At 53.3% G+C, this 56,426-nt stretch carries 61 protein-coding genes (1 of these 61 cut by a window edge); 19 read left to right on the top strand and 42 right to left on the bottom strand.

Features of this window, described 5'->3' with window-relative positions; genetic code table 11:
* The 9 genes from RY831_RS15210 to RY831_RS15170 form a co-directional block, all read right to left on the bottom strand.
* On the bottom strand, positions 1-1,085 hold the 5' portion of the coding sequence (locus tag RY831_RS15210) for a VWA domain-containing protein (RefSeq protein ID WP_326507218.1). The gene continues 865 nt to the left of window position 1, outside the view; 1,085 of the gene's 1,950 nt are visible here — the first part of the coding sequence; its start codon is at positions 1,083-1,085; its stop codon lies beyond the left edge, outside the window.
* A gap of 343 nt (positions 1,086-1,428) precedes the next feature.
* On the bottom strand, positions 1,429-1,722 hold the full coding sequence (locus RY831_RS15205) for a hypothetical protein (RefSeq protein WP_326507217.1): 294 nt from the start codon (positions 1,720-1,722) through the stop codon (positions 1,429-1,431).
* Between the two features lie 71 nt (positions 1,723-1,793).
* Positions 1,794-2,141 (bottom strand): hypothetical protein, encoded by a 348-nt coding sequence (locus RY831_RS15200; RefSeq protein ID WP_326507216.1) that lies wholly within the window; start codon positions 2,139-2,141, stop codon positions 1,794-1,796.
* 39 nt (positions 2,142-2,180) lie between these two features.
* Positions 2,181-3,944 carry a helicase-related protein gene (locus tag RY831_RS15195; RefSeq protein WP_326507215.1) on the bottom strand — a complete coding sequence of 588 codons (1,764 nt, stop codon included), beginning with the start codon at positions 3,942-3,944 and terminating at the stop codon, positions 2,181-2,183.
* A gap of 295 nt (positions 3,945-4,239) precedes the next feature.
* A complete protein-coding gene (locus tag RY831_RS15190; RefSeq protein ID WP_326507214.1) occupies positions 4,240-4,725 on the bottom strand; it encodes a hypothetical protein in 486 nt (161 codons plus the stop codon).
* Positions 4,726-4,783: 58 nt separating this feature from the next.
* Complete coding sequence (locus RY831_RS15185; protein WP_326507213.1) at positions 4,784-4,978, bottom strand: hypothetical protein; 195 nt, start codon at positions 4,976-4,978, stop codon at positions 4,784-4,786.
* A 75-nt stretch (positions 4,979-5,053) separates the two neighbouring features.
* Positions 5,054-5,638, bottom strand: a complete 585-nt coding sequence (locus RY831_RS15180; protein ID WP_326507212.1) for a hypothetical protein — start codon at positions 5,636-5,638, stop codon at positions 5,054-5,056.
* 126 nt (positions 5,639-5,764) lie between these two features.
* Positions 5,765-6,103, bottom strand: a complete 339-nt coding sequence (locus RY831_RS15175; protein WP_326507211.1) for a hypothetical protein — start codon at positions 6,101-6,103, stop codon at positions 5,765-5,767.
* Positions 6,104-6,156: 53 nt separating this feature from the next.
* A complete protein-coding gene (locus RY831_RS15170) occupies positions 6,157-6,807 on the bottom strand; it encodes a hypothetical protein (protein WP_326507210.1) in 651 nt (216 codons plus the stop codon).
* A 163-nt stretch (positions 6,808-6,970) separates the two neighbouring features.
* Between RY831_RS15170 and RY831_RS15165 the strand changes: the two genes are divergently transcribed.
* Both RY831_RS15165 and RY831_RS15160 read left to right on the top strand, forming a co-directional pair.
* Positions 6,971-7,366 carry a hypothetical protein gene (locus RY831_RS15165; RefSeq protein WP_326507209.1) on the top strand — a complete coding sequence of 132 codons (396 nt, stop codon included), beginning with the start codon at positions 6,971-6,973 and terminating at the stop codon, positions 7,364-7,366.
* A 12-nt stretch (positions 7,367-7,378) separates the two neighbouring features.
* A complete protein-coding gene (locus RY831_RS15160) occupies positions 7,379-10,501 on the top strand; it encodes a conjugal transfer protein TraN (protein WP_326507208.1) in 3,123 nt (1,040 codons plus the stop codon).
* 706 nt (positions 10,502-11,207) lie between these two features.
* Here the strand turns inward: RY831_RS15160 and RY831_RS15155 are convergent.
* Positions 11,208-12,107, bottom strand: coding sequence for a tetratricopeptide repeat protein (locus RY831_RS15155; protein WP_326507207.1), 900 nt, complete (start codon positions 12,105-12,107; stop codon positions 11,208-11,210).
* A gap of 48 nt (positions 12,108-12,155) precedes the next feature.
* Here RY831_RS15155 and RY831_RS15150 point away from each other — a divergent pair, with 48 nt between their 5' ends.
* The 3 genes from RY831_RS15150 (at position 12,156) to RY831_RS15140 (ending at position 14,999) form a co-directional block, all read left to right on the top strand.
* Positions 12,156-12,578 (top strand): lytic transglycosylase domain-containing protein, encoded by a 423-nt coding sequence (locus tag RY831_RS15150; protein WP_326507206.1) that lies wholly within the window; start codon positions 12,156-12,158, stop codon positions 12,576-12,578.
* Positions 12,579-12,847: 269 nt separating this feature from the next.
* Complete coding sequence (locus RY831_RS15145) at positions 12,848-14,500, top strand: GspE/PulE family protein (protein WP_326507205.1); 1,653 nt, start codon at positions 12,848-12,850, stop codon at positions 14,498-14,500.
* Positions 14,493-14,999 (top strand): thioredoxin domain-containing protein, encoded by a 507-nt coding sequence (locus RY831_RS15140; RefSeq protein ID WP_326507204.1) that lies wholly within the window; start codon positions 14,493-14,495, stop codon positions 14,997-14,999. Before RY831_RS15145 ends, RY831_RS15140 begins: the two co-directional genes overlap by 8 nt.
* A gap of 51 nt (positions 15,000-15,050) precedes the next feature.
* On the opposite strand, the gene RY831_RS15135 is transcribed toward RY831_RS15140, so the two are convergent.
* The 14 genes from RY831_RS15135 to RY831_RS15070 form a co-directional block, all read right to left on the bottom strand.
* Positions 15,051-18,482: a conjugal transfer protein TraG N-terminal domain-containing protein gene (locus tag RY831_RS15135; RefSeq protein WP_326507203.1), complete on the bottom strand. Its 3,432-nt coding sequence runs from the start codon at positions 18,480-18,482 to the stop codon at positions 15,051-15,053.
* A 6-nt stretch (positions 18,483-18,488) separates the two neighbouring features.
* Complete coding sequence (locus RY831_RS15130; protein ID WP_326507202.1) at positions 18,489-19,946, bottom strand: conjugal transfer protein TraH; 1,458 nt, start codon at positions 19,944-19,946, stop codon at positions 18,489-18,491.
* On the bottom strand, positions 19,946-20,833 hold the full coding sequence (gene traF, locus RY831_RS15125; protein ID WP_326507201.1) for a conjugal transfer protein TraF: 888 nt from the start codon (positions 20,831-20,833) through the stop codon (positions 19,946-19,948). Before traF ends, RY831_RS15130 begins: the two co-directional genes overlap by 1 nt.
* Positions 20,834-20,870: 37 nt before the next feature.
* The gene (gene lepB, locus RY831_RS15120; protein WP_326507200.1) at positions 20,871-21,386 is read right to left on the bottom strand and encodes a signal peptidase I; all 516 of its coding nucleotides are present in this window, start codon (positions 21,384-21,386) and stop codon (positions 20,871-20,873) included.
* A 50-nt stretch (positions 21,387-21,436) separates the two neighbouring features.
* Entirely contained in the window at positions 21,437-21,883 is a 447-nt protein-coding gene (locus tag RY831_RS15115) for a hypothetical protein (RefSeq protein ID WP_326507199.1), read from the bottom strand.
* 767 nt (positions 21,884-22,650) lie between these two features.
* Positions 22,651-25,089, bottom strand: a complete 2,439-nt coding sequence (gene traC, locus RY831_RS15110) for a type IV secretion system protein TraC (RefSeq protein WP_326507198.1) — start codon at positions 25,087-25,089, stop codon at positions 22,651-22,653.
* Between the two features lie 13 nt (positions 25,090-25,102).
* On the bottom strand, positions 25,103-25,405 hold the full coding sequence (gene traA, locus RY831_RS15105) for a TraA family conjugative transfer protein (RefSeq protein WP_326507197.1): 303 nt from the start codon (positions 25,403-25,405) through the stop codon (positions 25,103-25,105).
* 36 nt (positions 25,406-25,441) lie between these two features.
* Positions 25,442-25,723 (bottom strand): TraA family conjugative transfer protein, encoded by a 282-nt coding sequence (gene traA / locus RY831_RS15100; protein ID WP_326507196.1) that lies wholly within the window; start codon positions 25,721-25,723, stop codon positions 25,442-25,444.
* A 17-nt stretch (positions 25,724-25,740) separates the two neighbouring features.
* Complete coding sequence (gene traV / locus RY831_RS15095; protein ID WP_326507195.1) at positions 25,741-26,331, bottom strand: type IV conjugative transfer system lipoprotein TraV; 591 nt, start codon at positions 26,329-26,331, stop codon at positions 25,741-25,743.
* 14 nt (positions 26,332-26,345) lie between these two features.
* Entirely contained in the window at positions 26,346-27,524 is a 1,179-nt protein-coding gene (locus RY831_RS15090; protein ID WP_326507194.1) for a TraB/VirB10 family protein, read from the bottom strand.
* Positions 27,524-28,537: a TraK domain-containing protein gene (locus RY831_RS15085; protein WP_326507193.1), complete on the bottom strand. Its 1,014-nt coding sequence runs from the start codon at positions 28,535-28,537 to the stop codon at positions 27,524-27,526. Before RY831_RS15085 ends, RY831_RS15090 begins: the two co-directional genes overlap by 1 nt.
* 11 nt (positions 28,538-28,548) lie before the next feature.
* Complete coding sequence (locus RY831_RS15080) at positions 28,549-29,184, bottom strand: TraE/TraK family type IV conjugative transfer system protein (protein ID WP_326507192.1); 636 nt, start codon at positions 29,182-29,184, stop codon at positions 28,549-28,551.
* Complete coding sequence (gene traL, locus RY831_RS15075; RefSeq protein ID WP_326507191.1) at positions 29,181-29,465, bottom strand: type IV conjugative transfer system protein TraL; 285 nt, start codon at positions 29,463-29,465, stop codon at positions 29,181-29,183. The genes RY831_RS15080 and traL overlap by 4 nt, the downstream gene beginning before the upstream one ends.
* Positions 29,462-30,097, bottom strand: coding sequence for an OmpA family protein (locus tag RY831_RS15070; RefSeq protein ID WP_326507190.1), 636 nt, complete (start codon positions 30,095-30,097; stop codon positions 29,462-29,464). Before RY831_RS15070 ends, traL begins: the two co-directional genes overlap by 4 nt.
* A 211-nt stretch (positions 30,098-30,308) precedes the next feature.
* On the opposite strand from RY831_RS15070, the gene RY831_RS15065 reads away from it, so the two are divergent.
* The 6 genes from RY831_RS15065 (at position 30,309) to RY831_RS15040 (ending at position 35,471) form a co-directional block, all read left to right on the top strand.
* The gene (locus RY831_RS15065) at positions 30,309-31,145 is read left to right on the top strand and encodes a hypothetical protein (RefSeq protein ID WP_326507189.1); all 837 of its coding nucleotides are present in this window, start codon (positions 30,309-30,311) and stop codon (positions 31,143-31,145) included.
* A 100-nt stretch (positions 31,146-31,245) separates the two neighbouring features.
* Positions 31,246-33,015: a type IV secretory system conjugative DNA transfer family protein gene (locus tag RY831_RS15060; protein WP_326507188.1), complete on the top strand. Its 1,770-nt coding sequence runs from the start codon at positions 31,246-31,248 to the stop codon at positions 33,013-33,015.
* Between the two features lie 13 nt (positions 33,016-33,028).
* On the top strand, positions 33,029-33,295 hold the full coding sequence (locus tag RY831_RS15055) for a hypothetical protein (protein ID WP_326507187.1): 267 nt from the start codon (positions 33,029-33,031) through the stop codon (positions 33,293-33,295).
* Positions 33,296-33,305: 10 nt separating this feature from the next.
* Complete coding sequence (locus RY831_RS15050) at positions 33,306-34,223, top strand: hypothetical protein (RefSeq protein ID WP_326507186.1); 918 nt, start codon at positions 33,306-33,308, stop codon at positions 34,221-34,223.
* 45 nt (positions 34,224-34,268) lie between these two features.
* Complete coding sequence (locus RY831_RS15045) at positions 34,269-34,775, top strand: DUF2726 domain-containing protein (RefSeq protein WP_326507185.1); 507 nt, start codon at positions 34,269-34,271, stop codon at positions 34,773-34,775.
* 303 nt (positions 34,776-35,078) lie between these two features.
* Entirely contained in the window at positions 35,079-35,471 is a 393-nt protein-coding gene (locus tag RY831_RS15040) for a hypothetical protein (RefSeq protein ID WP_326507184.1), read from the top strand.
* A gap of 158 nt (positions 35,472-35,629) precedes the next feature.
* On the opposite strand, the gene RY831_RS15035 is transcribed toward RY831_RS15040, so the two are convergent.
* The 4 genes from RY831_RS15035 to RY831_RS15020 form a co-directional block, all read right to left on the bottom strand.
* Positions 35,630-36,058, bottom strand: coding sequence for a PACE efflux transporter (locus RY831_RS15035; RefSeq protein ID WP_326507183.1), 429 nt, complete (start codon positions 36,056-36,058; stop codon positions 35,630-35,632).
* A 32-nt stretch (positions 36,059-36,090) separates the two neighbouring features.
* Positions 36,091-36,501 carry a hypothetical protein gene (locus RY831_RS15030; RefSeq protein WP_326507182.1) on the bottom strand — a complete coding sequence of 137 codons (411 nt, stop codon included), beginning with the start codon at positions 36,499-36,501 and terminating at the stop codon, positions 36,091-36,093.
* Positions 36,502-36,816: 315 nt separating this feature from the next.
* Positions 36,817-38,910, bottom strand: a complete 2,094-nt coding sequence (locus RY831_RS15025) for a DNA methyltransferase family protein (RefSeq protein ID WP_326507181.1) — start codon at positions 38,908-38,910, stop codon at positions 36,817-36,819.
* Between the two features lie 255 nt (positions 38,911-39,165).
* On the bottom strand, positions 39,166-40,215 hold the full coding sequence (locus tag RY831_RS15020) for a toprim domain-containing protein (protein WP_326507180.1): 1,050 nt from the start codon (positions 40,213-40,215) through the stop codon (positions 39,166-39,168).
* Between the two features lie 234 nt (positions 40,216-40,449).
* Between RY831_RS15020 and RY831_RS15015 the strand changes: the two genes are divergently transcribed.
* From RY831_RS15015 to RY831_RS15005, 3 genes are all read left to right on the top strand, one after another.
* Positions 40,450-40,839 (top strand): hypothetical protein, encoded by a 390-nt coding sequence (locus RY831_RS15015; protein ID WP_326507179.1) that lies wholly within the window; start codon positions 40,450-40,452, stop codon positions 40,837-40,839.
* 23 nt (positions 40,840-40,862) lie between these two features.
* Positions 40,863-41,306 carry a single-stranded DNA-binding protein gene (ssb, locus tag RY831_RS15010; protein WP_326507178.1) on the top strand — a complete coding sequence of 148 codons (444 nt, stop codon included), beginning with the start codon at positions 40,863-40,865 and terminating at the stop codon, positions 41,304-41,306.
* A gap of 631 nt (positions 41,307-41,937) precedes the next feature.
* Positions 41,938-42,249 (top strand): hypothetical protein, encoded by a 312-nt coding sequence (locus RY831_RS15005; protein ID WP_326507177.1) that lies wholly within the window; start codon positions 41,938-41,940, stop codon positions 42,247-42,249.
* Between the two features lie 831 nt (positions 42,250-43,080).
* On the opposite strand, the gene RY831_RS15000 is transcribed toward RY831_RS15005, so the two are convergent.
* From RY831_RS15000 to RY831_RS14975, 6 genes are read right to left on the bottom strand one after another with little or no spacing between them, the layout of a single operon-like run.
* Positions 43,081-43,569: a helix-turn-helix domain-containing protein gene (locus tag RY831_RS15000; RefSeq protein ID WP_326507176.1), complete on the bottom strand. Its 489-nt coding sequence runs from the start codon at positions 43,567-43,569 to the stop codon at positions 43,081-43,083.
* A gap of 21 nt (positions 43,570-43,590) precedes the next feature.
* Positions 43,591-44,763 carry a recombination-associated protein RdgC gene (gene rdgC, locus RY831_RS14995; protein ID WP_326507175.1) on the bottom strand — a complete coding sequence of 391 codons (1,173 nt, stop codon included), beginning with the start codon at positions 44,761-44,763 and terminating at the stop codon, positions 43,591-43,593.
* Between the two features lie 26 nt (positions 44,764-44,789).
* A complete protein-coding gene (trbC, locus tag RY831_RS14990; RefSeq protein ID WP_326507174.1) occupies positions 44,790-45,437 on the bottom strand; it encodes a type-F conjugative transfer system pilin assembly protein TrbC in 648 nt (215 codons plus the stop codon).
* 37 nt (positions 45,438-45,474) lie between these two features.
* Positions 45,475-46,509 carry a TraU family protein gene (locus tag RY831_RS14985; RefSeq protein WP_326507173.1) on the bottom strand — a complete coding sequence of 345 codons (1,035 nt, stop codon included), beginning with the start codon at positions 46,507-46,509 and terminating at the stop codon, positions 45,475-45,477.
* A complete protein-coding gene (traW, locus tag RY831_RS14980) occupies positions 46,506-47,132 on the bottom strand; it encodes a type-F conjugative transfer system protein TraW (RefSeq protein WP_326507172.1) in 627 nt (208 codons plus the stop codon). The genes RY831_RS14985 and traW overlap by 4 nt, the downstream gene beginning before the upstream one ends.
* Entirely contained in the window at positions 47,133-47,843 is a 711-nt protein-coding gene (locus RY831_RS14975; RefSeq protein WP_326507171.1) for a DsbC family protein, read from the bottom strand.
* A gap of 116 nt (positions 47,844-47,959) precedes the next feature.
* Here RY831_RS14975 and RY831_RS14970 point away from each other — a divergent pair, with 116 nt between their 5' ends.
* From RY831_RS14970 to RY831_RS14960, 3 genes are all read left to right on the top strand, one after another.
* Positions 47,960-48,802, top strand: coding sequence for a SprT-like domain-containing protein (locus RY831_RS14970; RefSeq protein WP_326507170.1), 843 nt, complete (start codon positions 47,960-47,962; stop codon positions 48,800-48,802).
* Between the two features lie 79 nt (positions 48,803-48,881).
* On the top strand, positions 48,882-49,670 hold the full coding sequence (locus RY831_RS14965) for a hypothetical protein (RefSeq protein ID WP_326507169.1): 789 nt from the start codon (positions 48,882-48,884) through the stop codon (positions 49,668-49,670).
* Between the two features lie 39 nt (positions 49,671-49,709).
* Positions 49,710-49,946: a hypothetical protein gene (locus RY831_RS14960; RefSeq protein ID WP_326507168.1), complete on the top strand. Its 237-nt coding sequence runs from the start codon at positions 49,710-49,712 to the stop codon at positions 49,944-49,946.
* Positions 49,947-50,472: 526 nt separating this feature from the next.
* Here RY831_RS14960 and RY831_RS14955 read toward each other — a convergent pair.
* The 6 genes from RY831_RS14955 to RY831_RS14930 all read right to left on the bottom strand — a co-directional run bounded on the left by RY831_RS14955 (position 50,473) and on the right by RY831_RS14930 (position 53,529).
* Complete coding sequence (locus RY831_RS14955) at positions 50,473-50,736, bottom strand: hypothetical protein (protein ID WP_326507167.1); 264 nt, start codon at positions 50,734-50,736, stop codon at positions 50,473-50,475.
* Positions 50,737-50,818: 82 nt separating this feature from the next.
* A complete protein-coding gene (locus tag RY831_RS14950; RefSeq protein WP_326507166.1) occupies positions 50,819-51,466 on the bottom strand; it encodes a thermonuclease family protein in 648 nt (215 codons plus the stop codon).
* A 27-nt stretch (positions 51,467-51,493) separates the two neighbouring features.
* Positions 51,494-52,087 (bottom strand): DUF7688 family protein, encoded by a 594-nt coding sequence (locus RY831_RS14945; protein ID WP_326507165.1) that lies wholly within the window; start codon positions 52,085-52,087, stop codon positions 51,494-51,496.
* Positions 52,088-52,236: 149 nt separating this feature from the next.
* On the bottom strand, positions 52,237-52,674 hold the full coding sequence (locus RY831_RS14940; protein WP_326507164.1) for a hypothetical protein: 438 nt from the start codon (positions 52,672-52,674) through the stop codon (positions 52,237-52,239).
* 181 nt (positions 52,675-52,855) lie between these two features.
* Positions 52,856-53,260: a type II toxin-antitoxin system PemK/MazF family toxin gene (locus RY831_RS14935; protein WP_326507163.1), complete on the bottom strand. Its 405-nt coding sequence runs from the start codon at positions 53,258-53,260 to the stop codon at positions 52,856-52,858.
* A gap of 8 nt (positions 53,261-53,268) precedes the next feature.
* Entirely contained in the window at positions 53,269-53,529 is a 261-nt protein-coding gene (locus RY831_RS14930; RefSeq protein WP_326507162.1) for a hypothetical protein, read from the bottom strand.
* A gap of 280 nt (positions 53,530-53,809) precedes the next feature.
* Between RY831_RS14930 and RY831_RS14925 the strand changes: the two genes are divergently transcribed.
* Together RY831_RS14925 and RY831_RS14920 are read left to right on the top strand one after the other, a co-directional pair.
* Complete coding sequence (locus RY831_RS14925) at positions 53,810-54,097, top strand: HU family DNA-binding protein (protein WP_326507161.1); 288 nt, start codon at positions 53,810-53,812, stop codon at positions 54,095-54,097.
* A 118-nt stretch (positions 54,098-54,215) separates the two neighbouring features.
* The gene (locus RY831_RS14920) at positions 54,216-54,683 is read left to right on the top strand and encodes a hypothetical protein (RefSeq protein WP_326507160.1); all 468 of its coding nucleotides are present in this window, start codon (positions 54,216-54,218) and stop codon (positions 54,681-54,683) included.
* A gap of 253 nt (positions 54,684-54,936) precedes the next feature.
* Here RY831_RS14920 and RY831_RS14915 read toward each other — a convergent pair whose 3' ends face one another.
* Entirely contained in the window at positions 54,937-55,707 is a 771-nt protein-coding gene (locus RY831_RS14915; protein WP_326507159.1) for a hypothetical protein, read from the bottom strand.
* Positions 55,708-55,810: 103 nt separating this feature from the next.
* Positions 55,811-56,242, bottom strand: a complete 432-nt coding sequence (locus RY831_RS14910; RefSeq protein WP_326507158.1) for a hypothetical protein — start codon at positions 56,240-56,242, stop codon at positions 55,811-55,813.
* Positions 56,243-56,426 lie beyond the last annotated feature (184 nt).

Genomic DNA, 56,426 nt, shown 5'->3' with positions numbered 1-56,426 from the left:
GCTTCAAGCAGGTCATTGAGCGCAGCCTGTAAGGCATCACTGCTCGGCTCAAAAGGTTCAGATGCATCTGCGCCAGTTTCGCCGGCGTCAGTGCCCGGACTTCCGTGCGCCTGACTGTCCTCACCCCCTTCATTGCCGGCGGAATTATCGGCGCCGTTGTTGCCGACGCCGCTGTCATTGCCACCGCTGTCGAGTTCGCCATCGTCGCCCTTGTCACTGCCTTCCGTAGAACTGTTTCCGGCACCTGTACCGTCCGCATCGTCTTGTTCATCCGACTTATCGGTGTTGGAGTCGGCCGTCTGTGAATCTTCTGCCGCTGGCGCCGGTGGCGGTTCGACATTGTCGACGTCACCGTCCTGGTCACCTTGCTGGTCGGTCTCCGGTTCCGATGTCTCTTGTTCCGCCTCCTCTTTGCGTTCCTCAATCAACTTGACAATGCGCGAAGCAGTGTCAACAGTTTCCTGTGTATTGCGGGCATGAGCACCTTTGAGTGCCTCCGTCTTGATCGCATTGACGAGTTTTGTACCGAAGGTCTCAATGGCCAGTTTGCGAAAGTCCTGACCAAACTGCTCAAGGCATGTCTGGTCAAGCAGCTCGGCGCGCAACTCGGTAGTAAGCCACCCGCATAAGATCTCCGCAGGATGGTATTGCCTTTGAGGATCCGGACCGAAATAAAGGCCCCGTTTCGTCAGGATCTCGATTCCTTCACGGATGACCTTCTTAGACCCGGGAAAGCGCTGCAGCGCGAGAAGTTCGCCGCGCGGATCTTCAAGACGGCCGGAAATCATGCCGACTAGGCCGGCGCCAGGCTTGACGGAAAAGTCGGTGTTATTTCCGTGGCAAAGGACTTCATGGGCTATAAGTGCACGAAGAAGAGTCGCATCCTCATCGCTTCCTGTTGCTGCCATATGAGATAGCTGCAACAGCAGTCCATTTTCGTCCTTCGGATCTGGACCGATATTGGCGGTGGGGATGTTTGCCCATTCAAGGCGAATTGGGCGTCCCTTCTTCTTCACTTCTTCGAGCAGAAGGTAGGTATAGAGGTACAGATGGCGCATCGACGCCTTGGTTGCTGCAATGTTCATGACTTTCTCCTGTTGGGTAAAATCAAGGTGTGCGATACCTTGGTATTACCGAGATGGAGAACATGCAAAAATAAGTGCAAGACCGTGGCGGATAGGGAGGCTGCTCGCAGCCTTATCGGCTCAAGGGAGACTTTTCAGCGGCTTCAGAGTACCGACCATCGCATTGCTGCTATCAGATTCCTTGAATTAACAGGCAAATGCGCTTAGTTGAGTGAGACGGGGCCAGCAGTCCAAATGATACGAACAATCCTCCCATCCCCATGGCCGATGCTAGGATGCCCGCCGCCAGCATAAGTGGCATGAGACCAAAGAATAATCATGTGGAGAGGTCCAGCACTATAGGCTACTGTAACGCTGCGAGCAGGTTTGCTGCCACCGAGCCTTCATCTTGCGTAGCCTTCGCTGTCTCGCGAAGCTGACTGGAAAACCCCTCGCAGGCCGCCTGCGTATGGCTCCCTACGTGGACGCATGCTCCATCTACAAATAGCGCAGACTCAGGCCGGAAGTCAACATTGAAGCGCTGCCACATGTTGACGACTGTTTCGTCCCGGTGCTCCACGACCTTGTCGCCCTTGACGCCTATACGAACGCATTGGCGTTTGGTGTCTTGGATGAGGTTATCCGCTTCAACAGACATCTTTGTCTCCCATGCAAATCTATTGTTATTTAACCCTGCATCGCGCCGCAAACCGCGGCATCGCCCCACGGTTATGCGTTCCCCGCTGGGAAGATCATCATGGTCCGAACCACGGCGATCTCTTCGAACAATGGAACTTCAATCAGCGTCGCATCGAAGGCGAAGGGAAACATATCGACCATGGCCTCTCCTGAGCTTTCCTCAAGGTAGACGTTTGCCGAATACTTCTGGCCGTTCCAGACGAAAAGGTGCCAGTAGTCCCCGTTAGGAGGTGCAAAAATATTCAGTCCATCGTCGGCCATCGATTTACGCAGTTCACGCACCATCGGACCAACCGGAATGCTGATCGGTCGGTCGCTATCGACCGAGGCCGGTGCGAGGAGCGGTGAAGTAAAAGAACCTGGCAAGAATTCGAACAAGATCAAGAACCTGTAGAAATTTCACAGCGGCTGGCTGTGTCAGTAGAGCATCGCGTTTTTCGCTTCAGCTTCTATTTCGTGTCTGGAGATGGTCACTCCCCAAAATAATAGTCGACTATTGCCTGATTGGTCATCTGATTCGACATCAATGTTGCCATACCCCCGCTGGTCGGCATCGCGTTCAGCAAGGGTAAAACCATCCTGGCACTCCACGAGCGTCGTTAGACGAGCCATCGCTGCATCGTCGAGCTCGTGGGTTTGGTACAAAAAGAAAAAGCCGGGTCCACCGTGACGTGCCACCCGGCCTCGCAGCTGGTGCAACTGAGAGACACCGAATTGATCTGGCTGCACAACAACAACCATCCGGAGGGAAGGCAAGGTAAGTCCTACTTCGATGACAGTCGTGCAGACGAGTAGGTCAAGCTCGCCAAGTTTCATCTGTGCGATCGTCTGGATCTTCTCATCGGTAGTAAGCTTGCCGTGCAATAGCCCTACCCGTCCTGGCCGTATCGCTTCGAACCGAGCGAAAGCGTTATTTACCGCCAGACCGACATCTTCATTGCTGGAATCCGTCAAAGGATAGACGATAGCGGCCTGACCACCCTCCTCTAACACGCGCTGAAGGAACGAGAAGAGGCGCCCGCTGTCATTACTGCCGATGACACGGGTCTTGATGTCCTTTATGACCGGACAGACCTTCAATAAGGAGAGATCGACTCCTCCAAACTGGACAAGCGCTAGGGTGCGGGGAATTGCCGTTGCAGTCGCACTGAGGACATTGGTGTGCGGGCCAGCCAACGACTGCTTCTGTTCGACGGAAAAGCGGTGTTCCTCATCCGTCACCACAAAATCATAAGTCGCTTCGGTCTTACGAGACGCCGTGAGGACTGCGGTGGTGCCGACCACGATCCCGTTGCCGACCTCGTCGCCAGATAGAACCTCACAGATGACGATTTCTGCATAGTGCTCCCTGATCTCGGCTGCGATCTGCTTGACGAGTAATTGGTTAGGGACGACGATCGCAACAGCGGCGCCAGCCAGGTAAGCCGCAACCGCAGGAATGACAAAGGTGATGGTTTTGCCCGTTCCGACATCGCCTGACAGTAATCTACGCATCGGGAATGGCGACCTGAGATCGGCGATAATCTCCTCGATTGCCTTCAGTTGATCCTTTGTCAATGGGTATGGGTAGCGGCTGATCAGCGTTCCAATCATGGAGCGATCCACGGCAATAGCTGCATTCGGGACAGGAATTCGCCTCTTCATCTGCTGGGCTCGGCGAATAACCGATGCAACAGTGAGTCGTCGTGCCGCAGCAAGTGCAGCAATGCCCTCTCTGACTGACAGCGGGGTATGCAGATTCCTTAGCAAGGTGACTGGGTCCTGCACACCGCTAATGGCGCTAAACTCTGCCTCATGTATACAGGCTTGCTCAAGAAGGATGCATGATGCCACATTCACGTCAGAAAGCGCCTCTTGCACTCCTGCAGCGATGGCCGCAGCACTGACTTGCCCTGGCTTACCGGTATAGACGGGTACGACTTTGCCACGATCTTGCTCTGCCACGAAAACCGGGCTGGTCATCTGCCGGCGTCCATTCCAGGTCGTGATCTCTCCGTATAGATGCAACTCGTCGCCTGCAGCAAAGCCTTGCCAAGTCCATACAGCCCCAAAAATGGAGATCCATATGCCATCCCCTCGTCCGTCAACAACGCGCATGGCAAGTCGGTATGCTTTCTTCCATTGGTCAGTTACCTCTCCAGAGCGCTCATACATGATCTGCTCGGTCAGTGTCAGCAGCATATAGTGCCGCACTCCTGTATCCGGAATGGGGAGGATGTTGATCGGCTCCAGACAATCCCTATACTCCCGTGGTGCAACTAGGAGGCACTCAGGTATAGAGGAGAATCCGAGGCGCGATAGACGTCCCAACTTGGCGGTCATATTGAAAAGTGGTTTGCTATGGCATACGTAACAGGTAAATATAAGTTGATGATATCACATTGCGACGATACGCCCGCGCGGTTGCCTGCGCCCTAGAATGAAAATGAAAAGAAAAACCTCCGGCGAATCGCCAGAGGTTTAGGGGGGTGAGAAGTTAGGCCAGTACAAGATGCTGTAGGTTTTCAGGCAGAAAGTCACGAAGTGACCGAGGTTTTCGCCTTCTCGGATGGTGAATCTGGTCGAGCCGTTGTGCTTTGGCTGCGCGCCATAGCGAAAGGTCGTCCGAATAAAGTTTCAGTTGCTGCGTTTGCTCCCAGCATACAGTACGGTGCGTAAGAAAATCCCAAAGGACCGGCGTTATCCCGTCCAATGTGCCTTGGGCCTGCAACTTGAGGGCTACCCCCATGACGGCGCCAGCATTAGGCATTGAGGTGGGAAAATGAACCGTGTTTGCCCATGCGCGAACGTCGCAAAAGTCAATGACCTGTCCGGCGATCGGCTTGGGCCAACGGTCAGGGTGTTGCTCTTTACCGAGCCAACGTCCTGCGCCAACCCAAGTGCCATTCTTGAACATATCTGCTCCTTTTTCAGTTGGTGACGCAAAGCATTGCGATACTTTGCAAACGGCAATGTCCAACATGCAGATACAACTCAAGGATGGGCGGAACGGTTATTCCCGTCCGTCGGACGAATAAGTGCTATTTTTTGAACGTGACATTCGTTTGTTGCAAGGCTAATGCCTCAGCAGCCGTACGCTCGATCGTTGAACCGTACTCCAATATACCGGCACGTTCTTCGAAATACTCTCGTTCCACCGGTGTAAGCAATTCCACCTGAGCCCTGATTCGCTCGTTCGCCACCGGCGCCCATTTACCCTGCTCTACTCTATCCACTAGGCCTCCCAAATCTTACGAAGCTGATGATCGTCCTGCCAATAAAAAAGGCAGCTCAGAATCTGAGCTGCCGTATTACTTGCGATTGACGCTGATGGTGATTCCCTCGCCGGGAGCATCAAGCGTACTTATCTGGGCCGTTGTCGGACCCGTTGTTCCTTCCCATGCTGTCATATTCGGTTGAGTAGAAGTCGGCTCATCCGGAATATGGGCAGGCACTGGAGCGTCGGACAGCTGGAACCGCGATGTGTTGTAGGTGTATTTCACCGAAACACGAGCTCCGACTTCCAGTTTGTCGACTTCGACCTGTCTAGTACGCTGAGGCTTCCAGATAGTCGTGCCGTCGTCGAATTTCACCTTGATGTTGTAGCCTTCGATCTCCGTGCGAGCTTGGTTGACGGTGTAATCAGCCAGTGCGCCCACCGTTGATCCGATCAAAGCGCCCCAAAAACCTCCCACAGCGGCGCCGGCTGAGCGACCGACGTTATCGCCATAGGGCGAATAGTCGTGGTGCGCTTCAGTGCCTACAATATTCGTTTTTTCCATCGCAACAATGACACCCAACTTGGTAATAGGCTGATCGCCTGTATGGGTTTGTGCGCCTGCTTGCGCGGTAAAGAGGGCGAGCGAAACGCCCAACGCGCCGATAAAACCTTTCATATGTACTCCCTGTTTGTTTTGTTATTAGTGGTAGTCCTACTTCCGGAAAAGGAGGACCTCCCATTAATTAGTTGTCGAAATTTTGCCTGTAGGAAAGATTTAGGTCAATTCCCGACTCTCTACCGCCTAGATGAAAATACCGCCAAAGCGATCGACAACAGATTTGAGGCCCTCGGTCGGTGAGGTAATCAATGCCGCGGGGCCTGGATGGCTAGTTTGGTCGGTGCTGCCCGCTTCCACTTCCGCAATTTCGTCCAAGCTGAAGGGAACGTCGGATTCGGCCGGCAACGGCGATATGCGCTGTAGGAACTTGCTACCGCACGCCTTCGCTTTCGGATTGATGAAATGTGACTGCATCACAAAGCCGTCCTCACTTCCATAAACGTTCTCCTGACACCAGACGAACGCGGTCATGCCGGCGGTGGTGGCCCGTATCGCGTGTTCACACTGTGCGCATGTTCTCATTGCTTTTCTCCATAGATGGCAAATGCCGTTATCGGTGTCTATGGAGATGTCTATCATTGGTTGAGAAAGATGTAACAGGTGACAAATGCCGCCACGGCCAACGGCCACGACCGGAACGACAGACGCCAATCGATGGTCGACGGCCAAGCTGAAAGTAACGTTCCCGCCAATACATACCATCGGAGCAGATCCCATGGTTCAAAATGCCAACCGCCCAGAGTGTGAAAATAGGCATACCCGATAGCTAAGGGCAGCAACAAAATTGGAGCTAAGCAGGCTACGGCGGCGTTATACCATCGCAGGTTGGCAAAAGTGACGGACCCGAGGATATATCCATCTTTGAACCGGCTTGGCCATAAGGATAGGCCCCTCGGTTTTGCATTCGTCAAGCCGCCGGCAACGAAGTGGCAGATTTCGTGGGCGGCTATACCAGGTAGTGTGATCAGCCAAAACAGCACGAACCGATGCATCGTTGCGCGCATAAGCAGGGCAATCACGCCCGCTGGTGCAAGGTAACTGGCGGCTGGAAGAAACGGTTCGAGATTCATCAAACTGAAAAGACCATTATACGAGACTGGCTTGCGCCTTGCTTTGGGCATGTCAATGATGGACAGCGGCGAACCTGCCTGAAGAACCAAGAATGCCGCAAACAGATTTTCCGACCGCATTATAAAGAACGAAGGCGAACCGACGGTCGCGTCCATGCAGACAGGTCGTCAACTACGAAAACGGCGGGGAGTTGCCACAAAGGCAACCTGCGTTGGTGGTCGCATATGCTCGTGGCCGAGGCCACGCCATGAATTCCTATTGTACTGATACCTAACGTTTAAATATAATGCGGCTGAATTGAATTTAAAAGGATCGGTAATGCGCCTTCGATACGGACGTAGTAAAAAGACAATTGCCATGCTCTGTTTTAGCCTGCTATATGCATTCGTACAACCTGCGGAAGCAGTGGCACTGAACGAGATGGCTGAAGATGCCATCGACAACGGACACGCCAAGGGTGAGATCAGTGGCCCGATGACCGCAAAGATTCAGCGTGCAACCCGGTCTACAGCACCGATCCATGCACAAATTGACGTCGTCAAACGGTTCAATCAGGAGGGTTGTGCCCGGCTGGAGTTCGTACTGACACAAGACAACGTCCCAACACAGGATGGCAAGACGATCCAGTTCAAAAGTGCGTTTCAGATGAACTTGTGCCGCGATGGACGCGCGCCGCTTGAAGCGGTGGATATGGCCAATATCCCTGAACAGTAGGAGGGAACAGCAGTGAAAAAAATTATGCTTAACAACCTGCTTTCTGCTGTTCTCTCGCTGGCCGCCTTTGTAGGCGCTTCCAGTCATGCAGCCGACTTCCTCAGTGAGGGCAAGGCTTTGAGCGAGGCACGAAAGCAAGGTATGTTTGATTCGATCCAGCCCGCGATACCTCAAGGCGGCGGGGGCCAGGTGCCATTCTATAATCCGAACCCACCACAGGCATCGAGTTTTGGGAAAGCCACCGATCTATTATCGCTTGGTACCAATCGAATCACCGAATGCGGCTCAGCCAAACCTGGTGCCGACACCATAGCGAATCAGGAATGTGACGCGGTGAACTTCTTGACCAAGAATCCGTACGAACGAAAAACGTATTCAATTGGTAAGGACGATCCCCTGTTCGACAATATTCGTAACGCCATGGAGAACCCGCCGGCTGGCGGATCGGGCCAAACCGGTTCCGATACACAATGTGTCGAAAAGGTTGAGAAGCAGCCAGATGAATACAGGAAGATGTTCTGTGATCAGTGGCTCATCCCTGAGGACAAGATCTGCAACCCGGTGCAAAACGTCTCAGTCGACGTAGATTCCCTATTCTCTTGCAGCGTCACAACCCTGGCGACAACTAATGAAAGCTGCGCGGCAGTGAAGTATTCCAGCTATCGCATCGATACGGGGAGCTACACATCGCCGATGAATCTGCAGTGCTATGGCGGAGACCAACAGATTCAAGGCTGGTACAGGAATCTCCTAACGCGGTGTCCGGACGCGGACGGTTTAGCGTACTGGACCGGCCTTGCTCAGAAAATGGGCTATGCGGAGGCATATCCGCATTTCCAGACGGGCGTCCAGCAGGAGATGGCCAATCCCGACCGTAACTCATGGTTCTGTCCGTCCGGAGGCGATCTTAGGTACCTTTCCGACCAGTGCCAATGGTCTAAGGTTGTGATGACACCGTCATATGAATGTACTGCGCTCGCATCGCAAAGCGGAGAATCGGCAGGAACCTTTTATTCGACGCTGCTTCCAACGACCTGCAGCGGAGACCCAACAATTCAAAGCTGGTATCGGGATTACGACAAGCGATGCGCTGACGTCGACGGCCTAAATAATTGGGTGAATGCCCTCAATAATACGTTCAAGGGCGATTACGCCAAAACCAAGGAGGCTTGGCTAGCCGCACTCAACTACAACGGCGGCATGGGTACAAGTTGGAAGATCCTGTGCAATGCAGGGGACGATTATGTGCACTACACGACTACCTGTCGCCGTAACTCGCCAGGAAATCAGATGCAGTACAACGTTCTCGTGCCCACGACTTGCGGAGGGGATCCGGTGATCCAGGGTTGGTATCAGTCAAATGACCAACGTTGTGCTGATAAGAACGGCATGGACTATTGGACGGATAGGCTGAAAAACGAATTCAATAATGACTACAATGCCATGTATCAGGCATGGTATTCGGGATTCATGGCCAATGGCGGTAGAGGGCAATCGCTCGGTCACCTCTGTTACGCCGGCGACGAGTACATTCCGAACAGTACATGGTGCAGGAAGCGCGTCTTCACTTCGGAAAACGCATGTCAGCCAAGAGGAGGGACATGTATCGACTCAACGCCTGTCAAGTACTTCGGCGGTCAAGCCATCTCAGTCAATGAGGTCGGCGGATGCTGGGAATACCGGGACAGCTATCAGTGCGAGAGGCCTGTGTCGGACAACCGATGCAACTCTGTCAGCAGTTATCCTGGCTGCCGCCAGATCGGGACCACATGCACCCAAACGGCATTCAACGGCTCCTGCGCAGCGGAGCAGAAGACATACCGTTGCGAAGACGGCAATATGGGCACCCCCTCGGGAGCGACAGACCTCGGGGACGCGATAGAAATCATCGACCAGGTGAAGAACGACTCTTCATGCAAGCCGTATGCACAAAATGCGGAATGCACGCAATATCAGGAGGTATGTGTTGAGCCGCGGACGACGAAGATGGTGAACGGGGTGGCGGTCTGGCAAGAATGCTGGAAGTGGGAACGCAAATACAATTGCTATTCGTCCGATTACATCAATGATTGCCAAAACGAAGTCGCGCGTAACTGTAAGAACAACGACAAGGACGTGTGTCTGGAATATACGGCCGCCGGTCGCTGTGCGCTATGGCAGAAGGAGTTCAGCTGTAAGGTGAAGGATGGAGTCGAAACCACAGTTCAGGACTGCGGGATGCGCTCCTTCTGCAATATCGACGCAAACGGCAATGAACAATGCTGGGACACAAGCTACGAGAATGACCAGGACTTCCTAAAAGCTGTTGTCGGTATGGAGGCTGCCCGCCAGTCTGGCCGTTACATCGATGGCAGCTTCAAGATATTTACAGGGAAAGCATCGAACTGCTCCAAGGGCCTCATTGGTATCAAGAACTGCTGCGAGGAGTCCGGTGGCGCCCGCTCGAACAATACCGTGATGGGCGAACTAGGGACTTCGGTGTTGAAAGGCGCCGGCGGCGAAGTCGTCAACGTAGGTTCCAAGTACATGTATGACTTCATGTATCCGGACATGCCATGGGGTCAATTGTCAGGTGAGGCTCTGCTGGACTTTGCCCCAAGCTTCACGCCGACCAATTTCCAGCCGAGCATCGGGATGTATGGTTTTACGCTTGGTACCGCAGCTCCCCAGGGCGCAATGACCTTGGCCTCGGGGATCGGTGGAACACAATTTGGTCTTTACTTCGATCCATGGAGCTTTGCGATCGCAATTGCAATGCAGGTCGTAATGGAGTTGATGACTTGTGATCCGGGCGAACAGAACCTTTCTATGCAAAAAGGAGCAGGCCTGTGTGTGAATCTCGGACCGTTCTGCAAGAAAAAATTCCTCGGCAAGTGTATTGAAAAGGGTGAAGGTTACTGCTGTTTCAACTCAAAGCTCGCTCGCATCATTCAAGAGCAGGGCCGTCCCATGACAGGCCGTGCCTGGGGTGATCCGAAAAACCCGGACTGTAGCGGCTTCACAGCCGAGGAGTTCGAGAAGATTGACTTCGGCAAACTAGACTTGACCGAGTTCGTGAACGACATCATGGCCAACGTGCAGATACCAAATGAAGGGGAGTTAGCCGAACGAGTGAAGGCAAAGCTTGGAAAGTAACGATCGATAAGACAAAAGGCCAGCGCAAGCTGGCCTTTTTTGTTTCAATCCAATCCATCGGAACGGAAGAATGCGGCTCTGGCCGCCCGAAATCAGCCTAGCTGGCTGCTAAGGAATACGATTCGGGAATTCGCCAGGACGGCCTGCTTCGTTGCGGGACGATGCCTCGCCTTTCGTGCGCAGGCTACCGCATCTTGCCAGGACCCCCACTGGTCCGCTCCATTGAATTCGGCAATCCTTCGCAAAAACGTTAGCGATGGTCGAGACACATCTGCTTGGTTATGCGCTTCGCGCATCTGAGAACACCCGGCTCAATGCCCAACCATGGCGTCGCGGGTTACATCTCATCGCCGCTATGTAGTACCACACGGATCTCGGATGATTTAGCCTTTCATAAGCCCAGGCCACCCACCAAAGTGCGTTCGAGTCGCCTTTGGCACCGCACCGCTCCATACGTCGGACTAGCTTGTCCCAATCAAGTGGCTTGAAGTCGACGCGCGATTCAAGGTCGGTCAGCGGGATGTCTGAACTTTCTAGGGTAGAGTTGTCCGCGCACCACAGAGCACCGTTCTCAGTGCAATTTCCGAGTGCGACGACCCTTCTAGCAGCTGAAATATGCCAAGGAACTTGGCCAGTCGGAAAAGATGTGAGCATGCGAGATTTTCCTTCCACGCTGAATTGAGAGATTGTCATCGACGGGTGGGCTTCACATCGCGAAGCTCTTCACCTCATATATCGTCTTGTCAAAGGCGACTTTGTCCTGACGGCGGTGGGTAGCAATCCAATCCGTAGCGAATCTGGTGGCTTTGCGGATGCCATCTTCATCTAAACCAAATCCAGATAGCGATGAGGCGCTAAAGTTGCGCTCTCCTCTGTTTTGGTGAAGATAGATCAACCACCATCCCCCAGCCATCACACTATTTCGGTCCAAGCCAAGGCCGTCAGCGTAGGCTTTGGAGAGCAACGCAGGCGAGTTCGGTTCGCTGGCGCCGGCGGCCTTTGATAGCCAGTTGAATGCCTCCTGGTACTTCCTATCCTCGAAAAGCAACCGCCCAACGAGATAAAAGCCCATGTAGTTTCCACGATTGGCGGCTTCGTTCGCAAATTTCCATGCCGCCGGCCGATCCCCTGTTTTCATATGAAATAGAGCCAGACGGACAGCTGCTTGCTCGACGTTCCCCTTTTCAAGAGCCACACGATAATGCTCCATAGCCTTCTTCTCATCTTTTTGTACACCGCGCCCGTACATATGAAGCACGGCCAAGTTGTAATGGGCGATGGGATTTTCCTTAGCCGCAGCGCGGAAGTACGCTGATGCCATCTTGCTGTCCTGGCGCACCCCCTCACCATTGTCTAGCATATAACCAGCTAGGTTCTGGGCCACCGCGCTACCATTTTTTGCAAGGGCGAAGATCTGTGCCGGTGCGTCTTTGTCCCCGTTTTTGAAGGCCGACCAAGCCCTCAACGTCTCGGCACCTCCCTTCGCACTCTTGAAGAGGTGCACCATCGAATCGGCGACCAGGCCTTTCTCTTCAGCCATTGCCGGGGTAACGACAACACCGGCCAAGAAAGATAATACGACCGCGCCTCTGCTTAACGCATGCATATAAACGATCCTTGTGAATTATAGATAGGTGTATTGTATAATCCGCGCATGAGAAATCCAACACTCCTACTGTTTGCGTTCTTGTACGTTCTTGCCGGTAGTGCCGGCGCGTCCTGTTTCGATGAGGCGGCGAATCGCTACAACGTCGACAGAGAACTACTTCGAGCAATAGCAAAGACCGAGTCAAATTTCAGAGCCGACGCCATCAACGTCAACAAAGATGGTTCCGAGGACATCGGCATCATGCAAATAAACAGCAGCTGGCTCCCAAAGCTCAGGAGGTATGGAATTACTCGACAAGCTCTTCTAGACGGCTGCACCAATGTGCATGTCGGCGCGTGGGTCCTAGCGGGAAACTTTCGTCAATATGGACGGGTGTGGAAAGCTGTAGGCGCCTATAACGCAAGGTCTCAAGACAAGCAGGAAGTGTATGTCGCAAAGGTGTGGAAGAACCTAAAGGGGAACATGTAAATGAAAGGCGTCGGTGGCGGTTTGTTTTTTGTCCTCTTTGTTGGTTGGGCTATTTACGTCATGGCCACGCCCGATTCGTGTACCAGGGTGTCCAGAATTGGCTCCCCCGTTCGGATCGCGTTTGACGGAGTGCGATGGCTCGGCCAGAACTGGCTCTCCACTGAATCACGCCTTGAACTGCTGTTGTGGAGTATCAACGCGGATACATGGACGCAAGACATCGTAGCTCAGACCCTGTATGGGAGTGATCACCAGTGCGGAGGTAAGAAATGATTAGAGAACCGGACCTTTTTATATCTTCGGGGCATATGGATAGGGAAGCCGCCGAGATTCTGAACAAGGTTTTCTACGAAGGGGCAATACAGAAAATATCGGACATTCACTTTCTAACGACGGATGGGAAATGCCTCGTTAGATTCCGTAACTCCGGGCGACTTTACGATATTACAGAGTACGACGGCCAGACCAGCAAGCTGATCGACGAAAAAATTAGGGCCAGAGCGAACCTCAGTTCCGCGGACCGCCACGTCGCTCTAGACGGTCGTATGCGCCTACGCTATCCCGATAAGGCAATCGACGTCCGTGTCGCGATTGTCCCCAACGTTGGTGGCCAGCTCTGTGTCTGCCGACTGCTTGATGACTCCAATTCGGCCAGAACGCTCGATTCAATTGAGATGACCGAGATGGTGCGCAACGGCCTGGGTGAACTCATTGAGGAGCCAAACGGACTGCTGCTCGTCTGCGGACCAACGGGGTCAGGGAAAACCACCCTACTCTACTCTATCCTAAACGCGCTCCATAACGGTGAGCGTAATCTGGTTACCATCGAGAACCCCGTCGAATACCGCATCGCTGGTATCCACCAGATCAATATCGATCAGCACATCACGTTCCCTCAGGCGCTGCGTGCAGTGTTGCGACAAGACCCCGATGTTATTTTGGTGGGAGAGATCCGCGATCGTGAAACGGCTCAGATTGCCTTGGAGGCCGCAAATACCGGACATTTTGTCCTTGCAACGACCCATGCCAATGATTCCGCAATGGCGATCACTAGGATGTTGGACTTCGGCGTCGATCAGCAGACATTAGCAGCGGCACTTCGGGGCGTCGTCGCCCAGCGTTTGGTTCGGAAGCTAGCACAAGACCGAGATATTGAATGGAAATCTGCCACCGAGCTGCAAGTCGCCTGGATGAATCAACATGGGGTTGTTAGCGCCGGCGCCAGATTCCCGAACGGCCGCACCTGCACCTACGACGGCCGCCTGCCCGTGATCGAAATGCTCAGGATCGATTCACCCATGCGAAACGCCATCGTCGAGAGGCGTGGTCAGCTGTCCTTCCTTAACATCGCAGCACGCCAAGCTCAATTCGAGACCTTAGCGATGGCCGGTATTCGGCTCGCCTCCCGCGGTTTGACGACCATGGAGGAGGTACAACAGACCGTGGGGATGGACGCAGTCGTTCCCGAAGTCATTCGCTTGGGGCAGGTCCTAGTTAATCAAGGAAAAGCAAGTCCGGAAGCCATCCAGCAAGCTGTCGAGGATCAAGTCCATCTCCGCAAGCGGGGCGAGATCAAGATGCTCGGCGAGATACTGGTCGAGGCGGGGATCTGTACCGTGCAGGACGTTGTCATGGCCATCGGATATACCGGGGGTGCTGCAGAGGCAGCAGGCTATTTTGTGGTACAGGAGAAGATCGAACAGAAGGAGCTGGCCGCAGCTGTCAAAGAGTGGCGAGCCAATCGCAAGGGAGAATCCCTTTTCGATCTGCTGATTAATGAAGGATTTTTGAGCCCAAGGGATTTGGATGAACCGTCGATCATTTTTTGCGCTGGCCGGTGCAATGGCTGCACTGCCGGCAATTGCAAGCGCCTCGCCGCAAGCGGCACTACCGTACAGAGCGACGCCGAAGCTCTTGGATGACCACAGAAAGATCCAGGCATACATCGCATTTACGTGCCCGGTATGTCAGGCCTACCATGGCCTGATTTCCCACTGGGGTAGCACCCTGCCAAAAGGTTGGGGCTTCGAGTTCGTACCGGTAGTCGTTCCAGAGCGCGACAGCGTGCTTGCTGCACGTTCATTCTATGCCGTTAGAAACAAACGACCAGAGCGTTTGAACGACTTCATGCTCGCTTCTTTTACAGCGATCCAGCAGCAGGGAAAAGATCCCCGAAACGAAGGTACTTGGGTGCAAATCCTTCGGGATCTACGCATCACTGGCATCGAGGATGCATGGCGCGATGTGCCGGAAAAGCAGGTGCTGGCGCCTCTTGAAAAGCTGGTCAAATACAAGATAAATGCCACCCCGAGTCTCGTGATAGACGGGCGCTACATCATTACCCCTGATAACACAAATGGCGACCATAGCTTGTTCATCCAACTGGCAAACGGCATGGTTTCAAAAGCAATGGCAACTTAGCCGACGGCCTGAAGCACAAACAAAAAGGCCTGCTTTTGCAGGCCTTTTGTTTTACTGATCCCGACCAGGCGAACGCACGGAGTACTCTCGACCACTTGGTGTGGCGGTGTTCGCGGGAGGGCTCGAGCCGTCATGCGAGGGCCTCTGACTGGTTCCAGAGTTTGCAGAACCTGCTGCCGTCGCCGTTTCTGTTATTGCGGACCGAATTGGCGCAGGTCGGTTGTCAGAATTGCTACCATTGCTATCAGGTCCGAGCGGCCGCTGCGTGCCGAGTAATGGATTGGGTGAAGCGGCTTCCGGCAAGGAGCTACTTCCTTGGTTATCTGGTAGGCCCCCTCGATGCCTGCCAGTATCTGATTGGCTCAGGCCTCCCATTGCTGTTGTACCTGTAGGCATGGAGGAAGGAGCTTGTGATTCAGCACCTTTGGTCAGTGCGCCTCCTGTCACCGGTGTAGAGAACTGACTGCTGTCGGCAGCCAAAACGTTATCAATCGTGGTTTTTTGCTGACTGTCGCTTCCCATCGGGCGTGCCATGATCGGGCGATCGTCAGCTGATTGCCTATTACCACCATCCGGCGTCTTTGCCTTCAGCTTGGAGTCGTGCTCCCTGCGCATCTCGGCAGCACTCGTCCCTCCACTATCGATTACAGGGTTTTCATTTCGGAAATCCTCGACGGCCGCCTTGTATTCTTGCTTGAACTTGCCCTGACTATTTTCAAACTCCGAACGCAATCCGGCGATCCCTTGTTGGAGTGCTGCACGTGAAGTCGGTCCATTTTCTGATGGCTTGGGCACGCCTGAATGCGGATTTTGCACATCGACCTTGCTGACAATTGGTACCGCTTTTTCCGCGCGTGCGCCTCCGTCAGCTGCCTTAGTGCTTGCTTCCCTAGCCGCGTCAGCGGTCCTTGCTTCCAGAGACATATCGGGTCCCTTCAGCGGCTTTGTATGCGGCTGCGCCAGGCTGCCGGGCATTGCTGCTTCAATTGCCGAAACAACTTCCTTTTGACCCATGGCATGCGGGTAGTGCTGGCTAGCCATCGCTATGACATTGAAGTCGACCGCCGCTTCGCGTGCTTTTCCTTGCAGTGGAGCCTCGTATGTGTTACTCGCCACTGCCTGCTCAGCCGAACGCTGTAGATTTTCGTAACCACGTTCGCCGATGACCGAACGTATAGCTTCCGCCGCTGCACGGGATTTGCTCACAACGTCATTTCTGTCATTCAAAATGGCGTTTGTCCACTGCTCACTGTTGATCTTCGACGCTGTCTGGAAGGTACCGGTTCTGCTGTCCATCTCCTGAAAGCTGCGCTGCGCCTGTTGGGCCTGCTGAGTCGCCTCTTTCCACGATTTCGTATTGTTCTCGCCAAAGGTCGAACTCCTGAGCTTTTCCACAGCATGTCCGGTCTGCTCGTTTGTCGCAACCGTGCGCATGATGCCTTGGTCGGAGGAAAAGTTGAGCCCTTGCCCTGCAACGTACCGTAAGCCTTCAGTCACCTTATCGCTTACGGAGGAGCCTTTACCTTCGCTACCCCTCTTACTGACATCTCCCCCCAATCTAAAGCCGGCGTTGACAGCATTGGTCCCTGTAAGCTTATTGATCAGCCCTCCAACGTCTAGACCAAGGGACCCACCCGCGCTAAGCGAACCAATCAGTTCGGCGTTGCGTCTTAATTCTTCGGTCTGGGTGGCATCGAGATTATTTGTCTCTGCGAATTCCAGAGCTTTACTGACCGCCTTCTTTGCACCTTCAGTTTCAGTTAGGCCGGTTGATTTTGCAAACTGGTACAGGTCTTTCGTCGATGTACCGGCTGTGACCGCAGATTGGATCATCTTCCCAAACTCGGTCATTGCCGTCTTGGTACTTGTATCAACGTTGGATTTGGCATTTGACAGTGCGGTCGTGAACACTTGACCCGTGCTGATTTCCAGACCGCTGTTCATCCCTGCCATACCGACGCTATACATTTTCCCATCCAGCATGGCCCCCGTGACACCAGAGGCAACCGATACTGCAGCATCGGTCTTGAGCAACGATGGCGCACCTTGTTTTTCGTCCATGTAGTCGCGGCCGGACCAGCGACCTGCCAAGGAGCTGAGGCCATAGATAGAGCCCGACAACAGGGCAAGGCTGACCATCGGTGTTGCCGCCAACAGATCGGAAGCCAATGCCAATCGAGTCGAGAGGACGTCATACATGAACGCTTCATAATTTCCTATGGTGACCGCCTTGGTTTGGAGTGCGGCTAGCTTATCGGTCACGTTGTACTGAATGTACATCTGGATAACCGCGGAAAACGGCAGCCATGACATGGTCCAGACACCGAAACCAAGAAATTTGACGTACAGGCCCACAGAGCCCGCACCGAGGAAAAACGAGTAAAGGATTACCAGCGGAGCAAAACCAAAGAACATAAGCTGAAGGAAAATCATAGCCGGCATGGCCATCTTTGCGAACATGCTGCCTTGTGCAGCAGCATCGGTCTTCCAATGCTCCATTCCTTGCGTGAGAATGACATTACAGAGCGTGTATTCGCTTTGGTCGCCCGCGCTGTCCATACACTTAAAGGTGTCCATCACTGTGCTGTAGAACAACGCGTTCTTCATGAATTGCCCTGCACTTTGGACAGCGCCCGGAATGGTTACGGCTGTACTTGAAAATGCGTTTGCTACAGTATTCGTATAGGCAGATTCGACGTCGCTGATTGCAAAGCCGCTGGCGTTCGTCGGATTTCTCTCGCGTGCGTTCTCGTTTATGAGGCGCCGCAGTTGGGCGCTATCCATGTAGGTATCGATGGTATTCTGAAGCGCCGTTACCGCATCCGGACATGCCATCGCGGTGCCCTGGGGAGAACTGTTGCTGTAGATATTTGTCAGACCGCTCGGCCGAGAGTTGGCAAAGATGTACTCAACGAAGTCGACGCTGTCACGGAATGCAGTCATATTGACGTTGGAGCCAGGAATGCAGTCAATGATGAATTGCTGAAGGCTTGCGGCCAGATAAGGATCAGACTTCTCCACCCCTTTGCGCAGGGCGAAAAGAAGCTTCAACGGCATGACGTATCCCGAGGTGCTGACGCTTTGATAGTTGGCATTGGTGCTGCCGTACGCAGTTTCAACCGACTGAAACAGCTTGTAAGACCCTGTGGTGAAGATACTTGAGGGAACGGAGATCAGTAGCGGGATGTTCGACACGTTAACCGTGCTTCCGCTATAGACGTCTGTCACCTGTACTGTGGACTTCACCGAGGAAAGCGCCACCATGCCTGCGAAAAATACCGCGGCGGTGACTGGAGGGTTTTTCCCTTTGTCCCCGCCCATACCGGTCAACATGCTTACCATTACAGACATCAGCACAACAAGCCCAGCCGTCAGCATGACGCTATTGATGAAGCCAGTCTGGTTGAAAATCATGGCGACGGCGTTCAGCATTGCATAGAACGACGTCGACTCCCCTAGTACATAGATCGGAAAGGTGAACATGCTAGATTACCTGCGGCCTGGCTTGGAGAAGATTGAAGGATTATTGGCCACAATGACCTTCGCGTATTCCTTGGCCTTCATGACGCGTGGGAGCTGATCTGAAACCCGCTGTTGGAAGAACCGAATTTCTTCATGCAACTTATCGATGCTTTTTGATGCGTTCTCTGGAACGAGGACTTTCGAACCGTTCACTGCCATCGCAGCTGCACGAACCGCGGACTTACCGAGGCTCAAGGTATATTCTTCCGCAATGACCGGCGCTAGGATGCGAGCAATATGTTCAACCGCACCAGGACTCTGCTGCACCTGACGCAGGATGGCAAGGACTTGCACATTGGTTGAGTTGATGAATGCTTGCTGAGTGGCCGTAAAGGAACAAGCGTTTGAACTGCAACCGGTCAGCTTGCCAACAATTGAGTCGGCCGTGGTGGCATTTTGTGCTCCGGTCGCATTTCCGAACAGCATGCGATTGACGAAGCCTACTGATCCCTCAAAAGTAAGGTCGACTGTCTTCACGATCGTACATTGGTTGCGTTCATGACCGTCCTGACATTCGAACCGCTTATGCCGCGCATCCGGTCTTGACCCGTCGTGGAGCTGACTCAGGGTAAGGAGCGGGATTTCCCAATTTTGGCCAACTTCGACGGATGGCGTACCAGCCGGTGTCACCTTGTCAGCTGCAGTGGAGTTGAGGATGACTGTGCCAATCAGGCTCATGATCAGCTCATTGGAATATTCAGCCTGCTGGCCTGAGTCAGTCGTTGTCGGATTTCCGATGTACTGACCAGCCCGCGCGTCGACGATAGCCCGCCATACAGGATTGCCGCAGGCATCACACTTGTCACTGACAGTATTCTGTCGTGCTCCGCCATTTGGGTTACTAAACAAATTGGTGAAGCCCTTGAACATGTCTAAAACGGTTCCTGATGCCGAGTGTTCCGCTGTAGAAGCGTTATTGACCATCTCCTTTCGAGCGTCTGGATCGCTGAGGGTCTTTACAACAGAGTTGGCGATTGCGCAGGTGTTTTTCATCTGTTCGTTGAGTGACTGAAGTTTTGATTGGAACTCCGACATCAGTTTGCCCAACTGCGGATTGATCGCATCAATAGCGGCCTTGAACGCAACGCCAACGGCATTAGCAGCAACTTGTCTAAACAGTGCAACAAGTTGATCAGCATTGATAAAGGTGAATGATCCGCCAAAGATATCTATGCCGCCACAACCAGCTGAGAAGCGCGGTGGATCGAAGGCCACGAGATTGATGTTTCTCATGGGAGCACGTAAAGCGGCACCTCCGCCGATGAACCCACCTCTGGTTTGACTGGCGAACGCTGCCGGCGGTGTGGCGTTAGACATAAACATACTATCGAGAGCGTCCTGGAGCTTTTCCGCGTTGGCAGGAATCGTTACAGTGCTCATGATCAGCACTGTGACAAACGCGAAGATCCTCATCGTTATTTTCATCAATACCTTCCCTTCAGTCTATCTTTCAAAGTCTTGACCCAGTCCTTCGGATCGTCTGTGGCGCCGGACTTGGTATCGTTGTTCGTCAGCACCCCGCGGTCGTATGCACGTACCTTCGCGGCCAGATCGGACGGAAGCAGATTGTTAGATTCCGCTGCCAAGAGGATGCGGTCAGCGAGCTGATCCTGGGCCATCATCCCTTGCGATACGATGTAATAGCTATTTGGTGGAACAATTAGGACGGTTGTGGGCGTGATCGTGAGGCCAAGAGTTTGAGCATGCCCTTCGTTCTTCACAAAGGTTTGGATATTGGGAAGGCCCTTCCCGTCCATGGAGATGAACTTGGTATGGATTCCATATCGCTTGGCCATCTCAACGGCAGTATTTGCTTGCGGCCTGCAAAACTCGCATTTCGAATCAAAGAAGACCCAGATGCCCGCCACGGTCGATAGATGCTTGAGCGCCTCTTCTTTGCCCTCATCAGCCTTCCTCAGGAAGAACGGCTTTGCATAGGTCGCAAGCGGCACCCGGTTGTTTTCGTCCAAAAAGGGGTCGGCTGCGACCACCTTTTGCGTCATTTCTGCATAGCGCTGCGACTTATCCATGGCCACGCGCTGCGCATAGAGATAAGCCTCGACGTTCTCCTTGGTCGGATCGTTGATAGCCCGGTCCATCAGGATCGGCATATTCTTCCGGAGCCACTCAACGGAGAACGGCTCGTCCTTCGGCTCGGGAGCAGGCTTAGGGGCTGCTTTAGGCGTGGATTTCGGCTCGATTTGAACCTTCTCCTTGGGGTCATGGTACCAATACCAGCCCTCGCCTTTACGATCGAAGAACCGACCTGATGGCGAAACTTCATCGGCAAAGACCGGAAGGCTCGAAGCCAATAGGACAGCAATAGCGACTTGCTTAACAAATCTCATATTAGTAAAGGGGTTTCACCCTACCGATCAAGAAAGACTGGTCCAGAAAGCCCCAGTACCGGCCGTCGTAGCTACGCGGCTCAGTGCCAACCACAAAGACCTTCCCCTCCGGCACAATCGCCGTACGGTCGAAATCGTGGGACTTTTTACCGAGTCGGGCTAGCAAGGTAAGCTCACCAACGGGCATGCCGTTGACCGTTGCAAAGTCATCCTTCACGGTCACCTTGTCGCCCGGGAGACCGGCGACCATTTTGCCGATCATTCTTCCCTGAAAGCGATCGCCCATGATGCCGTCTCGCGCGATGAACGCAACGTAGTCGCCGCGCTCAAGGCCAGACGGCCGCCCAAGCTCCACCAGATAAACATGCCATGGCAAGCAACGGAATTCACCAAGGTCCAGGCCGATTTTGTAATGCTTGCCTACGGTATTGCCGAGCGGAATGCAAATGATGAGCGCCAGCGCTGATGAGACAATCGCGCGTTTTGCAAACCTTCTCCGAGATGGGTCGTTCGCCATATCTGCAAACCAGTGATGTAGCCTGCTTCCAGACGGTATGAGCGTAGCCATCAATCGAGTTTGACGTTGAGGCGCGCAGCCACGTCTTTAGTAATGTCCAGATGTCCGGGACGGTTCACTACAACGCTGGAGTTGACGACGACGATACCGGCGGCCGTGTACTCGGCAAGTGTCTTGTCGAGCGCATCGACAAATAACTTACCTTCGTCCGCTGCTTTCTGGAGGTTAGTCTCCGAATTGACCATCGCGTCCGCTATCTTCTTTTCCGCGATCCGAGCGGAATCAAGTAAGACGACCGGTGCGCTCATTCCTATCTCGGCCACCTTTTTCGTAGCGAAGTGCCATGACATCACGCCGGAGAACCCTGAGAAAACTGCTGCAACTGCGCATATGACAAGCAGGTTATTGCCAGGACGGACAGCCTGATTTGACGAAGCCCGTGCCACATGGGGTTCAGCCTCACCGGCTGATTGCTGATCGTTTGGTGTTTGTTCCATGGCGTTCCTTAGAATTAATATGCCACAATAACGGGTAGACATAACCGATAGGTATCGATTATGTTACGTCGTGGCATCTCGGGTCAAGTTCTTCGGTGGCCGCCTGGTGGTTTAGCCTCTCCGGCGGTGTGACTGACAGGATCATTAGGGCGAGAGCTAGGAAACGCCGTCAAATGAGTCATGGCGAGAGACCTGCGCTTCCGGGTCTACGGCGCAGGTTAGGAGGTCCATCGAGGAGGAGATTACTGAAGTGAGCGGAGGGGTAGCGCTCGGCCTGTGACCACCCTGTGGATTGGTAGGATCAGGCCGATAGCGCTGGAAGATCTAACTGCGACTACTGTTACGGGTCAAAAGCCTAGCCCGCAGCTCAAGGTCCTCCATACATTCCTTGCGACAGCACGCTGCGCCAGATATGGCACGTTCACCGCATTCGTTTGCACATAGGCCTCCCGGGGCGGCGGCAACTCTCTGTTGAGCGTTCATCCGCCGGCCCTGTAGCGCGGCATCCAAGAGGCGTTGTGTACTTTCAGACGCAATATCACATTCATCCGCCATGGCGTTCCCTCCTTCTTTGAGCAATGTGTTTCAAACAACGTTGACAGTGCAGGCCAAAAGGCGAAAAGGGCTGAAATTGCGCTGTATCGCAACTTGAGCCCTCCTCTGGATATGAAGCCTGCATATTCTATCTTTACAAAATGCAACTATTCAAGCTTTTTAGAGGGCGGCTGGCGTTTGTGCAACCGCCCTCTTTCCAAATAACGCATCCGTTAGTGCCGCGCCCGCTGCTCGTGCTCCATGAACCGATTGATCGATGTAATAACATCCTCGCCACGGTCGAGATCCGCAAGAATGACATCGCGCTCATCACCGGAGGTGGAATAGAGAATCTGTTTAAAGCGGGGAACGACGAGCCTGAGGATTCCCCAATCGTCACCCGATCGCTTCACCATGACTTCCGAATACCGTCCTTTTACCGTGTGGACTGTCCGAAGCATCTTGGCGCCGTATGGCTCGATCTTGAATTGTCCTCCCGATATCGCGGCGTCAATAGATTCAGCTTTTTGCTGCAGAATGAATTGCCATGCGCTGTTTTCATAGATCGCCCTCGCGTTTGGCGAGTTATACAGGTCCGCGACCGACTGGGTCACAACCATGACTGCGCCAGCGTGCTTACGGGCCTTCCGATAGACCGCCTCCATCGCCTTACCCATAACTGGGTCGTCCAGCATCTCCCACGCTTCATCAATGACAAGGATCTTTTTACGGCCATGGGTCAAGAACATCTCATGGTTGATCCTTGCCATCAGCTGGAGGAGGACAACCTGCTGAAGTGCTTTTCGTCCCTTCAGTTCTTGAAGCTCGAGAACCATGAAGGCATTGTCCATATCGAGATTGTTCTCGCCGTCAAACCACCTGGTATACGATCCACCTGCAAACGGGAAGAGTTGTTTCCCAAGACGTTGTGCCTCAAGATCAGATTGTTGGATGCAATATTGAGCGACAGCTGAAATCGTCGCATTGTTGCCGAACTTGGTGTAGACCGCGGTAATCGCCTGCTCAAGCAGGGACATGCGATAGTCATCCAGTTTCTCTTCCGGAGCGGCCATCTTGGCGAGCATCGCCTTGAGAATATCCATCTCCTCGTCAAGATTGCCGTCGATGAAGGTAAACGGATTGAGACATATTTGCGATTCGCTCGAAAACTCAACGAACGATCCGCCAACCGAGCGGGCTAGCTTGTAGTAGGACTTGCCGGCGTCAATGACCCAGATCTTTGCACCCTCGGCTAGGTACGCTGACAGGATTTCCTGGGTAAGAAATGACTTTCCTCCTCCGGACTCCGCAAAGACAGTGGAATTGTAGTTTGTCGAGGACTCATAGAGATCAAACAGGGCAGGCTGCCCACGTCGGGTGACCATCATCACCGATCCTGAAGTCCCGGTTCCCGTCCATTCACCGATGATGGGCAGGAATTGCACCGCATGCGAAATAGCCATCGTGTGAAAGCGGAACAGGTTCTTGATGCCTTCCAGTGTCGTATTGAGGGGTAACAAATTCGTCCATAGCGGCTCAAGAATACGACTGTCTTCGCGCATCTCAAATGCCAGTGAAGCAAAGTACGGCTGCAGACCCGCTACGGCCTTCTTGACCCTGTCTTTGCTTTTGGAGAAGACGAATATTGTGAAATTCGTCTCACAGAGTACCGCCCCTCTTCCTTCCATTTCATGCACGAGGGTATCGACGCCCGCCTTCTTATAGCCGAGAACCGGAATCATATGTGCAGTGGGGCCAAAGCACTGATGGTTGATCATCGCGGACCGAGACCGAACCCAGTCTGCCTTGGCGACCTGATCCGGATAGTGAAGGGTCAGGACCATGTAATATGGCTCAGTGAGTTGGTTGGCTGTTCCGAGCGGCTCGCCGATCATGTAATTCATGATGGCGAGGCTTGCGCGCCGCGGAAAGTATTTGACACTCAGGGCCTTCGCATAATGACTGCCGCCGTTGAAGGTAATCTCATCTCGATCGTATTCGATTGCGTCACCAGTAAAGTAAACCTGCTCCTGTAGCGGTGTACCCTCATCATACGTCCTATCTACCGGCGCCCACAGTCGCTGAAGCAGACGCATAAGGCCGAGATATTCCTCCGGTCCAACGTCCCGTAGCGGCAGGCCGGCCGCTTTGAGTCCTTCCTGAAGCCTGTCGGCCAGTTCCTTCGCGCTCTTGATTTCGCCAGCGGACGGTCTTGGCGAACGGGAGCGGAACTTCACGGTGACAATCAACCGCTTCCGGTGCAAAAGGACGCCCGAACGTTCCACCAACGGCACATCGACGCCATTCTTGAAATGCTCGACATGGCGGCTGGCAAGTTCCGAGGGTACGGCATCAGCAACGACCTTCTTGTTCCTGTAGAACTGAAAGATTTCCTCTACGTCTGGGCTTGCCAGTTGCCCTATCTGGATGAAGGAACCAGGAGGCAACGGCATACCCAGAGCGGACCTCAACTTGTCGACCGTAGAACTATCCGCACCTGCGAGCGGCTCCCCTACCAAGCAGGCCCCAAGGTAATGCTCATTGCCGTCCGAACAAAAGAAGATTCCGTCTTCGAAAGCCATTGGTGTCAGCTTTTCGAACGGTGTAGAGGCGCGGTCCGGCACCACCATCGGCGATGCGGATTTTTGGGAGGATTTGAGGAAGCCGAACATAGGTGAGCAGATATCAGATGACAGCGGTGAAAATGCCTTGCAGAACGCCGGGGCCGATCGAACCAGCCAGTGCAATCGCCACACCAGTCACCACAGACATGATGGATTGTTTGACAACCCCAATGGCAAGGCCTACGCCGAGAGAACCTACCGCAAATACCTTGCCCAGCGAGCCTGTCATCCAGTTATTGAGATTGGTAACGACGGTAGAGAAGGTAGTATCCGTACCGGCGACCGCATCGATGGTGATGGCCAGGCTGAGCGCAAGGGCCGTGAAAAAAATCTGGTTCGTTGTAAGGCGTTTCGTAGCATTCATGGTTTGAAGTCCTTCTAATGAATAGATAGTGGAGAGTTAAAGAACAGCGGTGAAGATGCCTGCCAATACTCCAGGGCCGATAGAACCGGCGAGAGCGATCGCGACTCCAGTCACTACCGACATAATTGACTGTTGCACGACGCCGATAGCCAGCCCGACACCGAGGGATCCAATGGCGAAAACCTTGCCCATGGAACCAGTCATCCAGTTATCGAGAGTGGTAACCACGGTACCGAAAGTCGTATCTGTACCTGCCATCGCATGGCCAGCGACGAGCACTCCAAGTGCCATGAGCATTAAAGCCGTTTGTTTTTTCATTCCGTTTTCCTATTAGGTTAATCAAGCTTGATATCTGACGCTGCTGGCAGACCAGGTACCGCGCTGCCGCCCTGCGTTCTGGGCTCGCCATCGCGAGATTCTGAAGAAGCGCTTGTGTTAGCCGCTAGTGCCTTGTATGGAACAGAAACCCCGGCGCCGGCGAATTCCTTGCGGCCAAATGCCCAAGTTCGTGGCTTGACCTCTGTAAAAATGAAACCGGGGAAATTGAGGTCATCGTTCTTATCCACCCATGGCGCGATCCAGATTCGCATCACTCGTGCAGGTTCACGGACAGGTCGAGCTGCCGCACTCGCTCCTGCACTCGCAACCGCCGCGCCACGGTACTCTTGTCGACCAGCAGCCAGCTCCTTAAGCGCTTGAGCTGGCAAAGCGTGAGCTTGGCTGGAAGGTCCAAACGGCATGTCAGACTCTGTCAAAGCCGGAGCCTCATGCGTTGATTGGTACACTGCCACCGGGGTCTTGCAGACAATCCCCTGAGGCATGCCAGGGCAGCTAAAGGACGACTCATTGGCCGTATTAAAGGTAGAGGCGCAGCCAGTGCACACAACGGCGGTAGCAGCGGTAATCAAGGCGGAGCGTACGTTCATGAAAGGACCTTGCATTATTTGAGCTCGATGCCCTTGATCAGGACAACGGTGAGTTTGCGGCCAGCATCAATCTCCACAACAGGAGTCATCTCGCGTGCCATTTCTAGGAAAAACTGACTTGCAGCCTTCGACGCATCAGAAAAACCACGAGCAACGCCCGTCTGTGCCACTGAGCCGAGGTCGGCACTTTGTGTTTGTTGGGTCGATCCGGGCATCAAGTTCAACTGCGGAACAGTCGTCGGGGTGAGTGCTTGTCCAAAACCGCTCAGCACACCGGCTACCAGTGACTTCGCAATCATTTGGCCCTGTTTCGACACCAGACGCCCGCGAGGAGCAACGCGACCATCTTCACCCACCACATAACCGTCGACCTTACCCTCGATAACCTGTCCGTTCTCCTTGATGCATGAGAAGGTTTCAGTCCGAAGTTGCGCACGTTCGCTGGATAGGACACCGAACCCCGAAACAAGCACAAAGCACTCTTTGATGTTGTGGGTAAAATTGTTCGGCAGAATCGCCTCGGATTTCACGCGCATGAGTGCTGGCACAGGGTTTTTCTGCGCTACAGAGGACGTCGGAGCGTCCATACCGTTCAAAAGGACAGCTTCAAACATGGCGCCTGGTGGCAAGTAGGCGATGGGCGGCGCTATCTGCTTCTGGACCTTCTTTTCGTCCACGATCTTCGCTCCGCCGGTGACACGAAGTTTTACTACCGGCTTTTCGTCCTCTAGAGGAGCCGCTGATGGTGTTGGCAGTGGCTCATTCAATGTCGGTTGTGGCCCTGTCCCCTTCTTTTCCATGTCCTCGATGCGGCTACGCAAGGCCATGACTTCCTTAACAAGATCAGCGCTGACACTGTCTGTCGAGCCGGCATTTGTCTTTTCTTCGAGCTTAAGAAGTAGCTTTCTGTTGTTCTCACGCTCCAGTTCAAGATCCCTACGAACGCTTTTGATTTCCTGTGCATTTACATCGTTTGCAGCAGCGATCTCAAGGGTCGTGTTATCTCTTTTGACAGGAAGCCTGAGGTTCGTAACATTCGCCTCAGATGGTTTCGAGCTGGTTGCGCCCGAGTCATTACCCATCACCAAGGCGCCAACCGTCATCAAGACTGTCATTAGGCCAACAACGAACGTCAACGTCCGCATTGGCTGACTCATGCCCATCCATTTCTTTTTCAGGTCAGCGACGGACATTACTGGCCTCCGGCGACCGCGGTCTTGTCGGAGATGACGAGTACACTCGTGGCTTCGGCCTTACCGATAACAGCAGTCGGGTAAAACGCCACTGCGCGGACTCCCTCCGTATAAAAGGACCCTTCGTCCAACTCGATGGTGTTCGGCGTTGTCGTTTCTACTCGGTATTTATAGATATCGTAGGTAGGACCGGAGTAACGAGACTCAGGGAACACCACGATGTCCCCCATACGAGCAGCAGCCCTCGGCAGCTTACCGAGCGAGAAGCCCTCTGGAGCTTTGCCGAGTGCAACTTGCCTCATCAAGAACTTGATTCGATCAGTGTAAGCATTCCCCGTAGGGGCTTCTTCCCGTACGTCCGAGCCGCTGTAACTCGGTGCAGGTGTGTCGAGCTGCAGGTTGATGGTTTGCGGCGGCAGGTTTTTAGGAACCAGCGTAAGGGAAACGACTGGATCGTTCGGATTACTGCCGGTGACAAACACCGCAGACGGTTTAGTCGAATTGACAGTGACGTACACCGATTGGCCCACATAGTCAACGTTTAGGTCACCCTGATCGATCATTTTCGGTGCCGCAAATGGCGTGGCTATACGGTTCGTAAAGTCTGTCGAGACATAGACGATCTCGTTACGGTCGGAGGAAACCCGTACAGAAACTGCCTTTTGGCCCTGTTTATCCCCCGGCATCATCCCTAACCCGGGCAGATGTTCCTCAGTAAATTTACGTGCAGCCGGCTTAGGGGCGGGGTCGTCCAGCCGAGGAGGTAGCGCTCGCGTATTGCTTGCCGGCGTAGCGTTAGGCGATGTGGGCGAAGCCGGATTCACTGTCGGGGCTGTCTGCCCTGCCTTGGTTTTCACTTCCGGTGCTACAACTGCAACCTTGCTGGCAGGCGCCGTAAGCTGCACTGACTGACCGGGCTGCGGAACAGAAGAGACCAGGGCATTCAAAGATGGTCCTTGCTGGGCCATGGCGGCAAACGGTACAGCGTAGACCAGTGCGAGCAATGTGCTCATTGTCGATCGCTTCACAGATCCTTCTCCTTTTCTTTAGCAGCGTCGAGTGCAGCCTTGTGCATCTGAGTCCAGGCTCGGGTCCTGGCTGTATCGCCGTCATAACTGTCAATGGCTTCCACTACAGGGCGACCGTCTCGCATCTTCACGACGAGTTCATAGGTCAAGACCATTACCTCTGCCTTGCTAGCCGCGCTTTGAGTGGTCATTTCACCGCTGACGAAAACCTTGCTCGTTTCCGGCTCGAACTGGACGCGCGACGGCTCGAAACGAACACTGGCGCCGGTATTGAGAAAGGCCGGATCGCTTGCCAATGCGAGCAATTTCTTCTGAACGGCTGGATAAATCGCAGCGGAAACGATCGATGAGAGCTGATCCGAGACAAATCGGACGTTCTTAGGGGTCACGTTCGCTGTCAGGGTGACAAAATATAAGCCGAATGATTTCAGGTACTCACCATCGGCGGACTGCCAGGCCACGGTCATCGGTTTGTCAATGTAAGGAGGCGTGAGAACAATCCGCTCATGCTCGCTGACCTTATCGACGATAAGAACGCCGACCCCAGTTGCAAGCAAAAGGTTGCTAGTTAACAGAAAGACATTGCTTTTGATTGTTGAAAGCCATGTGTTATTAAAGGCAGAGAGCTTCATAGATAAAACTCCCTTTTGGCGGCGTCGTCGAATTTTTTGTTCAGGGACAGGACGCCGGCCCAATAGCAGAGGTGAAGCAGTACGCCTTCGAGTGCTCCATTCTTGAACCGTTTAAAGACTTTGACGGCGAAAATGCCGCCCAACATTCCCACGATAGCGAACCAGCCGCCGGCTACGATACCTCCGGCGAGGCAGCTGATGAAGACGATTGCCTCGTCGAACTCCCAGAAGAACAGCTGCACCTGGGAATCCACGTAGCGTGGTATATCGATCTCGTTCATTGTTTTCCTTCTGCGGTAATCAGTTGCACTGTGGCCCTGCGATTTCGAGCTGCATCGGCGGGGTCGACCGGCTCTCGTTTTCCCCGGCCTTCAACGTGAATCATTGCTGCCGGAATTCCCGCCTGCTTGAACCAGTCAGCGACAGATCGAGCACGCCTCTCCGACAGCTTTTGGTTGTACTCGTCTGAGCCCTTTTCATCGGCATGTCCAATGACGTGAACCCTTGTGTTGGTCTTACCGGCCTGATCAAACAGACCTGCGAGCGGCGCGGTACTGGTCGGTACACTTTTGTTGAACTCGAAACGGACTTCCACCGGCGACCTGGATACTGCAGCGACCGCTTGAACACCGTTGGCAGCCGAACCTGTGGCGCTGTCCGGATTCATTACGGCCGGCTCACGTGCCGCTTCCATCATCATCCACACGCCTTCGTCACGCCTCATATGGAAATTCTTCGGCGTATCCGTTAAGGCGTGGGCGCGGTGCGACGGCTCCACTGCAACACCTACGTTTGCAGGGAGCGGCAACTGCCGGAAATCCGCCGCCGATACCGGCCCGACACAGAGCACACAACACAGCCAGACGCGAAAAATTTTATGTGGAATCATAGCGACAAATACAATCAGCAACATTTTCGATACTGTAACAGGTAAAGATAACCGAGCGCAATACAGTATCGAAATAAGTTGCATGGTTTAGCGTATAAGATTACATTCACGTGTTATAGAGGCGAACGATTCTATGAATCGGTGCTACAGCAAAGGGAGGTGTCCGCGCTTTATCTCGGGATGTGGTTCATTCCCCCGTATCAAGCCAACCAACTTGATCTATTTAGGAGGAAGAATGAGCATTACACCGGAAGAAAGCAGCGCCGACGCTTCGATCCAATCTGCCGACGCCACGCCTGTGGCGGGTACAGAAGCGCATCTCAGTCTGTGGAACGCAGTGATGGTCACTGATCCAAAATACTCCCGGGCTTTCACCCGAACTGGAGGGTTTTCGGGAACCGCTATCAATGCTACGTACCAGGTACGGAAGGCGACCGAACAGTTCGGTCCGATTGGTCTCGGTTGGGGTTACACCGTGCTCGAGGAACGCTTTCAGAACGGCGCTTCTCTTGGGTTTGACTCTCAAGGATCGTCGCTCGGGACTGAAATCATCCACATCGTCAGAATCGAACTCTGGTATCGGTGGGGGGGTAATACGGGAAAGCTTCAGCATTTCGGACAAACGACTTTTGTCGGAAAGACAAGGAACGGAGTCTTTACTGATGAGGAGGCTCCGAAGAAAAGCCTCACCGACGCCATCTCAAAGTGTCTATCACTGCTGGGGTTCGGTGCGGATGTCTTCATGGGACTGTATGACGATCAAAAGTACGTGGACGCATTGCATGACCACTTTACCGATCAGCAGACCGGCACGGTTACGGTAACGGCGGCCGGCGCGGCGCATTCAGGAGCGGGCCAAAGCCTAAGTGACCGATACAAGTCGTATATGAATCGCATTCAGTCAGGAGAACTGAAAGGCTCTCCGCAACTTCATGCACTCATCAATTCGGATATCTCACTATCGCCTATGGAGCGCACGACTCTAATCGCTGCCCTTCCCCTGAGCCTCACCGACAACTCTACACAGAACCAGAAAAATGACGGTAACCCCGTCGAAAGCATCTTTATATAAACCCAGCCTTCGCATCCGTCATGGTGCGAAGGCTTTTTTATTTTGAACCTATGTATGCGCGATATATGCAAGCGAGCGCAGCACAAACGAGGACGCTCTGGTGAAGATAGAACGATTTCTTGATCCGAAACTTGGCGGTACAAAGGATGCCGCTGCGCTGACAACCTTTGCGGCAGGCCTGGTGGGTGCACATCCAAACCTACTAGGGGGAAGCATTGCGATGGCGGGAGCCGCCTTATGCGCCGCTAGCACGAACTACATCGTCAACAGGGTTGCTAGGCCGGTAGAGAAAGCCAATGTCATCGAAGCGAAGCTAGACGTCCGGTCTGCTGCAGCGCTCACGTCGCCAGATGGCTTGCTTTTGGGTTTTGCCACGGATACAGGTAATCCGGTCTACCTACCCGACGAAGACCTTATGCGACATGGAATCATTCTTGGCCAGAGCGGGGTCGGCAAGACCGTGCTTGGCAAGTTGATGATGTTCCAGCAGATCCAGCGCGGTGGCGGGCTGATGTTCATTGATGGAAAAATGAACGCCGATGACATCAATACGATCTATCAATACTGCAAATTCTGCGGCCGCGAACAGGACCTCCTCATTCTGAACCCCGGCAAGCCGGAGCTAAGCCACACTTATAATCCGATCCTCTACGGAGACCCGGACGAAATCGCGGCGCGCGTACTCTCCCTTATTCCAAGTACGGAAAACAACCCCGGTGCCGATCATTACAAGCAATCTGCCAACCAAGGCATATCGACACTTGTTGCGGCCTTGCAAGCTGCGAACCTCGCTTTCAATTTTATCGATTTCACAATTCTTCTGATGAATCACAAGGCCATCGAAGACCTTGAAGTTCGATTGAAGCGGACCGTGCCGAATCATCCCGCAACGAAGAATCTCTCCCTCTTCCTTGAGCAATACAAGGGGGGCGGCAAGCCCGGTAGCGGAAACGAGAACATGGTCGACATCAAGCGGCTGAAGGAGACCTTTGGCGGGATCGGTGGCCGCATGTACATGTTTGGTACTGGGAAATTCGGCGAGGTTCTCAACACCTATACGCCGGACATCAATCTTTTCGAGGCAATCCGCAGCAACAAGATTATCTACGCCGCGCTTCCTACCATGGGTAAAAACGAGGCAGCGTCCAACTTCGGGAAAATGCTCCTCGGGGACCTTAGAACCTCGATCTCATGGGTACAGGGTTTGCCGGAGGCCGAGCGGCCCTGGCCGCCGTATCTCACGTTCATGGACGAGGTCGGAAGCTATGCCGTGGCGTCACTGGCACGCCCATTTGAGCAGGCCAGAAGCGCACAAATCGCATTGTTCCCGGCAGCTCAGACGCTAGCAAACCTTGAAGTCGTTTCTCCGGATTTCAAGGAAATGGTAGTTGGCAACACCTGGACCAAAATCTTCTTCAAGCTTGGAACGCAAGGGACTGCCGAGGAATGTGCGGACCTCATCGGGCAAACCATTGGCGTCTCTCGTACGCTCGCGATTGGTGCGAATACCTCTGCAAGTAGTCCTACGATCGGGTTGACCCCGGAGGGCAATAGCGGCGAGTCGGCCGGACTGAATGAAAGCGAAAAGGAGCAGGAGGAGTACAAGGTCACGCCGGATGAACTTAAGTCCCTCGGAAAAGGCGAATGTGTCGTGATGTATGGCGGCGATACGATTTTCAACGTCAGGGTGCCCATGCTAGACCTCGACAAGAAGCTAAAGGAAAAGCTGGGCCCGTTCAAGTTGCTGCCGATCCGCCGTTTGCCTGTCGTTGGCGCAGATTACTTCAAAAACAGTGACAAGTATATTGGGGGCAAATCCTCAAATGGCGGCAGAGCCAAGCAGCCGGTCGACATGCTGGCCGATGAATGAGGGACTACAGCCAATGGAAGACCTAAAAGCAATTCTGACGATTGGGGGTGTTGTTCTTGCCATCCTGATGTTTGTACCAGGGGTAAGGAATATCGTTGCCTTCATCTTCAGCGAAATGGCCTGGCCACTCCTATCAAGTGCAGTGATGAACTCGGGTGTATGGATTTTGTGGGCCGCAAAGCGGCTCTATGGCGCGCATGCGAACGTACTTACCAACCTGACTAAATCACACGCATCCATCTATCCAAGCCTTAGCAATGAACACGGCGACGACAAATAAAAGGACCGATATGACTACTACAAAATCTGGCGATCCCGCGGAAAGCATCAATGAAGCGCCTGAAGCAATCGGCGAAGAGGCGCAGCAAACGACGGCGGCAGTCCGGGCATGGCTGGAAACATCAGCACAGGACGGAATCTGGGAAAGCATCATGGCCCTAGAGCTTGACTCGGACGGGCAAGATGAACCGCTAGACGCGCTCGATTCCGATCTCGACATGTCCTCGCTTCCCAAAGGGGACGAAGCTGCCGCACTGGCCGCATTGCAAAGTGTAGAAAAACTCGGTCGGCGCCGCAGCAGCAAGAAGGAAGAGTACGTTCGCAACCTGACCGCGGAGGATTTCGAAGATGGCTCTGAACGTCTCGCATTCATGATCATCAAGGCAAACGTGGACGAGCTTTTCAATCCGAAGGTTAAGCCTACCCAGTTCATCGAAGCCGCGAAATGGATTTTCGGCCGGAACACTGACGCGTTCAACTTCGAGGAGGCTTGCCGGACTCTCTCTGTCCGTGCCGATGTAGTTCGCCTTCGGATTCAGTTCCAGTTCTGGCGTCTGTGGAAAGTATGTCCCGTTGAATTTCCCTTTATGGTTGCACGTGTACCTGAAATTTTGGAAGGCGAGATCTACATTGTCGCGGATGAAGAAGGCTACGATCTTGCCCGCACGGCGTGGCTGCAACCAGGTATCAAGACGCAGGCATTGATTGAGGAAGCATCAGGCGGTAGAGCTCAGTTTGCAAAGTCTGATTGCCCGGTTTTCGGCAAATATCACAAAGCACTGGAGGTACTGTCGTCAAGGTACATCATGTCGCAGCAGGGCGACTATTGGTGGCTCACCGGCCGCAATCCCATCATGCGCGACCTGGATCTATCGAACCCGGCATATCGTAGGAACATGACCCATCTGTCATGGAGCAAGATGTTCTGATTTCACCCCAGCGCCATCCCTCATGGCGCATTTCATCTATTTACTATGTCAAAGACTGTCTTCATACTGGGTGCGATTGCCGGCATCATATTGCTCTATGTTATTTTCGCAACGAATACTTCAGGTAAGCCACGATATAGGAAAGTCCCGCTTCTTACCGAAAACGAACACGAATTCTTCGGCCGCCTCTGCCGTGCTTTGCCAGATCATTACATTTTCCCGCAGATCGGGATGCCAGCACTCATTGAGTCGGATGCCTGGAGCAAAAAGACAAGAATGAGTGACTTTTTGCGCATCTCTCAGAAACGGATTGACTTCGGCATCTTTACCCGCGACCTGAAGATTGTCGCGGTCGTCGAACTCGATGATAGAACCCACAACACTAAGAAGGACCGTCAACGCGACGGTTACCTATTGAGTGCTGGCGTCCGCACTATTCGATTTCAATCGAAGCAAAAGCCTGACGAGAAAGCTATTGCGAATGCAATTGCCAATCTGAAGTCAACAGCTAAGCCGGCGGATGCCGAACCTGACGAAGCCCAGGTGCAATAGGCTGTCCTGCCTCCATAGCACTTAACTCCCCCACTTTATAACGGAACCAAACAATTTCCATTATGAAACCTATGATAGTTCACGCTCGCATCTCAGAAAACGATCTCGCACAGGCCGGCGTCTCGGCAGACGAACTGGCCAAGGCTATTCAGTCTGCCATACAGAACCTTACCCATCCCTCATCGGGTGGGCAGCTGGTATGGCCCTCTCCCATCCACGTTACGGTCGAAGGCGATGGCGCCGATATGCGTTGGTACTAGCCCGCTTCGATACAAATACTAACCAAGAATTATTCAAAGGATAATGATGCATAAACCAATGCTTTTTGGCGGCAGAGTGTGTGAACCGATCCTATGGCTTGCATTCATCGTACTATGGATATGGTTTTTCTTTGGGTCCAACAAGGGGCGCATCGAAGCGACCCGCTTTATAGCCGCTCCCGGGGTCGTGGAATATGCTTGGGGTGGCGCATTCGATATGCCAGCGAATGAACGCCCTTGCAATGTGCCTGAGATCGAGAAGGTGCGGTTCAAAGTGCAATCAGTGAATCCACCACAGGTGCTGTATTCATGCAATACCTGGTGGTTGGATAACTTGGGCATTGTCATGGCCGAGCTTACTGGAAATGGCTCAAGGGAGGATTATGTTGAAGAATCTACTGTTCTACCAACAGGTTACAAGCCACGCATCAATTGATTCGAAGAAGGCAAGGGATTGAATGAAGCGAGGCTCCTTCAGGTCTGATGGAGATCGCTTCAAACATTCGCCGACGGGTGCGGTACCACAGACCGTTGTAGCGTCGGCAGCATTGGTTCGGAACGGATTCTGACGGTAACCGGCTACTCCCCTACCGCTCAGGTGGAGGGCTGCGCGGATGACGGGAGTCCGAAAATTCTGTCAAAGCAGTAATTGAAGATGAACGTATAGGTCAGGAAGAACGCAACCAAGCCAATATCCATCACTAGTGCGTGGAGCAGGCTCATATCAAGCCACCAAGCCATCATTGGCACGATCAGGACGATCAGCCCCAACTCGAAGCAGCAGGCATGGGCTACCCTCCTCTTGATACTCCGCCCCCGTACGGCCTGGCGCCGCTCCCAAGCCTCAAATGCCGATGTGAACGTAAAATTCCATACGACCGCGACGATCGAGGTCATCACAGCCAGCATACTGGAATGTCCAAGACTCTTATCGGCTATTCCCGCAAAAGCGAAGCTGCACACGGTGATTGCGATCGCTTCGAAAGTGGCTATGTAAATTACTTTGCGCCTTAGGCCTTGCATTTAGTTGGTAACCTTCCATGTCATTGAGCTTCTTATCCCCACAGACGGTGACCTTCAGCCTCATTGGTGTACAAAGACACGTCGTCTTCCTCGAGTCTGTCTTTGATTAGCGAAACGACATACTCAAGCGACATATTTTGGTGAGGCTCTTGTAAAAGGTAATCGCTAAAGAAAATTTCGTAGAATGGATGCCTTGTGAAGTAAAGGGTTTTATCACCCCTGCTGACTGCCTTGTTATGCGGGGGAGCCCCAAGTGCATCTAATACGAAGTCATAGAGCAACTCGAATTCGCAATTTTGGTCAGCAAAGCCAGCTGCTTCTAAGACCTCGCTCTTCTTCGCGCAGAATGCTACGTATCCTAGCAGGTCAATGATAGTCACGGGATCAATACTGCGATTGCAGCTGCGTGCCCAGGGCTGCTTCTCTACTTCCAATTGTTCCATACGTCCTCTTGCTAGGTACTAGGTTCAAAATTGAGACATCGAGCTGTGTGCAAAAGGCACTACCGATGGCTGCAGTAGTATACCGATGTCGAGTATAGACAGGGCACCGGCGTTTAGCGAAAACACGCCCATTTAGATTGCTGATCGCTAGCTTTTAGAACACAGCCGAAACCGCAACGCCATTTTGCAACGCATACAGTTTGAAATGTCGCGTCACTAGAGGCCGCGCCGGTGTCGAAGTCAGGACTTTTATACTTCGATCATATCAGGTATGAAAAAGCCCCAGTTCGGAATGACCGATACTGGGGCGTGACGTTACTTGGTGACTGTGATGAGGCGAGCATTAGCGCCGGTTGTGACCATCAATGACGAGTCATGGAACGTGCCTTGAGGAAGCTCCTCGATTTCTACTGCGATCTCGTTAAGCCAACTCCGGAACTCCGTTTCCGCCTTACCCTGACGGATGAAGGCACCCTCCCCAACGATCGAGACAAGCTTTCCGCCATCCTGTAGCAACGAATATGCGTGCCTGACATGCTGAATATCATTGGAGAATGGCGGATTTTGGATAATGACGTCGTACCGATCAGTGACATCCATAAAATCCCATCCCACGACATTGAACCCCTTGGCTAACAAGATTTCCCGCAGCTGACTGGAAATTTCCGCCACATCAGGTTCCACGCCCGCCTTTCGAACAGCTTCCGCAATATTTCCGTTTCCGGCCGACGGCTCCAGGATGCGAACTCCTTGCGTAACCCCCGCCAATCCGACCATCCTTTCAGCGAGGAGCTTTGGCGTCGGAAAAAAATCAATCCCGATCCTCTGCCCGATCAGAGCCCGTTCCAGTTCGACTGCGCGGTTTGCGCCCTCTTTGTTTTCTCGATAACGGAGAAACTCCCTAATCGCCATACGGAGCTGCTCGCCGGATTCAATCCCCATGCGTGCAAGCCGCTTTCGCGTGTCCCGCGACGATACCCATGTGTGCGGCATAAGAGTCTCAGCACGCTGATCCAGTTTTGCGAAAAGAGCGTCGACCAACTCGTCTTGGACCTCGATTGCTCGGTCCTTACGTGCCGCCTCGTTGGAAAGAACGCGCAATCGCTCAGTAAGCCGAATCGTTCCCTGGATGCCATCAAGATTACGGATGACATTTCGGAGCAGATCTGCATGCGCCAAATACCTTGGGTATGTGACGAATGCGACGGTTGCTTCAGTGGCAGGTTCATCCTTGCGGTTCTCCCATTCACTGTAGGCTAATGCGGCAGCTGATAGCTCTGCCGCTTTGGCAGACCGCAGCATCGATATCAGTTCCTCGACCTGCCCGCGCTCCCTGAGGCCGTCCAAGTGTGTTGCGCTTCCATCCGAGATTGCCTGTGCAATATTCCGCATCGTCTTTGCCAATGCAATATCAGCACGAGCCGAGGCCTCTGCTGATGACGCCATACGCGCGCGTCGAGCAGTGTTCGTCTTGCGGGTCGCACTCAGCCTAGCCGAAGCCACCGCTTCGATTCGGTCTGCCATCACAAGCAGGCGTCCGCCGGCGGTCTCCTTGGCAAGTTGCTTACGCTCTGCGACCGATTCGCTGGTGTCCACGGATTCCCCACGGCCGACGGTCATAAACTGCTCTGCAGCATCCTTCGACTTGAACTGGAATCCGGGGATCGCCCCGCCGCGGCCGTACGACGAATACCATCCATTGAGCCTTTTGGCTGCGGTTGACAACTCCTTGAACTGCGATGCGTCGACCCGGCGATTCAACTGGACCACGAACAGATCGTAATGCTCGCGAGTATGCTTGGTCTGGACCAGTGCCATATCCGCCTGGCTGGAGACGCCTTGTATGACCGCGTTGGCAGTTCCCTCCGATTCCCGTTTCGCACGCAAATGACCAGTGACTAAAGCATCGTAGCGGGCGCGCTGCTCCGTTGATAACTTCTCCTCCCCATTGAACTTGATGAACACCTTGAACTCGTCTACCGTTTCCGGGTTTTCGAGTGCCTTTTTGTAGTACGCCACCTGCTGCGCACGCTTTTCGCGGCTTGCAATGGCATTTTCACGATAGCGCGCGAGGTGGCTTTCCTGCAGCTGCGCCAACCGTACCCGGATGCCGGCTACACGATCCTCGTGAGTAAAGCCCGATATGGAAAGTACGCCGTTTTCCACGGTAAGAAAGCCATAGTCGTTTAGCTTGACGTCATAGGCCATGTCGACAAGGCGTGCCTTCTTTTCGCCTCGGTAATGCGGGCGTGCGACTGCCTCGAGTTCCTTGACCGTCAGCTTTTGCAGTTCAGCGACGACGTGTATCCGGTCTCTTACAAGCCGCTCAAATGCAGATTGCACCGCTTGGGGAGAAATCGATCCTTCTACGACCGAAGTAAAAATCCCCGCATGTTCTGCGAGAGTCATGACTGCTACCGGAAGGCTCTCTGGCAGGGAGGGCTGGGTCAGCTCTGATGCAGAAACAGATTGCCCAAAAAAGACTTCCTTGAAAGACTGTTGCTATAAAATTAATATCCATGTTTCCTCATTGTTTGTCCTGATTGGTATAAGGCCAGTCAAAAATTCAGCCTGGTGATCAGGGATGAGGAACATCTGCCAATAAGGAATCTGATGAGATCGAAAAGAAAAAAGCCCGACTGAATGGTCAGCCGGGCTATGAGGTTAGTTGGAGAGCATCAGTTGTTCATTGAGATCTTCGGCATCGGGCGGTAACTCGTAAATACCGACTTGCGCGCCGATTTCCTTGAGAATAGGCACAAGCCGTTCTCTGGCCGCCTTTCCCGGCCCGTCGTTGTCAAGTGCCAAGAGCACGTTTCGGCCTTTGAGCTTCAGGAACCAATCTGGCTGCCAGTTTTCACATCCAGGAAGTGCAATGATGCTACGTTTTGTACCTAACGCCACAGCGGACAGAAGGTCGATACACCCTTCGGTAATCATGATCCGATCCGTGTCTGGTCCTTGCCATGCCCACGGCACCGCCGATCCATAACGCAACGATTTAATCTCGTTTGGTTCCTTTGGGCGGGCCAGACGGAATTCGGCTGACTTCATGCCATGTCCGATAAAAACAAGCGGCCGAAACATGATTGCAGGTGCTTTACCATCCTTTTTCATGAAACCACCTTCTACCAAGGCATCCCGCCCCACGGTATCGAAGAGATAGTCTTTAGCTCGATTAGGCTCAGATGGAAGAGATATGAGCAGTCCTCTTTTAAAAGCCTCCCTGGTGACCACTTCCGGAATCCTTCGTCCCGAGAGGTATTCAACGACAGCCATATCTAACGGCCGCGCGTTGGACACTAGGCGCTGGATAACAAAGGCAAGGACTTCGTCGTCGCGATTTACCTTCGGTTGCGCTTTAGGAGGTACATAGCTGGCGATCTGGCTGACATCCGTCCCTAGTAATTGCATACCAGCTCTGCGTATCGAGACTCCCCAGAACAGCGCAGCAGCCTCGATGACATCACCGTGCTTGCGACAAGCAAAACACATCCATTTCTCATCTTGCACTGATACCTTCACCGAATGTTTTGATGCTTCACCGCATTTAGGATCGGGACAGATGTGATAGCGGATAGTGCCGGACATGAGCTTCGGTTTGGCGCCCAATGTCCTTTCGAAAAACCATGTGAGTGGTGCAGCCTTTCTAGCAGCAGCAAAATCTACACGGTGTTCCGCATTTTGTTCATTGGGACTTGAATGGTTACTCATTGGTCACTCCTTTACACGCATATTCTCGAAAACCCAGTGGCAGGAGATGAATGGCACGAAATGATAAACAGTACTTCTCTCTCCGAAACAAGAAACTGATGTCGCTACGCTCGATTCGATACTGCTGGATTGTAATGTCATGTTGAATATGATGGCAATACCGGGCAGAATGAACGTTGAGTTGAGCGGGCTTCTTCGAACCTCGCTTTTAATGTCGCTTCATAGGGATGCAATATGCTCGATTTGGACGAGCGCAACCGTGTCATCGGAGTAAAAAGAACCGACGGGCGCGATGCACTGGAAATGATTAGGGACGAACGGCAGCGACAAGCTGCCAATGGCTTTTCAGAGGAGCATGACGACTCGCTGACTACAGGGCTTCTCGCGCAGCTTGGCGCTTGTTATGCGGTAGGAAGTGTCCATTTGACGCAAGCGTTGGACGCTACCGGTTCCTCATACTGGCCAAGCGACTGGAACTACGGACTTTTGGAAGGGCCGACGAGACTCAGGCAGCTCGTCATTGCCGGCGCCTTCATCGTGGCTGAGATCGAAAGATTGCAACGGGCACGGCCTGCTGAGTTGGTTGCAGACCATAAGATAGGTCTGGACGAAATACAAATCTGATTCATATATCGAAAGGAAACGTCATGGCTTCGGTCAACAAGGTTATTCTGGTTGGGCATTTAGGCCGGGATCCAGAAACACGATACATGCCAAACGGCGATTCAGTCACCAATGTGGCAGTCGCAACTACAGAAACGTGGAAGGACAAAGGTTCAGGCGAACGTAAAGAATTAACGGAATGGCATCGCGTCACCTTTTATCGCAAGCTTGCAGAAATCGCGAAGGAATACCTCAAGAAGGGTTCCCAAGTCTACGTCGAAGGTCGACTTCAGACCCGTAAGTGGACCGACAAGGACGGTGTCGAGCGATACACCACAGAAATCATCGCTGACACGATGCAAATGCTCGGCAGCCGCAATCAAAACGGAGGCGAGACGGCGCGCGGTCAGTCAGATGCCAGGGCTTTAGGACATGACAGCACCGACCAAGAGCGATCGGCGCTGCATGATGATGCAATTCCATTCTGACTATTGCGGCTAAACCACGGAATTTATGAGAATAATCCGTTTCTTGATAGGGCAATATCAGGATTTCTCCCTCGCGTTACGACTTGCGCGTAACTTCCGGCGCCCAATTTCTGTGGCATGGCGCTCGGCGAAAGCCCGACGTCATGATGGCATTGGCCTCTGACCAACTTCTCACATGGAAAAATTAATGAGTACCGTTGAATGCAACTCGTGCAAACGAAACTGCCCCCCGCGCCTGTGGCTCTATCGACCGCGCTTAGGTCAACTGCGGCACATGAAGACCCAATACATATGCACCCAGTGCGGTGAAGTGATGTATGAGACAGGCGGCCAACTTACCGTAGTTGGCAAATTGTTCATGGCAGCAGTATTCGTATTTGCGCTGACTGGTGCCGTCGCGGCATCTGGATTGGCTACGGACGGAGGCGTACTCATTGGCGCCGCCATTGCGATTATTGTGAATGGCTTGGTAATGTACGGCGTGTATAGACTTGTCCGTCTCCTATTCAGGAAGTAGGCAAGCAATTCGGCCAAGTGCCTTGACGCTTGGCCTGCGAAACTTCGCATCCCATGTTGTTCATCTCCTCGTACCAAGCAACGCAATGTCTTGGCAACCTTTCAGGAGATGCTCATGAACTGCACTATTCGTAATGCTGCAAAAGCACGATTCAAACTGGTTTCAGATTGGACTGCTGCATTGCTGTCGGCATTCTACAACTGGATCTTCAACGTCCAGATGATAACGGTGTCGAACCGGGATGTGCACGGCTTTAATTTGTACGAGTATCAGGCGTCACCGGCCAACCGTAAGACTGAGTACCTTGTTACCTTTCGCCATATGCGAAATGGCTGTCAAGTAGACTACTGGGTCGCCCGATATCCGGCTCAAGACTGGAATACTATGAAAGAACGCCTGATCGCCTCTGGCCGCTATGCCTACTAAATACAAAGCCCACCTGGTCATCGACCGGTGGGCTTTTGTTTGCTGGCGCTAACATCTCTCAGGGTAGTTGAGCCCCTATATCCATTTAGACCTAAAGTCGACCAAAGTCATGAATGAGCCACGAATACAAGGCTCGCTTATTCTGCGAGCGCAGTGTAATAAAAATACTTACCGTCCGCGGACCGATGGCACCCCGAATCCCACCCTGATATCGGGTTCGTGAGCGCTTGGGTAGTTCCCCCTCCGACAAGCGCAGTCATCCAAGACATAGGATTTCCCGTTATCGGCAAGGAGGCCTCTGTTGCGTACGCCGAACCGTAGAGTGCATGATTGATTGCCAAGCAGGTCGTCAGCGTCAGATTCACAAGTAGGGCTGTAGGCGGTGCAAGATTCGCCAATCCCGGGATCGATAAGCCCCGATTGAGCTTCCACAGCTCTGGCGAAGTAGTGGCTATTGCCGGCGCCGGTGCCAGTGGCTGACTGAGTAACCCCCTCGCAGGGTCATAGAGGCCTGTGTTTGCGTCTGCCGTGAACGTAATCTGATTGGTATCGCCGCCGCTTGCAGCGTACCGCTTATAAGCGGCACGAAGATCCGTTCCCTGCTTCATAATCACCGAAGCATATCCTTTCGCGGTCTGACTGGAGGCGTTAGGGCCCGTGTCCCTATTCGCATAAACCAATGCGCTACCGATGGCGACAACGCAGCCGATCATAAATAGTGCGGCAGTGGCACCGAAGCCGTCTTGTTTGTGCCGTAGGCGTTTCATCTGATTGATATTCTTTACTGGGGGTGAGTTGATGTAGAAGCTTGTGGAAGGTGGCTGGTTATAATTAGGTCTGTGTCTGTTCCGGCAAGGCCGAAACCGACGCGATCTGGTCGACGTCCAGGAGATGGTCGCTTCCGTCACCACGGGCCAGCTTCAGAAACCTCGTGCTGCCTTCATTGACATACCCGACGAATTGGCGCTCCTTTGTGGAACCAGGTATAGGCTCATTCAGTGGGCTCAACCAGTCTTTGGTAGCGATGCGATAAGTGGCGCCGACTTGCAGGCTTCCAATCTCCATATTTAGCGCTTTTCCTGCATCTGGAATGCCCCCGTCAGCCAGCATTGACTTTAGGGTCCTGATCGGCAAGTTCGTTTCCTCGTGAATCCGCAGCAGGAGGTCGGCCGTTACGTTTGATCTCCCATGCCTAAGTTTGCTGATCATTGATGGGCCGACGTCCAAGGCACGCGCGAGCGCCGCGTCATTCGGTAGGCGTAGGTTAGTCATGACCGTGTTGAGTAATGCTTCAACGTTCGTACTTCTTTCTGTTGTCATTCTCGTGTTAGCTTTTTATTTTTAGTCTGCAAGTACCAATTGATTCTGTAGGTAGCGCTTACCACCTGCGTCCGGTGCCGTGACAATGCCGCGTTTCTCCAATGTTTCGATAATGCGTGCCGCGCGGTTGTAGCCGATCCGAAGGTGCCGTTGCAGCATCGATGGTGATATTTGATTCGATGCCTTCACAAGTTCGACCGCAGCTGCATATAGCGTGACGTCGTCTCCGACGGATCCCTCGGAAGCTCTTTGATGTTCTACTACCTGAGCCTTGGCTGACTCCTGAACCCAATCTCCCTGGGTCACGTCTTCCCCAGCCATGGCCGTGGCAAGGTCGGTTAGCATCCTATGTAACTCTCCGCTCATAAGCACCAGGTCCGCATCAAACTGCTCGATTGCGTCGGCACAGGGCTCTGAAGCATTTTGTTTCAGCAGATCTGTCGGCATTACCTTCTTCAGCACCATTCCATCTGCGAGAACGAAGGAAAGCCGGTCATTCCACGTCAGCGCCAAACTGGTGCACTGCTTTCCAGACGCTATATGGTTCCTCACGTCTTCATTGCTAAGGCTATGGCGCACGTACTTAACCGTAGCCTTTCCATCGTTCAATGCACGGAGTTCCGCATTGTCGTCGACGGTGAAGCCACTTGGTGCCTCATCGGCGGCCAACCAGTCAGTCATAGACGAAATCGGGCTTCGGTTAGTCTTGAATCGCTGAACTGGGAATTTGTCTATGCATTTGTGCAACAGCTTGATGACGTCGCCGGCCTTGGCGTCGCTGACAGAATCAATGACAAGCCACCCATTGATCGGATCGATCCATACCGAGGTCCGCTGGTCGACGGTGAAGGCCTTGGGCAGTAATTCGTCGATCACGGCTTCCTTGATTTCCTTCCGCGCTTTACGACCCGGTTTGAAGCCATGTTGCTGCTCGTACTCCGCCGCCTTCGCTTTGCACTGCTTGTCGACATAGGAGGGTGGAATCACCTTCTTCTCGGTCGCGTAGGTAATCAGGAGCTGGCGCTGCGCGCTATGAACAAGGGGCCCACCGGTAAGTGGCGAGCTCCAGCCTTGTGTATGCGTCTCGGCGCTGTTACATGAGGTAAATCGATGCTTGGCAAGGCAAGCTTCCAGGCGCTGGGCGTCAATGTCGTAGTTTGACGGCAGCCGGTAGACCTGCGCGTTTTTAAACATGCTCTTCTCCCTGTTCAATATCGAGATCAACGCAACATGCCTGGCTTGGCGGCGCTACGAATGGTCTTCAAGCGCGCTTCAGCAAGTTGCGCAATCGCGGGATTTGCCCGCCGCCTGATGGTGTCCAATGCCAGTTCGATTGAAATGTTCCCCGACACGGACGCATATGACGTCTCGGGAGAGCAACCATCCTCAAGTACTGAGGCTGCGGAAGCATCTGCAACGACGAAACTCGGCACCTTTGTTACCTTGAATGCTTTGTACAATTCAGGATGGATGTCCCATTCGGTCCCGGCCTTGTTGACCTCCTGTGCTGCCAGTTTGGTGGCGGAAAGCGTCTTGTCCTTGAATCCGCGGATCACAACGACTGCGCCAGCTTCCTTAGCTTGGCGGGAAAGCTCCGTCAGGACTTCTTTGGGCATGGAGAAGGAAACGAACACAAGAAGGTCGTGCTCGCCTGGACGCATCATCGGCTTCTTTTCTTGGCCAGATTGATACCGCTGAACAACTTCGTCAAGGTTGTCTGTTTTTGCTCCTGTCGGCGTGGGAGCGACTGGAATATCGGTCTTGAATGCGCCAGGCGCTGCGACTGTGGCGCCGCCCCTTTGGATGGCCTCCAGTGCCGCTCTCTGCTCGCGCAGCATCTGATCCTTGATCTGTGCGTCCGTTGGCATGCCGACCTGAGCCCAAGCGCAGATCGGCAACGCCGCACTACCAACTACTAACGCCGCTGCAGCAATCGCGCTTACGGAATATCGCATAACTAAAGTCTCTCCAGCCGTTGATAGGGAGTTCGGTGTTGCTTTCTACGAGAATCGTCGATCGACCGATCGGGTCGCAGCAGCGATTTTTGATCTTCTGTGTTTGAGGTTTCGGATGCAGGCGCTGGAACTTGTACTGCCGCTTGTCCATGATGATCTGGGGATAGTAGCTGCACATACCATCGTCGCCGAAGGCGGCCTTTTGCATACCAATCGCATGTGTTTTCGCCAGCACGCGTGTTGTCTGGAGGCGGGCGCTCTGCTCATTACTCTGGTGCGCGGTGTTGTTGCCGGTAAGGGGATACATGCTGCCGTAAGACCCGGCACCCCAGAAGATTTCCTGCCTTGGAAAGCCGAGCGAGGCCGAAACCGCGTCGGCGGAAATAGCGCCAATGGCAAGCAGGCTTCCGAACGGGAAAGCATATGGGGTCAACAGACCCGCCAGTTCGTCATCGTTGTGGGTTGGATCAGCGAACGATACCCACGGAATGTCGATGCCGCGATTATCAAGGCATGTGTCGTCCAGAATCGCGCCTATGACATACATCGCAGGATTGATATACAGGTTGACCTGCCGGAAGGACTCCTTCGTCTGACGCTTCAGATCGCCGATGCTGATGTCCGTCGTCATGCCGTAGGCGTCGCGATTGGCGCCGACGTTGACGCGCACGCCACCCAGTAGCGGGAAGCATCCTGGCGTCGCGGTGACATCCGTCATGAGGTCGAACTCCCAAAAGGAGATGGGAACCCCTACCTTCAACTGATTGCCGCACCAGCATAACGGTTTCTTCGGGCCAGACGGGAAATCTTCGGCACCGTTGCTGAAAAGGGACATGCTGCCGAACATCTTAATCGGGAAGGCGCAAGACCAGCAAACGTCTGAAATGAGGTTCGGAAATTTGCCGGTGCACTGGTCGCCAGCATAGCTAAGGCTTGTAGTGAGCAGGCCGAAAAAGAGGAATATTCGCGCAAAGATCTTGTTCATAATGCGAACTCCTGAATCTGCAACTGCTTACCTTTCTGGCTCACGATGGCGGGTACTCGTTGGATATTGAACCGTTTGGTCAGTGCGCCCTGTTGATCAAAGTAGACGGGCACCTTCCACTCACGGGACAACTTCAGGAAAGAGCCACCCACCAGGATGACCTTGTCCCTTGGGCGCGCCTTCACTTGTTTTTTTGCAAACTCAACCTGAGATTGGTCCCGCGCGTCGATAAAGATGAGCGCCTTGGAGAGATTGATATAGTCGAGAGGATTGACTCGTGTCCCGGCTGGCACCAAGACATTGCCGAGGTGGTCCCGAACCGATTCGTTATAGACGATTGAGGGGTCGAAAATCCACGTTTTAGCCTCCGTGGCGGTCGTGATTCCCTCGACGGGGGGAGGGTTTTCGATTCCGTTCAGCGCCCGGTTCCGATAGTCCTCCCAAAACTTCTTGAGTTTCCCCTCCTTTTCCATCTGGGAGAGGTGTCCCTTGATGGCATCGATCGCATCGGGCTCCGCAATGTCCCACACATTTCCATAAGAACCCAGCTGCTGCGCACATGCACTGCTGGAAAACCCGACCGAAAGGATTGCCGCCAGGGCGAATGCGCGCAACGCCGTCATTTACTTACCGCCGTTAATGAAGCCATCAAGGCGGTCTGCCGGCGCCATGCCGGGGAGGGATCGTCCGTCCTGCGCGATCAGATAGGGGGTGCCATTGATGCCAAGCTTGCCGGCCAGTGTGACGTTGCGACCCACCGGATTGTCACAGTTGGCATTCGGGATCGGTGCATTCTCTGTCAGGTGCTTGATCCAGAGGTTTTGGGCATCTTTTGCACACCAGATGGATTCAGCTTTCCTTCGCGCCTGAGGATGCAGCGAGTCGATCGGATACATGAATGTATAGATAGTCACGTTGGTCAGCTTTGCCAACTCGTTTTCAAGTTTGCGGCAGTACGGGCAATCCGGATCGGAGAAAACAGCAACCTTGCGGCTGCCGTTACCTTTTACTGTGACCAGTGCATCCTTCAACGGCAGATCGTTCCAGTCAATTCGACTCAATGCCTGACGCTTCGAAGCTGTCAAATCCTGTTGAGAAACCATGTCGTACATGCTCCCAAACAGGAAATAGCGCAAATCCCTGTCCGTGTATGCAATGTTCTTGCCCATCGAGACTTCGAAGATGCCGGCAATCGGAGCCCGCTCCACGGAGTTAAAAGTAGTCGATGGGTACTTCTCTTTGAGCTTCGCCATGACTGCCAAGGTTTCGGGGTCGGTGGCCTGGGCGGCAAATGCAACAGTGGCAGTGATGAGTCCGGCAAAGAATTTTTTCATACAAATCTCCGTAACGACATGTTCGATACGCCTATGTTATCCGTATCTGTTATGTAGCGCAATAACAATTCCGGTATAATCGGGGTTTGGTTTGCACAATCCAATCCATCTGCACTATGCGAGATCGAAACAGTCCGACCGCTGAAAGTTATGAGGAACTGGACGCCGCCTACGCCTTCTTCAATGAAGCGCTATTCGGCGGGGTACTCCCTGGCTGTCTGATAACGCTTCAACGCCGGAAAACCTCCTTTGGTTCGTGGACTCCTGAACGGTTTGTGAACCGCTCAGGAGTCCGGACCGATGAGATCGCATTGAATCCAGAGTATTTCGCGACCCGCCCGGTGGAGGATGTGCTTTCGACCCTAGTGCATGAGCAATGCCACCAATGGCGTTTTCGTTCGGGCGAGCCTTCTCGACGTGGATATCACGACAGACGTTGGGCAGCTAAGATGCAAGAGGTGGGTCTAATTCCTAGCGATACCGGAGCACCTGGCGGCAAAACGGTGGGTGAGACAATGTCCCACTACATCGATCCGGACGGCCGCTTCTATCAAGCTTGCAAAGAACTGCTATCAGGTTCATTCGGGATCGTCTGGTTCGACAGGTATCCGCAACCGATCGTCAAGGATTACACGTATCTTGTTGCTACCCAGGGTGCTGGCATACCGGCCAGCGTGGAAGACATCAAGGCGCCGCCGTCGGTCCCGCATGAGCCTCATCTGTCGATGCCACATGCCTCGGAATCGGCGTCGGCCCCGAATCGGCCGCTCTCCCCTATTCCTGCTTTACAAGGCCTCGATGTCGTTTCCCAAGACAGCGATTTGGGGAAAGCGAGATCGACCGACTCCAGCAACCGTACCAAATATCAATGCCCGGTATGCATTACCAATGTATGGGGAAAACCGGGCCTCTCGCTCCAATGCCTCAAGTGCCATAAGACATACCAACCGATCCGCTAGGCCCATCATTGCAAAGATGCGACCTACACCAATACGAATAGACCGCACAAAAGGTTACTTTTCTACAGGGAGAAATACAATGTTCCACAATATTCTAAAAGCCTCAGCATTGCTGCCTATGCTGTTTTCCACGGCCGCAATGGCCGGCATTCCACCGACGCCGGGGAATGTTCCCCAGTTGCCATGCGAGGTCAGCCGCGTGAGTTCTTTGCATGAACTTGGTCAGGTGGCGATTGGCAGGACTTTCGTTACCAAAGACCGAAAGTCGAGCGTGGGTAACGCAATCGGCGCAGGTGATCTTGTCTACTACGTCTCTCTCGTAGATGGAGTCAAGTACTACACTACGCCGAAACAGATCGAAATTCTGGATGGGTCGCCTCTCACTCCGGACGTCGCTCTCGTGCCTGCCGGAAAGTACGAATCCTTTGGCACATTCCGTGACAAGAATGGCCGACGCTTCGATCTCGTCGCCGTCGGCGGCTTTACCGTGATGGTCGATGACACTGGCATGATCTGCTCTACGCGCCTGAACGATCGGCTAGTCTCAGTGGCCATGCCAACGGTTTATCAGGAGGTTCCCGTGACCGCCACCATGGGCGAGGCAGCTGCAGCCAATCCGCGGCGAGTCTCGATTGCCGTTACAGTACGCGAAATTGACGCAGCGTCATTCAGCCTGGATGTCTCAGTGCTGGTGAATGGGCAGGCGCAACAGCGCAGGACGAGCACCTTCGACCTGTTTAGCGGCCAAGCGAAAATTGGAGACCTCGAGGTTGCGGTGTCTCGCGGGCCAGCTGGTGGCCTGAAAATCGACTCGCTCGTCGAGCCGGCCGATTATGACATCTGGCTCAAGCAGATCTTTCGCCGCTAGTCTCGTAACTCAGCCTACCGTCCGCTAGGATGAACCTACATGTTCCGTATCCGAAACTTTGGCAATGACATGGAGTGCGCAGATATCGCCGAGCTGCAGCGACACATCACTCGCTATGCAGGCTGCTCGATCAGTGTGGTAGACAAACGGCCCGGTGGTCGCATTCATTTCTTTGACGTATCTGTTTCAGGCGTCATTTGCGAAAGCTATGGCAGTGGTCAAACGGTCGAACTAGGCGAATTGCTGGGTCGACCTCCCTTGCCGCAGTCTCAATGATTCCGCCACAACCATGCGTCGGTGTTGCTACATTTAGCGATACCACTAAAGAAAAGGCCCCTTCAAGTGGCCTTTTTTATTGTCTTGACGTACGGTGGCTTAGCGCCCAGCGTCATGCCGATCCAGTTCCTGCTTGACCGACCGGACAGCACCGACCAGGGGGGCGAAGAAGATCCTTGGTGCCTCAGCGCAAGCTTTGACGAATTCCTGCAAAACTGCTTTCATATTGCCTCCTCAAATTGCTGGGTTTGCAATAACGATATACCTCTTTCATCGTGGCCGCAAGCCGAGACCTGATGCGCACCTTCAATAGAAAAACCCCGTTCATCCAAGATGAACGGGGTTTGATGCAGGCTCTATAGTTGACCTTGGCGATCATTCTCGATGATGCCGGCTTCTACCGGGCTGGTAGTATTGATTCGTCTGAATTCAGAGCGGACTGCTTGGAATGCTCCTGAAAGTGGTGCAAAAAAGAGGCGCGGCGCCTCTGATGCAGCCTTTGAGAATACCTGCACGACCTCACATGTCATTTAAACCACTCCTTTATGTCCTTGTATGTGACTGTTACGAGGTACACGATGAATAGAAAAACATCGCAGATGAGGATGAAGTGTTCCAGAAATTCCAGAACGTTGATGGTGAAGGCTGAAACATAAGCCTTAAGGAACGATACCAGGAGGGACAGGCCCACGGCTGGCGCCCCGATAATGATGAAGAGGATGGAGCCAGAGAGCACATGTGCTGCGAAGTGCACAATTGGCTTCCACCACTTGTTGTTTGAGTTGTTCATAGGTCTCCCTGAATTGAAAAGGTGCGGATTGCGTAATCTTTGCAATACGGGAGATGAACAACAATCGTTGATAATCTGAGGGTCAGGAGCCTGCGCCACTACATTGCTTGTCCTTCCAGCAGGTTCGGCGCCACAACCATGGCTCGATCGGCCGGTTTCCGCTCCACAGGCCGATCCCCTTCCCTCGGGCGGCCTTCTCATGCTCATAAGCTTGTGGATCCCGCACATAACGCCGGTTCGCCGCATTGGCCCATGCTAGACCAGCTTTGATTTGCTCCATGCTGAGATCCCGACCATCGACAATCACTCGGCAGACCGGACGGTCAAACGCGTCGTATTCATAGCAGTGTGCCGCAGCATTCTTTCCCTTTGCCAGACGTGCGAGATTGTTAGCAGATGCCCGTGAGAAGGGCTGGCCAGGCTTACCCTGATTGTCCTTTGGTGTCTCCGGTGCGTCAGCGTCGGTGAGACGAATCCGGATCTGCTTTCGGTCCTGACTCAATATCACCAGGGTGTCGCCATCGTCGATATAGACAACCCTGCCCGATACTGATGGCGGTATTTCCTTCGTGGCCGCCGGCATAGGGATGGCCGAAATGAGGGCGAAAAAAAGGCTACATGCCAAAGTCATTCCTGCAGTTGTTCTTGATGTGTTCATAGTAAGGAGAGATAAAGCCGCTTCAATCGTAGCGACGGCGTCTGTCGATGGCAAGGGCGACATGCCGCCCATACCATGGAAGCCTAGCCGTCTTCGTATCTACCTATTGCGTGCCGTACAACTGAGCACTGTGAACCGTCCCTCACTGCTCCGAATATAGAGAGCTCTGCCGTTGACGGAATCGTGGTGACTCGCCAGACAATCGAAGCCGTGCTGTTTGACTGTTTGTGCACGGTCAGCGATAAGACGCTCGCGGGTACCTCCAGGCCTATTCAATCGATCAGACTTGTAGAAACGATCCATCGCCTCATCGACTGAGGCGCAGGAGCAAATCACCTCGAGTTCTTCCCAATCCGGTTCATATGGCTTGGTAATGCGTTCGCCGTCACACTGGTTCACCGCTGGCGTTAGCGGCCTGATATCGCTTGTGCGCACACGCAGACCGCCCCCGATGGTGGTCGTCGCTATCGGGCCGCCATACCGGTCTTGAATCTCAAGCGCCATCCCGATTTCAATCGCTTTTGGGTCCTCCAGGAAGTCGCCAGCCACGCCAGCGAGGTAATTGGCGTAATGCTCGCCTCTATCGGCATAATTTGCGCCGGAAAGATTATTGAAGATCACGGCCGCCGAAGTCCGGTCGGCAGAAAGTAACGTTTTACCGCTGACGAGCAGCTGATATGTTGTAGTGGTCATGACTATCCTTTGTTTGGTTTGACGGAGTTGGCTTGGATGCTTAGGCTGATACGCCCGATTGCCCTCGCAGGAGGCAATGGAAAACACGATGGGATAAAAATGAAAAACCGGACCCCATTCACATGGCGGCCCGGTCGGTTAGATCGGTTCTAGAGTCTGGCCAGCTTCGCTAGCGTGACGCACTCCTGGCTGCTGGCATACCTTGACGCCCTATCCCAGAGCGTTGGATAGCGGTTGCTGCCTGCCGCATAGATGGCCATGACAGCCATATGTGCCGCCACCGGATCGGCACACGGCTCGCCGGCGAGGAATGCTTCGGCAAGACGGCCATCGATGGCGGGGTCGGAGTTCCGGAGGTCGACCGATCTAAGAACGGCAACTGTACGGGCTATACGGGGGCCGCCCTGATAATGGCCCTCAATCAGTTCCGCGAACTGGCCGAACGTAAAACGCTTGACGGCCATAAATGCGCCGGATGCCTTAATAAGATGGCAGAAGGACTGGACAGCATTCCTGACGATTTGTGCTTCCTCGTTTGTGCCGCGGTATTGTGAGACGGCGACGGTATGTCCTTGGGCGACAATCATGTATTACTTCATAGTGAGTGGTTCGGCTGCTCGAGCGAGCAGTTGTCTTGGTTGGAGAGTGATGGCTGACATGAAGACGGAAAGAATTGCCCCGCCAATGGAAAAGCCCGGCTCCTTAGAAAGGTGGCCGGGCTGGATAGGGTTAAGAGGCTGGACGCGAAGGCAAAGCCTTCTACGTCTGTTATTGCTGCTTGGCGGCGCGCGCGGCACTTTCGAGCTTCCTCATCATCGAGATGTGAAGTGTTCCCAGTTTCGGGTTTTCTCCGTGTGGTGCAAGCGGAGGTACTCCAAAAAAGGAGTCGTTCCAGGGCAAGTCCAACATGTTGTTCAAATCGAACTTTGTGTCATAGGACAAGCCAGCCAAGACATATGCAGCCGGATTCTCTACCTTGCGGATAGCAAATTCGCCGGCGAGCATCCTGTCGAGCTTTTGCGAGGTGCCGTAAGCGACCTTTACTACCACTCCATCGTCATACACCATTGTTGCGACGATAAGAGCCGGTCTTGGCTTTGGTCCAGGCTGATCACGCGGTCGTTGGGGAAATCGACACCAGACGATGTCACCGGGTTCAGGAGAAGGCCACATGGCGCCTCCTAAAACAGGGACTTCTTCGAGCGCAATTTGCCTTTCGGCATCTGAGCTTCCGCAGCCGAAGCTATCGAAGCGCGGTCCTCAGGGGTCAAGGGGCCATCGTCCATTTCGTAACCTGGCAGGACATCGTGTGCCAGTTTGGATAATGCATAGTGGATTGTCATTGTTTCGTTCACTCCGAGTTTTTCGGAGAGCGCTTGCAGGGTTTCGCGAGTCACGCCGAATGGCGTGTCCCTGTCCCTGAATTTCAAAAGTAAGCTCATGCAACCTCCTAGCTTCGTATATATAAAATATATACCAACTGACGGAAATTGCAAGATTCACCGTTGAATGCGTTCTCAGCGAGTTGATGAATGGCCTGGAATAGCCGTTGCTTTGCTCGACGTGATGAAAAACATGCGGCTCTACATTTACGAACTTGCTACGTTGATATTTATTGCCGACGGGCAATATATTCCTTACAATTGCCCCGCCTGCAAACACTCGATCTCAAAACGACCAATGTTTGCAGTACCCATCCCGAAAAGTCCTCTGGAGATTCACATGAATAAAAGCGAAATCATCAACAAAGTAGCTGGCGACCACGAGTTGACCAAGGTGAAGGCGAAGGAAATCGTAGAGCAGGTGTTTGGTTTTGTCGGCACTGATCTGAAGAAGGAAGGTCGGTTTTCCTTCCCCGACCTGGGCACTTTTACCGTGTCGCAGCGTGCTGCACGTACCGGCCGTAACCCTGCAACCGGCGAAACCATCAAGATCAAAGCCTCCAAGAATGTCCGCTTCAAGGCGGCGCCAGCACTTAAGGACCTCGTGGCCAAGGTGAAGGTGAAGTAAGCATGGTTGAGGGCGGCAGCAGATGCCCTCCCCTTATTATTGCAACTGCTCATCGGGCGGTCCATTCTGATGGTTAAGTAACCTGTTTGAATCACTCTTTTTTGATCGAGACTCTAAAATGGCAAAAGTCCATTCCGCGGCAAAGGTAATTGAAGACGAACTGAAACAAGCACGCAAGGCGGTCGCGTTCTATACCAAGCGCATCGAGGATCTCGAAGACATCCTGGCTACGCTCAGCAGCATTGATGCCCCTGTCACAGCAAAGCGTGGCCGCGCGGCGAAGGATGCATCGGCATCGAAAGCTTCTGCAACGAAAACTGCAAAGTCGTCGACCAAAGGAACACGAAGCACTAAGCTGCCATCCACAGGCAAGGACTTCTGGCCGGGTTTGCTAACCGATACGCCTCAATCCTCCGCAGAGGTCCTCAAGGCCGCTATTGCGGCCCTGCGCATCCGCCCGAATCCGGACGATCGCAAAAAGCTTACTCAGCGTATGGCGAACGCTCTCAGCGTCCTGTCCAAGAACGGCGAGATCAAGGCCGAAGGCGAGCATCGTAATCGCCTCTACTCAAAAAGAACGGCGTGAATTTTTAACGTTGAACATCCGAGCCGCTGACATACTCCGTCAAAAAGGTTCGCCCGGCGTAGCAGCGGCCTATACGTTGGATCGCTGTACAGTTGTACTCACCAATACTTTTCCTCACCTGGGAATGACATAGTTTTCAAAATGAAAACTTACCCAGAAAGACAGAGATCGCCTGAGCGGACGTTACGACGTATTGCCGCATGCACCTAATGATTGGGTCGATCTTAGTAAAGCTTTTTCACAACGGATTGACTTATAGCTGGATATTGCGCTGATCCCGATAGTGCATCTGGTCAGCCATGATAGTTCCTATTCTGGCCTTCACCTCGCTCTTGACGGAGCCAAAGGGAGTTTGCGCTGCCATCCCAAATATTGCATTGACTACATGCCCTGAGCGCAACCGATAGCGCGTGTACTGGAAATGGTAGGGGACTTTACGAGACACGGTATGCACAATTTGCCAAGAAGAAAGCCTCTCAAAACAGATCTTGGTTAGATGTCCTTCCGCTACTGATATGAGCATAAGGTCAGGCTCTAAGCGCTCAATCAATGAGTGCCACAAATCTAGTCCCGGTTCCTCCAAGATGGCTTTATCCATCGGGGAAAGATTGCTCCACGTTGGATTAGTTGCGATAGGCGACAGCAAATCTGTGTGCAATGCACGGTTAATAGGCTGATGCACTAAGTGTCGACTGCGATAGAAACTTGCACGAAAGCCACGCAGTATCGCCTCGAAGGAATGAAACCAGCGGTGGTATGGGCTATTTTCAAAATAAGCGTTGAGTGCGCGTTCGATCGCCGCTGGTGTGATCGGAATCTGTCGAGCGGATGGAAACCGCTGAAAAGGATTTTCTTCTGGGAATTCAACTAGCGACGGGTTTAAGCCGACAGTGATGATGCGTAGCGGGGATACCTGATAAGCCTCACGGTCGCCGAAATACAGAATTGGGATCGAAGGTGTCACACGCACCTCTGCGGGTGCTGACTGATAAACTTGTAGGGAATGCTGGATCAGATCATGCATAGGGGGTTACCCTTGAGATTATGTCCGTAGGTACCTAATGATGCCCGATCCCATTACCGGTCTCAATAATGTCGCGTTGGTTCGCTTCAAACTCGAGAGACGACTATGTCCTAACATCAAAATCAAACCCGACTTTTCCAGGAACTATCTCGCAGAGATTTGGCCACAGTTCTCTTCCGTCAATTAGACGCCTCATATACTCTTCGCCGCCGTGTTCTAATAACATTGAGAATGTTTCCTGTGGGCTAAACGACTGAATCAATTGATACTCGCACTGTTCAATCAGACCTTGCACCTCTAACGTGGCATCAACATAATGCCCCCTTACAAACAGAAGCGCATGACCTTCCCAATTCTGCACATCTTTGTGTTTAACTCTAGCAACGACATACTGAATGTCCGGTTCGCTTTGTGCTAGCTGCACCAAAGCACGTATGCTGTTGTGGTAGCACTTTGTTCGATCGGTCAAACCAAGGGATTTTAGACGAAGCAACAGGTCTTCTGGTAGCGGACTTATTTTGATTGGCTGGAGCATCGGGTTCTGTTTCGGAAGATTTGAAAAGGTACTTCAGGAGTAAATGCCTCACCCTCCCGAAGATATTAACACCATACTGAATACCTGATCAGGAATGACCCTGCCTTTGAATCGATAGAGGATGCGAATTAAATGGAGATCAAGGTGGTTCGGTAATGACATAGAGGTGTCCAATGCCAACCGA

This window comes from Noviherbaspirillum album (assembly GCF_035916955.1).
Taxonomy (GTDB): Bacteria; Pseudomonadota; Gammaproteobacteria; order Burkholderiales; family Burkholderiaceae_D; genus Noviherbaspirillum; species Noviherbaspirillum album.
The sequence above is the reverse complement of the archived record's forward strand: the minus strand, read 5'-3'. Positions and strand labels throughout refer to the sequence as shown.

Bases quoted from the DNA above. Each gene is read 5' to 3' on its own strand.
- RY831_RS14970 (WP_326507170.1), top strand. From the start codon at position 47,960: ATGCGAGATCGAAACAGTCCGACCGCTGAAAGTTATGAGGAACTGGAC.
- RY831_RS14920 (WP_326507160.1), top strand. From the start codon at position 54,216: ATGGCAAAAGTCCATTCCGCGGCAAAGGTAATTGAAGACGAACTGAAA.
- RY831_RS15005 (WP_326507177.1), top strand. From the start codon at position 41,938: ATGAACTGCACTATTCGTAATGCTGCAAAAGCACGATTCAAACTGGTT.
- lepB (WP_326507200.1), bottom strand. From the start codon at position 21,386: ATGGCGAACGACCCATCTCGGAGAAGGTTTGCAAAACGCGCGATTGTC.
- RY831_RS14955 (WP_326507167.1), bottom strand. From the start codon at position 50,736: ATGAACAACTCAAACAACAAGTGGTGGAAGCCAATTGTGCACTTCGCA.
- RY831_RS15170 (WP_326507210.1), bottom strand. From the start codon at position 6,807: ATGGACGCGACCGTCGGTTCGCCTTCGTTCTTTATAATGCGGTCGGAA.
- RY831_RS15000 (WP_326507176.1), bottom strand. From the start codon at position 43,569: ATGACAACAGAAAGAAGTACGAACGTTGAAGCATTACTCAACACGGTC.
- RY831_RS15190 (WP_326507214.1), bottom strand. From the start codon at position 4,725: ATGTTGGACATTGCCGTTTGCAAAGTATCGCAATGCTTTGCGTCACCA.
- RY831_RS15180 (WP_326507212.1), bottom strand. From the start codon at position 5,638: ATGAAAGGTTTTATCGGCGCGTTGGGCGTTTCGCTCGCCCTCTTTACC.
- RY831_RS15115 (WP_326507199.1), bottom strand. From the start codon at position 21,883: ATGGAACAAACACCAAACGATCAGCAATCAGCCGGTGAGGCTGAACCC.
- RY831_RS15045 (WP_326507185.1), top strand. From the start codon at position 34,269: ATGTCAAAGACTGTCTTCATACTGGGTGCGATTGCCGGCATCATATTG.
- RY831_RS15050 (WP_326507186.1), top strand. From the start codon at position 33,306: ATGACTACTACAAAATCTGGCGATCCCGCGGAAAGCATCAATGAAGCG.
- RY831_RS15025 (WP_326507181.1), bottom strand. From the start codon at position 38,910: ATGACTCTCGCAGAACATGCGGGGATTTTTACTTCGGTCGTAGAAGGA.
- RY831_RS14985 (WP_326507173.1), bottom strand. From the start codon at position 46,509: ATGAACAAGATCTTTGCGCGAATATTCCTCTTTTTCGGCCTGCTCACT.
- RY831_RS15165 (WP_326507209.1), top strand. From the start codon at position 6,971: ATGCGCCTTCGATACGGACGTAGTAAAAAGACAATTGCCATGCTCTGT.
- RY831_RS15080 (WP_326507192.1), bottom strand. From the start codon at position 29,184: ATGAAGCTCTCTGCCTTTAATAACACATGGCTTTCAACAATCAAAAGC.
- trbC (WP_326507174.1), bottom strand. From the start codon at position 45,437: ATGCCAACGGACGCACAGATCAAGGATCAGATGCTGCGCGAGCAGAGA.
- RY831_RS15150 (WP_326507206.1), top strand. From the start codon at position 12,156: ATGAGAAATCCAACACTCCTACTGTTTGCGTTCTTGTACGTTCTTGCC.
- RY831_RS15135 (WP_326507203.1), bottom strand. From the start codon at position 18,482: ATGTTCACCTTTCCGATCTATGTACTAGGGGAGTCGACGTCGTTCTAT.
- RY831_RS15195 (WP_326507215.1), bottom strand. From the start codon at position 3,944: ATGCTGCTGACACTGACCGAGCAGATCATGTATGAGCGCTCTGGAGAG.
- RY831_RS15020 (WP_326507180.1), bottom strand. From the start codon at position 40,215: ATGAGTAACCATTCAAGTCCCAATGAACAAAATGCGGAACACCGTGTA.
- RY831_RS14925 (WP_326507161.1), top strand. From the start codon at position 53,810: ATGAATAAAAGCGAAATCATCAACAAAGTAGCTGGCGACCACGAGTTG.
- RY831_RS15090 (WP_326507194.1), bottom strand. From the start codon at position 27,524: ATGTCCGTCGCTGACCTGAAAAAGAAATGGATGGGCATGAGTCAGCCA.
- RY831_RS14930 (WP_326507162.1), bottom strand. From the start codon at position 53,529: ATGAGCTTACTTTTGAAATTCAGGGACAGGGACACGCCATTCGGCGTG.
- RY831_RS14950 (WP_326507166.1), bottom strand. From the start codon at position 51,466: ATGGGCGGCATGTCGCCCTTGCCATCGACAGACGCCGTCGCTACGATT.
- RY831_RS15040 (WP_326507184.1), top strand. From the start codon at position 35,079: ATGATGCATAAACCAATGCTTTTTGGCGGCAGAGTGTGTGAACCGATC.
- RY831_RS14965 (WP_326507169.1), top strand. From the start codon at position 48,882: ATGTTCCACAATATTCTAAAAGCCTCAGCATTGCTGCCTATGCTGTTT.
- RY831_RS15015 (WP_326507179.1), top strand. From the start codon at position 40,450: ATGCTCGATTTGGACGAGCGCAACCGTGTCATCGGAGTAAAAAGAACC.
- RY831_RS15205 (WP_326507217.1), bottom strand. From the start codon at position 1,722: ATGTCTGTTGAAGCGGATAACCTCATCCAAGACACCAAACGCCAATGC.
- traA (WP_326507197.1), bottom strand. From the start codon at position 25,405: ATGAATGCTACGAAACGCCTTACAACGAACCAGATTTTTTTCACGGCC.
- RY831_RS15030 (WP_326507182.1), bottom strand. From the start codon at position 36,501: ATGGAACAATTGGAAGTAGAGAAGCAGCCCTGGGCACGCAGCTGCAAT.
- traC (WP_326507198.1), bottom strand. From the start codon at position 25,089: ATGTTCGGCTTCCTCAAATCCTCCCAAAAATCCGCATCGCCGATGGTG.
- traL (WP_326507191.1), bottom strand. From the start codon at position 29,465: ATGAACGAGATCGATATACCACGCTACGTGGATTCCCAGGTGCAGCTG.
- RY831_RS15175 (WP_326507211.1), bottom strand. From the start codon at position 6,103: ATGAGAACATGCGCACAGTGTGAACACGCGATACGGGCCACCACCGCC.
- RY831_RS14945 (WP_326507165.1), bottom strand. From the start codon at position 52,087: ATGACCACTACAACATATCAGCTGCTCGTCAGCGGTAAAACGTTACTT.
- RY831_RS14935 (WP_326507163.1), bottom strand. From the start codon at position 53,260: ATGTGGCCTTCTCCTGAACCCGGTGACATCGTCTGGTGTCGATTTCCC.
- RY831_RS15055 (WP_326507187.1), top strand. From the start codon at position 33,029: ATGGAAGACCTAAAAGCAATTCTGACGATTGGGGGTGTTGTTCTTGCC.
- traA (WP_326507196.1), bottom strand. From the start codon at position 25,723: ATGAAAAAACAAACGGCTTTAATGCTCATGGCACTTGGAGTGCTCGTC.
- RY831_RS14910 (WP_326507158.1), bottom strand. From the start codon at position 56,242: ATGCTCCAGCCAATCAAAATAAGTCCGCTACCAGAAGACCTGTTGCTT.
- RY831_RS14915 (WP_326507159.1), bottom strand. From the start codon at position 55,707: ATGCATGATCTGATCCAGCATTCCCTACAAGTTTATCAGTCAGCACCC.
- rdgC (WP_326507175.1), bottom strand. From the start codon at position 44,763: ATGTTTAAAAACGCGCAGGTCTACCGGCTGCCGTCAAACTACGACATT.
- RY831_RS15035 (WP_326507183.1), bottom strand. From the start codon at position 36,058: ATGCAAGGCCTAAGGCGCAAAGTAATTTACATAGCCACTTTCGAAGCG.
- RY831_RS15145 (WP_326507205.1), top strand. From the start codon at position 12,848: ATGATTAGAGAACCGGACCTTTTTATATCTTCGGGGCATATGGATAGG.
- RY831_RS15130 (WP_326507202.1), bottom strand. From the start codon at position 19,946: ATGAAAATAACGATGAGGATCTTCGCGTTTGTCACAGTGCTGATCATG.
- RY831_RS14940 (WP_326507164.1), bottom strand. From the start codon at position 52,674: ATGATTGTCGCCCAAGGACATACCGTCGCCGTCTCACAATACCGCGGC.
- RY831_RS15085 (WP_326507193.1), bottom strand. From the start codon at position 28,537: ATGAGCACATTGCTCGCACTGGTCTACGCTGTACCGTTTGCCGCCATG.
- RY831_RS15065 (WP_326507189.1), top strand. From the start codon at position 30,309: ATGAGCATTACACCGGAAGAAAGCAGCGCCGACGCTTCGATCCAATCT.
- RY831_RS14960 (WP_326507168.1), top strand. From the start codon at position 49,710: ATGTTCCGTATCCGAAACTTTGGCAATGACATGGAGTGCGCAGATATC.
- RY831_RS15155 (WP_326507207.1), bottom strand. From the start codon at position 12,107: ATGCATGCGTTAAGCAGAGGCGCGGTCGTATTATCTTTCTTGGCCGGT.
- traW (WP_326507172.1), bottom strand. From the start codon at position 47,132: ATGACGGCGTTGCGCGCATTCGCCCTGGCGGCAATCCTTTCGGTCGGG.
- ssb (WP_326507178.1), top strand. From the start codon at position 40,863: ATGGCTTCGGTCAACAAGGTTATTCTGGTTGGGCATTTAGGCCGGGAT.
- RY831_RS14975 (WP_326507171.1), bottom strand. From the start codon at position 47,843: ATGAAAAAATTCTTTGCCGGACTCATCACTGCCACTGTTGCATTTGCC.
- RY831_RS15070 (WP_326507190.1), bottom strand. From the start codon at position 30,097: ATGTTGCTGATTGTATTTGTCGCTATGATTCCACATAAAATTTTTCGC.
- traV (WP_326507195.1), bottom strand. From the start codon at position 26,331: ATGAACGTACGCTCCGCCTTGATTACCGCTGCTACCGCCGTTGTGTGC.